General features: G+C 44.0%; 56 protein-coding genes (2 of these 56 running past the window's edge). 29 read left to right on the top strand and 27 right to left on the bottom strand.

The features are described 5' to 3' along the window. A protein-coding gene (locus tag ACVBDU_RS09945) for a single-stranded DNA-binding protein (RefSeq protein WP_447179595.1) crosses the window boundary here: on the bottom strand, positions 1 to 171 show its 5' end (the start). It extends 288 nt beyond the left edge of the window; 171 of the gene's 459 nt are visible here — the first part of the coding sequence; its start codon is at positions 169 to 171; its stop codon lies beyond the left edge, outside the window. Between the two features lie 61 nt (positions 172 to 232). Next, positions 233 to 1,270 carry an A/G-specific adenine glycosylase gene (gene mutY / locus ACVBDU_RS09940; protein WP_447179594.1) on the bottom strand — a complete coding sequence of 346 codons (1,038 nt, stop codon included), beginning with the start codon at positions 1,268 to 1,270 and terminating at the stop codon, positions 233 to 235. 132 nt (positions 1,271 to 1,402) lie between these two features. On the opposite strand from mutY, the gene ACVBDU_RS09935 reads away from it, so the two are divergent. The 3 genes from ACVBDU_RS09935 to ACVBDU_RS09925 all read left to right on the top strand — a co-directional run bounded on the left by ACVBDU_RS09935 (position 1,403) and on the right by ACVBDU_RS09925 (position 4,306). Next, the gene (locus ACVBDU_RS09935) at positions 1,403 to 1,693 is read left to right on the top strand and encodes an HU family DNA-binding protein (protein WP_072316194.1); all 291 of its coding nucleotides are present in this window, start codon (positions 1,403 to 1,405) and stop codon (positions 1,691 to 1,693) included. A 326-nt stretch (positions 1,694 to 2,019) separates the two neighbouring features. Beyond that, positions 2,020 to 3,564 carry an Rne/Rng family ribonuclease gene (locus ACVBDU_RS09930; RefSeq protein WP_447179593.1) on the top strand — a complete coding sequence of 515 codons (1,545 nt, stop codon included), beginning with the start codon at positions 2,020 to 2,022 and terminating at the stop codon, positions 3,562 to 3,564. A 241-nt stretch (positions 3,565 to 3,805) separates the two neighbouring features. Then, positions 3,806 to 4,306 (top strand): regulatory protein RecX, encoded by a 501-nt coding sequence (locus tag ACVBDU_RS09925; protein WP_447179592.1) that lies wholly within the window; start codon positions 3,806 to 3,808, stop codon positions 4,304 to 4,306. 13 nt (positions 4,307 to 4,319) lie between these two features. Here ACVBDU_RS09925 and ACVBDU_RS09920 read toward each other — a convergent pair whose 3' ends face one another. Further along, positions 4,320 to 5,186 carry a cupin-like domain-containing protein gene (locus ACVBDU_RS09920; RefSeq protein ID WP_447179591.1) on the bottom strand — a complete coding sequence of 289 codons (867 nt, stop codon included), beginning with the start codon at positions 5,184 to 5,186 and terminating at the stop codon, positions 4,320 to 4,322. A 480-nt stretch (positions 5,187 to 5,666) separates the two neighbouring features. Between ACVBDU_RS09920 and ACVBDU_RS09915 the strand changes: the two genes are divergently transcribed. The 4 genes from ACVBDU_RS09915 (at position 5,667) to ACVBDU_RS09900 (ending at position 8,050) form a co-directional block, all read left to right on the top strand. Beyond that, positions 5,667 to 6,089, top strand: a complete 423-nt coding sequence (locus ACVBDU_RS09915) for a SufE family protein (protein WP_447179590.1) — start codon at positions 5,667 to 5,669, stop codon at positions 6,087 to 6,089. A 51-nt stretch (positions 6,090 to 6,140) separates the two neighbouring features. Further along, positions 6,141 to 6,470, top strand: coding sequence for an SUF system Fe-S cluster assembly protein (locus ACVBDU_RS09910; RefSeq protein ID WP_447179589.1), 330 nt, complete (start codon positions 6,141 to 6,143; stop codon positions 6,468 to 6,470). A 52-nt stretch (positions 6,471 to 6,522) separates the two neighbouring features. Beyond that, on the top strand, positions 6,523 to 7,026 hold the full coding sequence (locus ACVBDU_RS09905; RefSeq protein WP_447179588.1) for a DUF2480 family protein: 504 nt from the start codon (positions 6,523 to 6,525) through the stop codon (positions 7,024 to 7,026). A gap of 103 nt (positions 7,027 to 7,129) precedes the next feature. Then, a complete protein-coding gene (locus ACVBDU_RS09900) occupies positions 7,130 to 8,050 on the top strand; it encodes a DUF3078 domain-containing protein (protein ID WP_447179587.1) in 921 nt (306 codons plus the stop codon). Between the two features lie 74 nt (positions 8,051 to 8,124). Here the strand turns inward: ACVBDU_RS09900 and hflX are convergent, their stop codons facing one another. Continuing rightward, positions 8,125 to 9,336: a GTPase HflX gene (gene hflX / locus ACVBDU_RS09895; RefSeq protein WP_447179586.1), complete on the bottom strand. Its 1,212-nt coding sequence runs from the start codon at positions 9,334 to 9,336 to the stop codon at positions 8,125 to 8,127. 287 nt (positions 9,337 to 9,623) lie between these two features. Here hflX and ACVBDU_RS09890 point away from each other — a divergent pair, with 287 nt between their 5' ends. Next, entirely contained in the window at positions 9,624 to 10,589 is a 966-nt protein-coding gene (locus ACVBDU_RS09890; RefSeq protein ID WP_447179585.1) for an endonuclease/exonuclease/phosphatase family protein, read from the top strand. On the opposite strand, the gene ACVBDU_RS09885 is transcribed toward ACVBDU_RS09890, so the two are convergent. The 6 genes from ACVBDU_RS09885 to ACVBDU_RS09860 form a co-directional block, all read right to left on the bottom strand. Then, the gene (locus ACVBDU_RS09885) at positions 10,578 to 11,291 is read right to left on the bottom strand and encodes a 3'-5' exonuclease (protein WP_447179584.1); all 714 of its coding nucleotides are present in this window, start codon (positions 11,289 to 11,291) and stop codon (positions 10,578 to 10,580) included. The two genes, ACVBDU_RS09890 and ACVBDU_RS09885, sit on opposite strands and share 12 nt — an antisense overlap. A 1-nt stretch (position 11,292) precedes the next feature. Then, the gene (locus tag ACVBDU_RS09880) at positions 11,293 to 12,447 is read right to left on the bottom strand and encodes a serine hydrolase domain-containing protein (protein WP_447179583.1); all 1,155 of its coding nucleotides are present in this window, start codon (positions 12,445 to 12,447) and stop codon (positions 11,293 to 11,295) included. Between the two features lie 61 nt (positions 12,448 to 12,508). Next, a complete protein-coding gene (locus ACVBDU_RS09875) occupies positions 12,509 to 12,985 on the bottom strand; it encodes a methylated-DNA--[protein]-cysteine S-methyltransferase (RefSeq protein WP_447179582.1) in 477 nt (158 codons plus the stop codon). Further along, positions 12,982 to 14,058: a CNNM domain-containing protein gene (locus ACVBDU_RS09870; RefSeq protein ID WP_447179581.1), complete on the bottom strand. Its 1,077-nt coding sequence runs from the start codon at positions 14,056 to 14,058 to the stop codon at positions 12,982 to 12,984. Before ACVBDU_RS09870 ends, ACVBDU_RS09875 begins: the two co-directional genes overlap by 4 nt. 199 nt (positions 14,059 to 14,257) lie before the next feature. Next, positions 14,258 to 14,743 carry a hypothetical protein gene (locus ACVBDU_RS09865; protein WP_447179580.1) on the bottom strand — a complete coding sequence of 162 codons (486 nt, stop codon included), beginning with the start codon at positions 14,741 to 14,743 and terminating at the stop codon, positions 14,258 to 14,260. 99 nt (positions 14,744 to 14,842) lie between these two features. Beyond that, positions 14,843 to 15,211, bottom strand: coding sequence for a hypothetical protein (locus ACVBDU_RS09860; RefSeq protein WP_447179579.1), 369 nt, complete (start codon positions 15,209 to 15,211; stop codon positions 14,843 to 14,845). A 173-nt stretch (positions 15,212 to 15,384) separates the two neighbouring features. Here ACVBDU_RS09860 and ACVBDU_RS09855 point away from each other — a divergent pair, with 173 nt between their 5' ends. Then, positions 15,385 to 16,443, top strand: coding sequence for a DUF3667 domain-containing protein (locus ACVBDU_RS09855; protein ID WP_447179578.1), 1,059 nt, complete (start codon positions 15,385 to 15,387; stop codon positions 16,441 to 16,443). A 48-nt stretch (positions 16,444 to 16,491) separates the two neighbouring features. Here ACVBDU_RS09855 and hemB read toward each other — a convergent pair whose 3' ends face one another. The 10 genes from hemB to hemA all read right to left on the bottom strand — a co-directional run bounded on the left by hemB (position 16,492) and on the right by hemA (position 26,697). Further along, positions 16,492 to 17,481 (bottom strand): porphobilinogen synthase, encoded by a 990-nt coding sequence (gene hemB, locus ACVBDU_RS09850; protein WP_447179577.1) that lies wholly within the window; start codon positions 17,479 to 17,481, stop codon positions 16,492 to 16,494. A gap of 4 nt (positions 17,482 to 17,485) precedes the next feature. Next, complete coding sequence (locus ACVBDU_RS09845; protein ID WP_447179576.1) at positions 17,486 to 18,457, bottom strand: DUF4421 domain-containing protein; 972 nt, start codon at positions 18,455 to 18,457, stop codon at positions 17,486 to 17,488. Further along, positions 18,454 to 19,356: an oxygen-dependent coproporphyrinogen oxidase gene (gene hemF, locus ACVBDU_RS09840; protein WP_447179575.1), complete on the bottom strand. Its 903-nt coding sequence runs from the start codon at positions 19,354 to 19,356 to the stop codon at positions 18,454 to 18,456. Before hemF ends, ACVBDU_RS09845 begins: the two co-directional genes overlap by 4 nt. 17 nt (positions 19,357 to 19,373) lie before the next feature. Beyond that, positions 19,374 to 19,817: a DUF6973 domain-containing protein gene (locus tag ACVBDU_RS09835; RefSeq protein ID WP_447179574.1), complete on the bottom strand. Its 444-nt coding sequence runs from the start codon at positions 19,815 to 19,817 to the stop codon at positions 19,374 to 19,376. Between the two features lie 107 nt (positions 19,818 to 19,924). Then, positions 19,925 to 20,944: a uroporphyrinogen decarboxylase gene (gene hemE / locus ACVBDU_RS09830; protein WP_447179573.1), complete on the bottom strand. Its 1,020-nt coding sequence runs from the start codon at positions 20,942 to 20,944 to the stop codon at positions 19,925 to 19,927. A 63-nt stretch (positions 20,945 to 21,007) separates the two neighbouring features. Further along, complete coding sequence (locus ACVBDU_RS09825) at positions 21,008 to 21,682, bottom strand: uroporphyrinogen-III synthase (protein ID WP_447179572.1); 675 nt, start codon at positions 21,680 to 21,682, stop codon at positions 21,008 to 21,010. After that, entirely contained in the window at positions 21,672 to 22,364 is a 693-nt protein-coding gene (locus ACVBDU_RS09820; RefSeq protein ID WP_447179571.1) for a potassium channel family protein, read from the bottom strand. The genes ACVBDU_RS09825 and ACVBDU_RS09820 overlap by 11 nt, the downstream gene beginning before the upstream one ends. Positions 22,365 to 22,424: 60 nt before the next feature. After that, positions 22,425 to 24,179: a TrkH family potassium uptake protein gene (locus tag ACVBDU_RS09815; RefSeq protein WP_447179570.1), complete on the bottom strand. Its 1,755-nt coding sequence runs from the start codon at positions 24,177 to 24,179 to the stop codon at positions 22,425 to 22,427. A gap of 169 nt (positions 24,180 to 24,348) precedes the next feature. Then, entirely contained in the window at positions 24,349 to 25,308 is a 960-nt protein-coding gene (hemC, locus tag ACVBDU_RS09810) for a hydroxymethylbilane synthase (RefSeq protein ID WP_447179569.1), read from the bottom strand. An 84-nt stretch (positions 25,309 to 25,392) separates the two neighbouring features. Further along, entirely contained in the window at positions 25,393 to 26,697 is a 1,305-nt protein-coding gene (hemA, locus tag ACVBDU_RS09805) for a glutamyl-tRNA reductase (protein WP_447179568.1), read from the bottom strand. 200 nt (positions 26,698 to 26,897) lie between these two features. On the opposite strand from hemA, the gene ACVBDU_RS09800 reads away from it, so the two are divergent. The 7 genes from ACVBDU_RS09800 (at position 26,898) to ACVBDU_RS09770 (ending at position 34,974) form a co-directional block, all read left to right on the top strand. Continuing rightward, positions 26,898 to 27,791: an AraC family transcriptional regulator gene (locus ACVBDU_RS09800; protein WP_447179567.1), complete on the top strand. Its 894-nt coding sequence runs from the start codon at positions 26,898 to 26,900 to the stop codon at positions 27,789 to 27,791. A 447-nt stretch (positions 27,792 to 28,238) separates the two neighbouring features. Next, on the top strand, positions 28,239 to 28,958 hold the full coding sequence (locus ACVBDU_RS09795) for a ThuA domain-containing protein (RefSeq protein WP_447179566.1): 720 nt from the start codon (positions 28,239 to 28,241) through the stop codon (positions 28,956 to 28,958). Between the two features lie 241 nt (positions 28,959 to 29,199). Continuing rightward, positions 29,200 to 30,243 (top strand): ferrochelatase, encoded by a 1,044-nt coding sequence (hemH, locus tag ACVBDU_RS09790; RefSeq protein ID WP_447179565.1) that lies wholly within the window; start codon positions 29,200 to 29,202, stop codon positions 30,241 to 30,243. A 388-nt stretch (positions 30,244 to 30,631) separates the two neighbouring features. Then, a complete protein-coding gene (locus tag ACVBDU_RS09785) occupies positions 30,632 to 31,996 on the top strand; it encodes an MATE family efflux transporter (RefSeq protein ID WP_447179564.1) in 1,365 nt (454 codons plus the stop codon). Between the two features lie 81 nt (positions 31,997 to 32,077). Next, entirely contained in the window at positions 32,078 to 32,632 is a 555-nt protein-coding gene (locus tag ACVBDU_RS09780; RefSeq protein WP_447179563.1) for a CopD family protein, read from the top strand. Positions 32,633 to 32,747: 115 nt separating this feature from the next. After that, positions 32,748 to 34,184, top strand: coding sequence for a sensor histidine kinase (locus ACVBDU_RS09775; RefSeq protein ID WP_447179785.1), 1,437 nt, complete (start codon positions 32,748 to 32,750; stop codon positions 34,182 to 34,184). 4 nt (positions 34,185 to 34,188) lie between these two features. Further along, the gene (locus tag ACVBDU_RS09770) at positions 34,189 to 34,974 is read left to right on the top strand and encodes an enoyl-CoA hydratase/isomerase family protein (protein WP_447179562.1); all 786 of its coding nucleotides are present in this window, start codon (positions 34,189 to 34,191) and stop codon (positions 34,972 to 34,974) included. A 168-nt stretch (positions 34,975 to 35,142) separates the two neighbouring features. Here ACVBDU_RS09770 and ACVBDU_RS09765 read toward each other — a convergent pair whose 3' ends face one another. Then, a complete protein-coding gene (locus ACVBDU_RS09765; RefSeq protein ID WP_447179561.1) occupies positions 35,143 to 35,733 on the bottom strand; it encodes a riboflavin synthase in 591 nt (196 codons plus the stop codon). A gap of 232 nt (positions 35,734 to 35,965) precedes the next feature. Here ACVBDU_RS09765 and pdxA point away from each other — a divergent pair, with 232 nt between their 5' ends. The 6 genes from pdxA (at position 35,966) to accC (ending at position 41,388) form a co-directional block, all read left to right on the top strand. Next, entirely contained in the window at positions 35,966 to 37,015 is a 1,050-nt protein-coding gene (pdxA, locus tag ACVBDU_RS09760) for a 4-hydroxythreonine-4-phosphate dehydrogenase PdxA (RefSeq protein WP_447179560.1), read from the top strand. A 354-nt stretch (positions 37,016 to 37,369) separates the two neighbouring features. Beyond that, a complete protein-coding gene (locus ACVBDU_RS09755; RefSeq protein WP_447179559.1) occupies positions 37,370 to 37,903 on the top strand; it encodes a YceD family protein in 534 nt (177 codons plus the stop codon). 27 nt (positions 37,904 to 37,930) lie between these two features. Then, positions 37,931 to 38,128, top strand: a complete 198-nt coding sequence (rpmF, locus tag ACVBDU_RS09750) for a 50S ribosomal protein L32 (RefSeq protein ID WP_072316231.1) — start codon at positions 37,931 to 37,933, stop codon at positions 38,126 to 38,128. 333 nt (positions 38,129 to 38,461) lie between these two features. Further along, positions 38,462 to 39,466 carry a beta-ketoacyl-ACP synthase III gene (locus ACVBDU_RS09745; protein ID WP_447179558.1) on the top strand — a complete coding sequence of 335 codons (1,005 nt, stop codon included), beginning with the start codon at positions 38,462 to 38,464 and terminating at the stop codon, positions 39,464 to 39,466. A 60-nt stretch (positions 39,467 to 39,526) separates the two neighbouring features. Continuing rightward, positions 39,527 to 40,015: an acetyl-CoA carboxylase biotin carboxyl carrier protein gene (gene accB, locus ACVBDU_RS09740; protein WP_447179557.1), complete on the top strand. Its 489-nt coding sequence runs from the start codon at positions 39,527 to 39,529 to the stop codon at positions 40,013 to 40,015. Positions 40,016 to 40,035: 20 nt separating this feature from the next. Further along, positions 40,036 to 41,388: an acetyl-CoA carboxylase biotin carboxylase subunit gene (gene accC, locus ACVBDU_RS09735; protein WP_447179556.1), complete on the top strand. Its 1,353-nt coding sequence runs from the start codon at positions 40,036 to 40,038 to the stop codon at positions 41,386 to 41,388. A gap of 137 nt (positions 41,389 to 41,525) precedes the next feature. On the opposite strand, the gene ACVBDU_RS09730 is transcribed toward accC, so the two are convergent. The 6 genes from ACVBDU_RS09730 to ACVBDU_RS09705 form a co-directional block, all read right to left on the bottom strand. Then, on the bottom strand, positions 41,526 to 41,696 hold the full coding sequence (locus tag ACVBDU_RS09730; RefSeq protein ID WP_447179555.1) for a hypothetical protein: 171 nt from the start codon (positions 41,694 to 41,696) through the stop codon (positions 41,526 to 41,528). A 396-nt stretch (positions 41,697 to 42,092) separates the two neighbouring features. Then, positions 42,093 to 43,889, bottom strand: coding sequence for a sodium:proton antiporter (locus ACVBDU_RS09725; protein WP_447179554.1), 1,797 nt, complete (start codon positions 43,887 to 43,889; stop codon positions 42,093 to 42,095). A 370-nt stretch (positions 43,890 to 44,259) separates the two neighbouring features. Further along, positions 44,260 to 46,281, bottom strand: coding sequence for a cation:proton antiporter (locus ACVBDU_RS09720; protein WP_447179553.1), 2,022 nt, complete (start codon positions 46,279 to 46,281; stop codon positions 44,260 to 44,262). A 125-nt stretch (positions 46,282 to 46,406) separates the two neighbouring features. Continuing rightward, a complete protein-coding gene (locus tag ACVBDU_RS09715; RefSeq protein ID WP_447179552.1) occupies positions 46,407 to 46,538 on the bottom strand; it encodes a hypothetical protein in 132 nt (43 codons plus the stop codon). Positions 46,539 to 46,573: 35 nt separating this feature from the next. Further along, positions 46,574 to 48,358 (bottom strand): monovalent cation:proton antiporter family protein, encoded by a 1,785-nt coding sequence (locus tag ACVBDU_RS09710; protein WP_447179551.1) that lies wholly within the window; start codon positions 48,356 to 48,358, stop codon positions 46,574 to 46,576. Positions 48,359 to 48,403: 45 nt separating this feature from the next. Further along, positions 48,404 to 48,739 carry a DUF202 domain-containing protein gene (locus ACVBDU_RS09705; RefSeq protein WP_447179550.1) on the bottom strand — a complete coding sequence of 112 codons (336 nt, stop codon included), beginning with the start codon at positions 48,737 to 48,739 and terminating at the stop codon, positions 48,404 to 48,406. A 328-nt stretch (positions 48,740 to 49,067) separates the two neighbouring features. Between ACVBDU_RS09705 and ACVBDU_RS09700 the strand changes: the two genes are divergently transcribed. The 7 genes from ACVBDU_RS09700 to ACVBDU_RS09670 all read left to right on the top strand — a co-directional run. After that, positions 49,068 to 49,934: an MBL fold metallo-hydrolase gene (locus tag ACVBDU_RS09700; protein ID WP_447179549.1), complete on the top strand. Its 867-nt coding sequence runs from the start codon at positions 49,068 to 49,070 to the stop codon at positions 49,932 to 49,934. 45 nt (positions 49,935 to 49,979) lie between these two features. Then, a complete protein-coding gene (locus tag ACVBDU_RS09695) occupies positions 49,980 to 51,614 on the top strand; it encodes a S8 family peptidase (RefSeq protein WP_447179548.1) in 1,635 nt (544 codons plus the stop codon). A gap of 95 nt (positions 51,615 to 51,709) precedes the next feature. Continuing rightward, the gene (locus ACVBDU_RS09690) at positions 51,710 to 53,584 is read left to right on the top strand and encodes a M1 family metallopeptidase (RefSeq protein WP_447179547.1); all 1,875 of its coding nucleotides are present in this window, start codon (positions 51,710 to 51,712) and stop codon (positions 53,582 to 53,584) included. 77 nt (positions 53,585 to 53,661) lie between these two features. Further along, entirely contained in the window at positions 53,662 to 54,048 is a 387-nt protein-coding gene (gene rnpA / locus ACVBDU_RS09685) for a ribonuclease P protein component (protein ID WP_447179546.1), read from the top strand. A gap of 10 nt (positions 54,049 to 54,058) precedes the next feature. After that, positions 54,059 to 55,474 carry a nicotinate phosphoribosyltransferase gene (locus ACVBDU_RS09680; RefSeq protein ID WP_447179545.1) on the top strand — a complete coding sequence of 472 codons (1,416 nt, stop codon included), beginning with the start codon at positions 54,059 to 54,061 and terminating at the stop codon, positions 55,472 to 55,474. 270 nt (positions 55,475 to 55,744) lie between these two features. Continuing rightward, positions 55,745 to 56,350: a bifunctional nicotinamidase/pyrazinamidase gene (pncA, locus tag ACVBDU_RS09675; RefSeq protein WP_447179544.1), complete on the top strand. Its 606-nt coding sequence runs from the start codon at positions 55,745 to 55,747 to the stop codon at positions 56,348 to 56,350. A 57-nt stretch (positions 56,351 to 56,407) separates the two neighbouring features. Further along, a protein-coding gene (locus ACVBDU_RS09670; protein WP_447179543.1) for a S41 family peptidase crosses the window boundary here: on the top strand, positions 56,408 to 57,671 show its 5' portion. The gene runs 371 nt beyond the window's last position; 1,264 of the gene's 1,635 nt are visible here — the first part of the coding sequence; its start codon is at positions 56,408 to 56,410; its stop codon lies off the right edge, out of view.

The raw sequence follows: 57,671 nt of genomic DNA, 5'->3' as shown, positions 1-57,671 counted from the left end.
TATATTGTGCCATTCCGTATTGGAAACACGTTCCCCGGTTTGCCTGTTCACATAGGTTTCATTAGTGGCCAGGGGGAAACGTCCAAGGGAATTTCCTCCTTCAAAATAATGCATTTTCACATCATCTCCCAAATGCCCTATCAGCATTACTTTGTTTAATGTTCCACTCATAATCTTACGGTTCTATTAACTCAAAAATACTAAAAATTAGCTGTTTTTCCCTGTAAAGGGATCAAAATTCATATTCGCGTACAAAATTAGCAATTAAAACGGGGACAGGATACTCTTTTATTTCGGATTTCCGGATACCTCCTTCTATGTCATTTTTCAGGTAAACGATCCAGAAGGTGGCATGTATGTGCTGATGAGAGAGTTTATGCACTACTTTTTCATTATTGTAAAGGGAGATCTCAAAACGGTTGTCTCCGATGAGTTCCTCAAATTGCGGATGACTTATAATTTCCTCTTCACTCATGGATTTTTCCGTTTCCACCAGGGGAAATTCATACAGGTGTTGCCATATGTCTTTCTCCCTTCTTTGAAAGAGCAGGGTGCGTTGTTCGTTGTGTATAATAAGGTAATTGAAATAACGGTGTCTTATTCTGGTATTTTTGATTTTCACCGGAAGTTTATTTACCAGATCGTCTTTAAAGGCCACGCAACTCGTGTTCAGAGGGCATTCGGAGCATAACGGAGACCTGGGTTTGCACTGTATGGCGCCGAATTCCATTATGCCCTGGTTGAAAGTGGCCGGGTTTTCTTTATCTATAAGCTCTTCTGCGAGTTTTTTGAAATACTTTATGCCCTGGCCGGAGTTTATGGGGGTGTCAATGCCAAAGTAACGGGAGAGGACCCTGTATACATTACCGTCTACTACGGGTGAAGCCTCGTTGAAAGATATGGATGCTATGGCACTTGCCGTATAATCACCTACTCCTTTTAGTTTGAGGAGTTCTTTATAAGAAGAAGGGAATTCACCATTTCTTTCCCTGGCAATATATCCGGCAGTGTAATGCAGGTTTCTCGCCCTGGAATAGTAGCCGAGCCCCTGCCATAGTTTAAGAACGTTTTCTTCTGTCGCATCGGCCAGATCGAAGACTGTAGGGAAGGCTTTTTCAAACTTCAGATAGTAAGGGAGCCCCTGGTCTACCTTGGTTTGCTGTAACATGATTTCCGAAAGCCATATTTTGTAAGGGTCTGTGGTTTTTCGCCACGGCAATTCGCGTTTATTCTGTCGATACCAGTCTATGATTATCTCTGAAAAAGTCATGTTTTTGAATATGGATCAAAAGTATAAAGTTTATATGGTTAAATTTTAATCAATTAGGGTTTAAATTTTGAGTAATTAATTTATATATTTGCATCCCCTAAAATTAATATAAGTTAATAAAACATAATAAAAATGACGAAAGCAGACATCGTAGCTAAGATTTCAGAAAAACTTGGCATGGAAAAAGGAGATGTGCAGGCCACAGTAGAATCTTTCATGGATGAAGTGAAAAATTCTTTGGAAAGCGGAGACAATGTGTATTTGCGAGGATTTGGCAGCTTTATTATTAAAACCAGAGCAGAGAAAACAGGTAGGAATATCTCCAAGAATACTACCATTAAAATACCTGCTCACAATATCCCTGCATTTAAGCCTGCAAAAGTTTTTGTCGAGGGAGTAAAAACTAATGTGGAAGTTAAGTAAGCAATATTAATTTAATCATACAGACTATGCCGAGTGGTAAAAAAAGAAAAAGACATAAGGTAGCTACGCATAAACGTAAAAAAAGAGCGAGAGCTAACCGACATAAAAAGAAAAAATAAAGTAGAGACACACGTTGGTGTGTCTCTGCCGTTTTCAATTTAAGAATTATAAACGTTCATTGAAATAGAGACTTTGCCCTTTACAGGATGAAGTTTCGCCGGGTTATTATCCCGCCAAAAAGCGGGAAACCTGTGAAAATTATTGTTTAATCCTTTCGTTCGCATGTGCCGTTATGGCTATTGCGGATGGACATAAAATCATTCAGAGTGAATAAGGAATTGATAGTAAGATCTGGCTCCTCTGACGTTGATTTTGCCTTGTTAAAGGATGGAAAACTAGTAGAATTGCATAAGGAAGAGGACAGCAGTGATTTTGCTGTAGGCGATATTATGCTTGCCAAAATCAGAAAGCCTGTTTCCGGGCTTAATGCGGCCTTTGTAAATGTTGGGTACGAGAAAGATGCTTTTTTGCATTATCATGACCTCGGTCCCAAATTACCTTCTTTATTGAAATTCATTAAACGTGTAAGCACAGGTAAATTAAAAGACTTTTCATTAAAAGACTTCCCATTTGAAGAAGATATAGACAAAAATGGAAGCATTTTAAATGTGCTGAAATCCAATCAGTCTATATTGGTACAAATTGTAAAAGAACCTATTTCCACCAAAGGCCCCAGAATCAGTTCCGAGCTTTCCATAGCCGGACGTTACCTGGTGCTGGTACCTTTTTCCGATCGTATTTCGGTTTCGCAAAAAATCGAAAGTAAAGAAGAAAAAGACAGGTTGAAAAGGCTCGTGCAAAGCATCAGGCCCAAAGGGTTTGGTGTTATAGTTCGTACCGTTGCAGAAGGCAAAAAAGTCGCAGAACTGGACAAAGATTTACACAACCTGTACAACAGGTGGATAGCTATGTGTAAAAAAATCCATAAAGCGGGACATCCGTCAAAAGTGCTCAGTGAGCTAAACCGGGCAGCATCTATATTGAGGGATGTGTTTAATGATTCGTTTACAGGTATTTATGTAGACGATGAAACGCTTTATTACCAAATTAAAGATTATGTGCATGAAATTGCACCGGAAAAAGAATCTATCGTGAAATTGCACGATCCCCGTAATCCCCTATTTGAAAAATACGGGATAGAAAGGCAGATAAAGACTTCTTTCGGAAAAACCGTATCCATGAGTAAGGGCGCGTATTTGATTATAGAACATACCGAAGCCCTCCATGTGATAGATGTAAACAGTGGTAATCGCTCCAATAAAGCCAAATCACAGGAAGAAACCGCGCTGGAAGTTAACCTGATAGCGGCAACGGAAATAGCGAGGCAACTCCGGCTACGCGATATGGGCGGGATAATTGTCGTTGACTTTATTGATATGACAAAGCTGGAAAACCGCAGAAAACTCTATGATCATTTCAGAGAGGAAATGAAAGAAGACAGGGCCAAGCACAAGATCTTACCCCCTAGTAAATTTGGCCTGATACAGATTACAAGGCAGAGAGTGAGGCCGGAAATGAATATTAAGACCAGGGAAGAAAATCCCAACGGTAGCGGGGAAATAGAGGCTCCTATCTTAATTATAGACAAGATATCTGCCGATCTTGAAAAAATTATACAGAATAAAAGCTTCAAAAACGGTATTGTGCTTAATACACACCCGTTTATTGCAGCATATTTAACCAAAGGATTTCCATCCATCCGTTCTAAGTGGTTCTTAGAACACAAAAAATGGGTAAAAATTTTACCAAGAGACGCTTACACGTATTTGGAATACCGATTTAAAGATAAAAAGGGAACAATTTTATCTTAAGAACTACCACGCTATAGCAATATAGTGTGGTTTTTTTGTTTTGTATAGTTCGCTGGCGTTGCGGATAATTCTTCTGTAAATCCAATAAAACACATACCTTTCCTGGTACAAAACGTAAGCGTTACGTCGAAAAGCTCATAACTACCCACTAAAAAACTCCGAACTACAAAATTCACAACTTTTACCCTTGCTCTATTTGGAATATTTTACTTTTATTTGATCCGTTATTTAGTTTTTCCGGATGATGAACAAGCAAACCTTTACCGTAGATGAAGCCAGGCGAAAACTGGAACATTTTTGTGCTTACCGCGAGCGATGCCATAAAGAAGTAGTGGCAAAACTCCGGGAGATGAATATGATACCGCTGGCGGTAGATACTATAGTGGTACATCTTATTGAGAATGGTTTTCTGAATGAAGAGAGGTTCGCAAAAAGTTTTGCCCGGGGAAAATTCCGGATAAAAAAATGGGGTAGGCAGCGTATAGTGAGAGAACTTCAGGCAAGGGAAATATCTGCTCCCAATATCCGTGAGGGCCTTAAAGAAATACCGGAAGAAGATTACCTGGATACCCTTCATGAAATTGCGGAAAAGAAATGGAGCCAGATTAAAGATACACTTTCCCCGGGTAAAAAACAGGCCGAAGCCCTTTTTCGGGGCAGAAAAAAATTGTCAGACTACCTTTTGTACAGAGGATGGGAAAGCCATTTGGTATACGAAAAGGTAAACGAACTTACCGGCTGACCTTTATTTGGAGCTAAATCTGTATGTCCAGTTCCCTATGGGTTTTTACTACTGCCTGTTCGTTTTTATAATCTATCCAGGCCTGTCCTTTTTGTTTTCGCATAAAATTGTCGAAATGGCGCATAACAAGTACATTGTATGCTGCCTTTGCCAGGTTCAGGGGCTTGCGTGGAAAAGCGCGTAGACTCATGGAGAAACCGGGGGTCAGGTACTTCATATAATGCCAGTACCCCTCCGGCATATAAAGCATTTCCCCGTGTTCCAGGTTGGCAATAAACCCTTTTGCCTTTTTCAGGGCCGGCCATTTGTCGTAATCCGGATGGTCAAAGTCGATATCCTCCCTGGAAATAAGAGAATGCGGGATTTTGTACATGTACCTGGTCTGGTCCGGGGGAAGGATGATACACTGTTTTTTACCATGAAAATGGAAGTGCAGTATATTCGAATAATCAATGTCGAAATGCATGAACACCTTGCTGTTTTCTCCTCCGAAGAATAGCATGGGGAGTTGTTTTACCAGCCGCAGACCAATATCCGGCCATTCGAAATCCTTTTGAAGCATCGGTGCCTCCTTCATCAGGTTATATAAAAATATCCTGTAATTGGTAGGTTCTGTTTCCAGGAGTTTAATATATTCCCGCATTTTCATTCTGGCATGCGGCTCATTAAAACCGTCTTCATGGCTAACAGGCCGGTCGTCATAGAGAGGTACCGTTTTGTCTCCCGCAATACGGTCTACATAATCGAAATGCCATTTTTCGTATGCACCCCAATCTTTGGTAAGCTCCTGAACAACCACAGGCTTTTGAGGCTTTACATACCGGGCTACAAAGTCCTCTTTTGTGATGTTTCTTACACGAGGGATTTCCTGTAGTTGCATACGAAAATACATTGAATTTTAACCGGGCAAAGTTAAAGAATTGTTTCAAAAATGTTTATAAAAATTTCATTTAAGTGATTTTCCCGACCTTGTGTATGTCAGAGAGCAGTACTTTTTACATGCTTTGTTTCGCATTTAAAATATACCGGGATTCCGTACCCGTGTCCGTGTTTGTATATTTTAAAATATTTCCGAGGGATACTGTCCTGGTATCTTTTTGTATATCTTTATATGAAAAAGCGGCATGTAATACCTCCTTCCTGCCTGGCAGACAGCATTCCTGATAAGAAATAGTGCGGAAAGCGGTTGTCGGGACCGGCACAGGCAGAACACGGGTTTACAGGTTAAAAACTCTTTCGGGCAAGAGTATGTCAACAGTTTGCCACCGAACGGACGGTTATTGGTTAAAACTATACCGGCATTGGCAGAAACTGTTGAAAAGCAATAATACTTGTCGTACTTTTGTATAAAAATTGCACTATGAGGATTAAAGATATTCAGGAAGAAATAGTTGCGGAGTTCGCTATGTTTGACGATTGGATGGAGCGTTATGAATATATGATAGAACTGGGCAAATCACTTCCTCTTATTGATGAAAAATATAAGACGGATGACAATCTTATTAAAGGATGTCAGAGCAAGGTATGGGTACATGCCGAACTTCAGGAAGATAAATTGTGTTTCACGGCGGACAGTGATGCTATAATAACCAAAGGTATTATAGCAATATTGATAAGAGCATTTTCCGACCAGGCGCCCAAAGATATTATTGAGGCCGATACGCAGTTTATTGACGAAATAGGATTAAAAGAACACTTATCCCCAACCCGTGCCAACGGACTGGTGAACATGATAAAACAACTGAAAATGTATGCCATAGCATACCAGACACAGTTAAACTAAATTCCGGTTGTGTCTGATATGCCGGTAGAAAATGATTAAACCCGAGAAATTATGAGTGCAGAAACAACCATAGATACTACAGAACTGGGAGAAAAGATCGTGAAGGTACTGAAGACGATCTACGATCCGGAAATTCCGGTAGATATATACGAACTGGGACTTATATATGATGTCTTTGTCAATGAAGATTATGATGTAAAGATATTGATGACCTTAACGACTCCCAATTGTCCGGTAGCCGAAACACTTCCTGTGGAAGTCGAGGAAAAAGTAAAATCCATTGACGGGTTAAAAGATGTGGAAGTGGAAATCACCTTCGATCCGCCGTGGAACCAGGACCTGATGAGTGAAGAGGCAAAACTGGAACTCGGATTGCTTTAAACCGTAGCGGGCATATATTGTTATGCACGCCATTAATTAAGTGCAGAAGAAAATGGCAGAAGAAATTATAAATCGGGTAGCGCAGAGCAAACTGGTAACCGTAGACCCCGGCGATTATTATCCCGAGGGAAAGAGAGTGCAACTGGATATAAAAGACTGGCTTTATGAAGGTTTTATACTGCGGGAGAAAGATTTCCGGCAGGCGCTCAAAGACCACGACTGGAGCCGGTATGAAAATGCCTATGTGGCACTCACCTGTTCTGCCGATGCCATTATTCCGGCATGGGCTTTTATGCTTGTAACCTCTTATTTAACTCCTTTCTCCAGGAAAGTGGTGGTAGGTAATACGGAGTTATTGGAAACTGTCGTTTACCGGGATGCACTGAAAAATGTAGATTTTCAGCAATATAAAGACCTTCCTGTCATTGTGCGCGGTTGTGCCGAAAAACCCGTACCCCAAAACGCGTATATCATGTTGGTGGAAGAACTTCAGAAATTCGCAAAAAGCGTTATGTATGGGGAAGCTTGTTCGTCCGTTCCGCTATTTAAACGATAAAAACGCGCGTTTTATCGGTGTTGTGTGTTAAAAAACTTCTTACTTTTGTCAGAACGAGAAGTCCGAATTACGTTTGCGGGCTTAAAAATTAAAAAGTAAGAAGATGAAAAAAATTGTATTCGTATTAGCTTTTATTCTGGGCGTAACAGTGGTAAACGCACAGGTATTGAGTGAAGATTCTTTTAACCAGGGACAAGACACCGTAAGGCCCGAAGGATGGATCCGGGGTGGTAATGTTACCTTTTTGTTAAACCAGTCCGCATTTTCTAACTGGCTTGCAGGAGGAGAAAACAACGTTGCGGGTAATTTAGGAATCAATTACGATTTTAACTATAAAAAAGGAGACTGGACCTGGGATAATAAACTTATCGCAAGCTACGGTCTTACCAAACTGAAAGGACAGAATACCAGGAAAACGGATGACCGTCTGGAATTCAATTCCCTGGTAGGTAAAAAAGCTTCCGGTTACTGGAGTTATTCTTTCTTTGCCAATTTAAGAACGCAGTTTACAAACGGGTATGATTACCCCAACGATGCCGCCGAAGAATTTCAGACTTCAGGGTTCTTTAAACCGGCTTACGTTACTTTCGGCCCCGGTATGTTGTGGAAAAGAAGTGAAAACCTGAAGGTTAACATTGCTCCCGTAACTTCCAAAATGACTATTCTAAGCGGGGAAGTGTTTACTTACGATAAAGGCCTGGGTGAGTTTATGTCCAGTAATGATGTGGAGACTTTTGGAATAGATCCGGGTAAAAGCTTACGTTATGAACTGGGTTTTTATGTAGAAGGATACTACAAGTTTAACCTGATGCAGAATGTGACTGCTGAGAATATCCTAAACCTGTATTCCAACTATCTCGAAGATCCGCAAAATGTGGATATCAACTATACGTTGAACCTCGTGATGAAAATCAATAATTACCTTTCAACAAATCTTATCTTCCAGACCATATATGACGACAATGCCTATAAAGGATTCCAGATCAGGGAAGTCTTTGGTCTTGGCGTTAACTTCGGATTTTAGGGTATCATAGCCTTTTCCGGTAGAACGATAAAATAAGAGCCTGCACGGATTTTTTTCGGCAGGCTCTGTTCTTTTTACGGTTCGTCTATGAATTCCGGATAGAGGAAGTTGTTGTAAGGAAAGCGGCTGACATGTATTTTCCGGACTTCCTCGTAAACCTTTTTACGGAATTCGTCCAGGTTTTCCTTGTTGATCGCGGAGATAAACAGCGCTTGTCCGTTTGCCCGGTTCATCCACGTACGTTTCCAGTCTTCTATGGTAAAGTGCTTTTCGGATTTTTCCGTGGCCAGGTCATCCGAATCTATGGTTTCATGGGTATACTGATCAATTTTATTGAATACCATAAGAGTCGGTTTGTCTGCCGTATCTATTTCCGCCAGTATCTGGTTTACCGAAGCAATATGTTCCTCAAAGTTGGGATGTGAAATATCTACCACATGGAGCAGAAGGTCGGCTTCCCGTACCTCATCCAGTGTACTCTTAAAGGATTCTACCAGCTGGGTAGGCAATTTACGTATAAACCCTACCGTATCACTTAAAAGGAACGGCAGGTTGCCGATAACGACCTTTCGCACTGTGGTATCGAGTGTGGCAAAGAGTTTGTTTTCGGCAAAAACATCGCTTTTACTGATAACATTCATCAGGGTAGATTTTCCTACGTTGGTATATCCTACCAGTGCCAACCGTACCAGGGCGCCCCGGTTTCCCCGCTGGGTGGCCATTTGTTTGTCTATGGTTTCCAGTTTTTTCTTTAACAGGGCAATACGGTCACGAACGATCCGGCGGTCCGTTTCAATTTCGGTCTCTCCCGGTCCGCGCATACCTATACCCCCGCGCTGTCTTTCGAGGTGTGTCCATAGCCCGGTAAGCCGCGGAAGAAGGTATTCGTATTGTGCCAGTTCTACCTGTGTCCGGGCATAGGATGTCTGTGCCCGCTGTGCGAAAATATCCAGAATAAGACTGGTACGGTCCAGTATTTTGGACCGGAGTATCTTCTCTATGTTCTTTTGCTGGGCCGGAGAAAGCTCATCGTCAAAGATCACTGTACCGATTTCATGTTCTTCCACATATGCGGATACTTCGTCCATTTTACCACTTCCGATAAAGGTCTTCGGGTTTGGGACATCGATTTTTTGAGTAAAGCGTTTCACTACTTCCCCGCCGGCTGTATACGTGAGAAATTCCAGCTCGTCCAGGTATTCGTTAGACTTTTCTTCATCCTGCTCCCGGTTTATAACACCGATGAGCACTACTTTTTCATAATCTAAGGTCTTTTTTTCTAGCATATAATATTACAAGATCAACAATAAGTACCGGTCATTCCATTTTACAGGATTCGAATCCTGATTTTTGCAACTATCATCTTATAGTAACAAAATGTATATGTGAAGGTTAAACGAAATACAAAGGTACATAATTCCATACTTTTCAGAGAATTTTATTTGGAAGATACAGGGGAAAACAAGAGCCTGTTACGATATTGTCCTGCTTTTCTGCCCGGCCCTGACAAAATAATTTCTTTACCTGCCTTGTAATTACTATTTTTAGTCTTGCAAAAACGGACTTTCACCCTATGTTTTTTAAGAAAAAGCCTTCTCCGGAACTATATACCATCGGATTTTATAATGTGGAAAATCTCTTTGACATCTATAACGATCCGGACACCCTGGATGACAATTATACTCCTGATGGAGTTTTGTACTGGACGAAAAAGCGATATGGGAAAAAGTTATATAAACTTGGGAGAGCCATAGCTAATATCGGTTATGATACCAGCAGAACGGCACCCGTGCTGGTAGGGCTTGCCGAGGTGGAAAACGGGCAGGTAGTCCGCGAACTCCTGGAATCCCGCTCTTTAAAAAATAAAGGTTACGATCTCGTTCATTACGACTCTCCTGATGAAAGAGGGATAGACACCGCGCTTATTTACCGAAGCAGGTATTTCAGCGTGCTTGCCTCCGAAGCCATCCCTTTGATTATTGACAATGTAAACGGAGAACGTGATTATACGAGAGATATACTGCACGTAACCGGCCTGTTGAACGGGCAGCGCATACATGTACTGGTAAATCACTGGCCTTCGCGCAGGGAGGGAGGAGAAGATACGGTTTATAAACGCATAGCCGCGGCACAACTGGTGCACGAGGTAATGGACAGGATAAGGACCGAAGAAACTGCTCCCGTATTTATTATTATGGGCGATTTTAATGACGACCCGTTTTCTAAAAGTATCAAGGAATATTTGCTGTCCCCGGATTTGTACAATCCTATGGAAAGATTATTTTCTCATGACAGGGGTAGTGCCAATTACAATTTTAAATGGAACCTGTTTGACCAGATATTGTTCTCCCGCGATTTTTTCACCGAAGAAAAAGGCACGCACAGTTTTGTGCAGGCGGCAATTTCCAATAAACGTTTCCTGGCGGAATGGACGGGGAGATTTAAGAACACTCCTTTTCGTACTTATGCGGGCAGAAGATACCTGGGTGGATACAGCGATCATTTTCCGGTGTACATTCAGCTAAGACTAAACGTGTAGGATAGCGTCTTCGGGCAGTATGTCCTCTCCGCGAAACCGGAGGAAAACCTGTGCAGTGGCAATGACATCTTTTTCGCAATAGGTAATAATCCGGTCCAGGTCCTTGTCATTATAAAAGACATCCCTTACCTGGCTGCCGTCTATATCGTCTTTGGGTGAAGGTACCCGAAGGATACTGGTAAGCAACTTCAGGGAGGTATAATGTTTGTAATCTCCGAACTTCCAGAGTTCCATCGTATCCAGATGAGGTACTTCCCACGGTTTTTTGCCGAACAGGTTCAGCTTAAACGGAATGTGTATACCGTGGATTACCATGCGGCGGGCAATGTAAGGAAAATCAAACTCCTTGCCATTGTGAGCACACAGGAGGTGGTAGGATTGACTGAAATGGCTTTCCAGAAGATTCTTGAAATCGATGAGAAGTTGCTTTTCGTTGCCATGAAAAGATGTTGTGCGAAATTGTTTTTCGTTACCCTTGGGCGAAAAGTACCCGACGGATATGCAGATTATTTTTCCGAATTCCGCCCATATTCCTGCCCGGTCATAAAATTCTTCCGGAGTGTATTCGTCCTTACGCTGGTATTCGGTCTTTTGCTTCCACAGTTCCTGTAGTCCTTCAGAAAGATTGTTAAAATCCTCTTCCCCGGGCACGGTTTCTATATCGAGAAACAGTATGTTCTCTAAAGGGATCTTGTGTAACATACTATTCCAGGTTTAGCATGGTATAAGCCTCTTTGATATAGGTATAAAAATCGCTGCTGTGCGGGTCATCATCGGTTTGTTCTCCTTTCCGGTGCCCCAGGCGTACCAGGATAAGGTTGTCTTCCGGAATGGCAATGACATATTGTCCCAGATGCCCGCGGAGATAAAATATTTGTTTGTTTCGGTAGTTGCTGAGCCAGAAGCCATAACCGTATTCCGGGGAATCGGCAAATCCAGGGGTTACGGACTTAGAGACGAAAGAAGGATCGAGCAGTTGTTTTCCGTTCCATTTGCCCTGATCTTTATACAGTTTCCCGAAACGGGCAAAATCACGGGCATTGCTGGCTACGCAGCAATAGGCTTTTTCCAGGCCGTCCTTTTCACTGTCCAGTTGCCACAAGGCATCGTTTTCCGCTCCCATGGGCTTCCAGAATTTTTCCGAAAGGTAGTCGGAGATGGATTGTCCGGTAGCTTTTTCCAGTACCATGGCCAGAAGTGCGGTATTTGCGCTGAGGTATTTATAAGATTGGCCGGGCTCTTCCGAAACTTTCAACCCGAGAATAATATCGCGCAGGTTATCGTCAAAATAAGCCCTGGTGGTGATAGAGAACGGACTGTAATAAGATTCGTCCCAATTAAGTCCGCTGGACATGCAAGAGAGATCACCCACGGTCATCTTTGCGGCCATACCATCCGAAAATTCGGAAAAGAAATCGCTTACCGGTTGGTCGAGCCCTTTTATCTTGCCTTCCATAATGGCCTTTCCCAGCATGGCAGATACTATGCTTTTGGCCATCGAAAAAGAATTGCTTTTAGAATCTTTGTTGTAGTCCTCATAGTATTTTTCATACCATATACTATCGTTTTTAATAATCAGAAAGGCTACGGTGCCCAGTTCCCTGTTAATTGCTTCCAGTTTTTCGGTAGCCATGGCTTTATTGTAGTCTTGGTGAATGGGCCAGGGTTGCGGAGTTCCGCTTTTTATCACCCGGTTATCAAAGGAGGTGTAATCTTCCAGGTAGGCGGTGTTGTGTCCCGTGCCGTAAGTAACCATCACAGCTTTGATGAGATAACCATATCCGAACAGGTAAAGGGAGGCTATAAGCACTACCAGCAGGGCAAGGAACCACTTAAAAAATATCTTCAGGAATCTCATGGAAAAGGACAGGTTTAATAAAGTTAAAAACAATAAATTTTATATCGGGATGGTTTTACATTCAGAACAACGATTGCTGTTTATAGGGGCTTTCGTGTTCGAGCAGCCATTTCTTTCGCCATAAACCCCCTGCATAACCGGTAAGAGAACCATCATTGCCAATCACCCGGTGGCAGGGTACTATGATCCACAAGGGGTTTTTGCCATTGGCCCCGGCCACGGCACGTATTGCTTTTACATCGCCCAGTTTTTTAGAGAGTTCCAGGTATGACATGGTTTTGCCGAAGGGTATTTTCAGGAGTTCATCCCATACTTTTTTTTGGAAATCCGATCCTTCCGGGTTCAGCTTCAGGTCAAATTCAAGGCGTTCTCCTTCAAAATATTCCCGGAGCTGGTATACACAATCCTCCAGTTCTTCCGGAAGCACCTCATCATATTTTACATCTTCGGTATTGAGGACGGATACGGAAGAAATACCGTTTTCGTCTCCTGTTATTCTTGCAGGTCCAAGAGGGGTTTTCAGATATACTGTTTTCATGATTCTTCTTCGGTGTCATCAATAATTCCCAGTCTTTTGGCACGGAGCTGCCAGTTTCGCCTGGCAAGGACCTGTAAGTCCTCTACATTGTCGCTTTCATCTACGATTTCCAATCCCAGAAGGGTTTCTATAACGTCTTCCATGGTTACGAGTCCACTAACAGAACCATATTCGTCAACAATAAGGGCAATATGGTCCTTTTGCAGTATAAAACTCTCGAACAGGTCGGGTATGGGGAGGCCTCTCTGGATAACCAGTATGTTGCGCCGGATGTCTGCGAGTTTAAGGTCACCGTTACCGTTAATGATCTCCTCCATAACTTCGTCTTTGAGGATAAACCCCGTGATGTTATCCGGATTGTCTTTGTAAACCGGAATCCTGGAGAAACGCAGTTTGGGATTATTCTTAAAAAAGGTTTCTATGGTAATGTCTTCGGAGGCTGTTTTGATAACGGTTCTTGGAGTCATAATGTCCTTGGCATGTACCTCGTTGAACTGCAGTAGATTTTTAATGATCTTGCTTTCCCCCTGTTCAAAGACGCCTTCCTGTTCGGCTATGTCTGCCATAGCTGAAAAATCTTCGCGGCTGAAGACCGATTCATGGGCCTGTTTGCCCCCGATAAGCCGGGTTGTGAGACGTAGTGTCCATAATATGCCTGTATATTGCAAAGGGAATATGATCAGGTTCAGTGCTTTTGAAGTAAAATTGGCGAGTTGTTTCCAGAAAGTGGCACCGATGGTTTTCGGTATGATTTCGGATATTACGAGAATCAGGGCAGTCATTACGGCCGAAACGATACCCACGGCATTGTTACCGCTACCGAACGTTTTTTCGGCCTGTACCCCGACAAGGATAGCTCCTACCGTGTGTGCCACCGTATTAAAGGTGAGTATGGCTATCAACGGTTTGTCCACATCGCTCTTTAATGCTTCCAGGTTGATGGCGTAATTTTTACCTTCCCGTTTTTTCAGGTTTATGAAAGTGGGTGTTATACTTAACAAAACAGCTTCCAGGACGGAGCACAAAAAAGAAAAGAGTATGGATATGACAGCATACAGGATTAATAAAGTCATCTGTTTTATATGTTTATGTATGCTAATTTAGGAAATAAAACCCTAAAGGGGATGATAACCCCGAGAAAGATATGAGTAAAGACAAAGGAAAAAGGTCACGTGGAAATAACCATGTGACCTTTCCTCATTTAGCCCTGCCTAAACTTGTCAAAAATGTCTCGATAGACGAAAAATATACTCAAAAATCAATTTTTTCTGGTTATGTTAACGGGCCCCGGTGAAGAACTTCCGTGTTGAGGTGCCTTACAAAGCGGTCCGTTTCGTATAGGATAGCTTCCGCTTCGAGCGGGTTTTCGTAAGAATCGTCGAATACGGAAATAACACAGGTTCCCTGTTCCTTTTTGGTAAAAACGATAGAGATATTCTGTAGAACTGCCTTGGAATTTTTGCCGTTATTCCAGGATTTTTGTACACTACAGACATCGAAATCCTCCAGGTTCACTATATTGAAATCCTCTTGTTTTTTGTGATAGTTCAATAGTTTTTTCCCTTCGGTGTCCGATACGAATACATGGTTAGCTATACCGACAGTATTCGTTTTTCTGATATGGTTCTCCGAACATATTTTTGTGATGCGGTTGTTCAGTTTCTTCTTCTTTGCATTTTCTTTGCCCAAAATGTAGATAATAGGCGCCATAAAGATAAACAGGAATGCAATTCCCATTTCCAGAGATATTATATCCATCTTTTATTTTTTTTGATTAACAATGTGATACGGCTATACGATCCGGTTTGTGCTTGACTACATCAGGAGTATTGCCAATTCAAAAGGGAGATTGTAAAATCAATAAAAAAAATGGAAAGGAAATATGAGCTGTTCTATATAATGTTTAAGGTCTGTTGCTCCGGAAGAGCGTGCGGATTTCGCAGCCGCTGCATTGAGCAGCTCCGGTAATGCATTATACAGTAGTTCCGGTACGGGAAGCCCGGAAGGCAGAAGTTTTATTTTACCGGAAAAAAAAGTACGGGAAGATTCTTCTTCACTTATAATACCTGCAAAAGCGGAAGCTTTTGCAATACTCAGCGAAGTGCGATCTTTCGTATTGTACGATACGGTCTTTACCTGTATTCCGGGAAAAGGTCCCAGGACAGAAGCCAGCCAGAACAAAACGAAAGATAAGGCTATGTATATCTTATACCTTTGCTTTTTCACGACGCAAAATTACTTTAAAACAGTATTATGCAAACTAAATTGAAGTTAAAATTTTAGATGATCTCTATGAAAGACCCCTGCCTGAAGGAAATTTTCATCATTTTTTACGCTACTATTGTTTTTCATAAGGGGTTTTTATTATTTTTATCCGCACCCCGATTTGTATTTGTTTCATGAAAAATAAAGAGAAGTTACCGTTTTGTCTTAATTGCGGGACTGCATTGGGAGAAAAGGAAAATTACTGCCCTTCCTGCGGACAAGAGAACTGGGATCAAAAAGTGCCCCTGAAGGCATTTCTTGCAGATTTCTTTTCTACATATCTGAATTTTGATTCCACCCTGTTTAAAACAGCCCCGGTATTTCTGTTTAAACCTGGCAAGTTGACCAATGTTTATAATGAAGGGAAAAGGAGGGTATATCTTAACCCTATCCGCCTGTACCTGGTAATGTCCCTGTTTTATTTCTTTGCGATTAGCCTTATCATACCCCGTAACTTGTTCGATCGTGTAATGGCCGGGGATTATACGGGTATAGTTGGAGATGGTGGCATACTGGAGAGGCCGGAGGTAAAGAATGCCCTGAACGAGAAGGACAAGGCGGAACTGGATAGCCTGCTGAATCAGGCACAGGCCAAAAACCCAAGTGTGCTGAGTGGCTTGGATACGCTGACCACAAAACTCGGGGGTTCCTCCGAAGGAAAATTAGGATGGAAAGAACTTAAACTTCTGGCACAGGACCCGACGGTGTCGGACAGTGCTTTCGGGCGGGCTGTGGAAAACAGCAACCTGAAAGGAGTAGACTTTGTCAGTTTGGAGGGAAAGCGGAACTTTGTAGCCAATTCCAATCTTTTTCTGGTAGGTTTCGCGCGGAACCTTCCGGTGATGATGTTGTTTTTATTGCCCTTTTTTGCCCTGACGTTAAAACTCCTTTATCTTAGAAGGCCCAGGTACTATGTAGAGCACCTTATTCACGGATTGCACCTGCACAGTTTTGCCTATCTGATTTATGGCATCGGTATAGTTATGATTCATTTCAAGATGGGCAATACCAATTGGGTGTCTGTTATTTCCTTCCTTTTGGTATCCGTCTATGCCTATATTTCCCTGCTGAATGTTTACCGACAGGGCTGGTTCAAAACGCTTGTGAAGTTTAATATACTGGGATTCGTATATTTCCTTCTTTTCTGGATGGCCTTGTCCTATGAATTATATCTCTCCCTGCGATTTTTGTAAAAACTATCGGGGAATATGCGGAAATACGTAGATTCCCCGATAGGTGTTTTATTTTAAAAGGCGTACGGCGTCTTTGGCAAAATAGGATGCTATGATGTCTGCTCCTGCACGTTTTATGGCGGTAAGTTGTTCGAGGACTACCGCATCGTGGTCCAGCCAGCCTTTTTCTGCGGCTGCTTTTATCATGGCGTATTCTCCGCTGACCTGGTAAACGGCTACAGGTACGTCAAATTCGTTTTTAATATCCCTCACGATATCCAGGTAGCAAAGACCGGGTTTAACCATAACGATATCTGCCCCTTCGTCAATGTCCATTTCGGTTTCCCGAAGGGCCTCGATACGGTTGCCGTAATCCATCTGGTAGGTCTTCTTGTCTTTCGGAACGTCTTTCCGGTCAACCGGGGCAGAGTCCAGTGCATCCCGGAAAGGGCCGTAAAAGGCAGAGGCGTATTTAGCACTGTAGCTCACAATACCGGTTTCGGTAAACCCATCGTCTTCCAGGGCTTCACGGATAGATAATATACGGCCGTCCATCATATCGCTGGGCGCTACAAAATCTGCCCCGGCCCGGGCATGGGAAAGGCTCATTTCCGTAAGGGCATCTACAGATTCGTCGTTCTGTATAATCCCGTTTTCCACAATACCGTCATGGCCGTAAGAGGAATAAGGGTCGAGAGCAACGTCTGTCATAACTACCATTTCCGGAACGGCATTTTTAACGGTTTTTATTGCCCGCTGCATAAGGCCGTCCGGATTTACCGCTTCGGTGCCTTTATTGTCTTTCAGGTTGTCAGGGACTTTTACGAAGAGCAGAACGGACTTTAATCCCATTTTATACAACTCTTTTACTTCCTTTTCCAGCAGGTCCAGGCTGTAGCGGTAATAGCCGGGCATGGAGGCGATCTCTTCCTTCAGATTTTTACCTTCCGTAACAAAGAGTGGTACCAGGAAATCGTTGGGTGTAATAATAGTTTCCCTGACCAGTGAGCGAATGCTTTCACTGGTTCGTAGGCGTCTATTGCGTTTTAAAGGATACATAATATTATGGTTTTATCTTGAGTTTGTCATTAATTTTATCTGCCTTGCGGACCAGCTTCTCCGGTGCCTTAAACCGGTAGCCTATAAAAATTTGAAAAAAAGGAATGTTGTCCTTTATATAGGTGGAATGATCTGTACTGTGATTCAGAAACAGGTAACTGTAATGCAGGCCGGTATATATATTGGAAAGGTCATATGTCAATGAGCCTTTAAGATTTAATTCGGTTAAGAGAGACGTAAACGATCCTTCTTCGGAATTCGAATGATTCAGGCCGATGCCTGCCGAAATACCGGCAGACAGCAACAGGTTTTTTGCAGGCACTACATTGTAATAATAAGCCGGTGCAAATGCTATATCCAATAAATGGAACTCCTGGTTTAACGAGTCCATATGGATATTCAATTTTGTGTAATAGTATACCACGCCGGGAATAAAACTTCCGGCACTTTGCAGTTGTTTCTCGTCTTGGGAAACGATGGCCCGGTACGAGAATTTATCATTTAAAATATAAGATGTCGCTCCGCCAATTTTAAAGGATTTCATCTCGGGATAATAAGGGCTTATGTTCTCGTATTCGACAAAAAAGCCTTTTTGGCGGTATAAATCCAGGGTTTGCATCCACTTACCGAAATAGGCCCTCAGGTTCAGGTTAAATAATTTTGAGTGCCTGTTGTCTTTATTCTCTGCCAGGAAATCGGGGGCAACGGAATAAGAGAGCGAAATGTTCCGGAAAGCTACCGAAGCGCCGATGCGGTCCTGTTTATTGGGGACCAGCCGGATAGCATCTTTTGAGTTTTTGTCATTTAAATTAAAAGAATTCGAGGTGTTCACATAAAATAATCGGGTTGTAATCCTATTGGGAAATGATTGGATATAGTCATCTTCTTTATCATAGACAATCTCTTCTGCAATTTCCTGGGCGAAAGCCGGAAAGCCGAAAAAAAGAATAAAAGAGATTGAAAATAATCGTTTCATACCCAGGATTTAGGTTTTTTAAGGACTTCGAGCAATCTTTCTTCCTCACTCCCCTCTTCCGGGTGATGGTCATAGACCCATTGTACGCGTGGAGGGAGGCTCATCAGTATACTTTCAATACGCCCGTTGGTCTTTAACCCGAACAGGGTGCCCTTGTCGTGCACCAGGTTGAATTCCACATACCTGCCCCGGCGGATCTCCTGCCAGGTACGGTTAGCTTCGGAGTACGACAGTTCTTTCCGGCGCTTGACAATAGGGAGATAAGCGTCCGGGAAACTGTCTCCCACTCCGGTAACAAAAGCGTACCAGTCTTCTACTGACATTTCTTCGGAAGGCCTGCAATAATCAAAGAACAGGCCGCCTACACCGCGGGATTCACCTCTATGCGTATTCCGGAAATAATCGTCGCACTTCTTCTTAAATTCCGGGTAGAAGTCCGGGTGGTGTTTGTCACAAACGGTTTTACAAACCTGGTGAAAGTGTACGACGTCTTCATCGAACAGGTAATACGGGGTAAGGTCCTGCCCGCCACCGAACCACCGGTCTACGATGTTCCCCTCTTTGTCATACATTTCAAAATAACGCCAGTTGGCGTGCACGGTAGGAACAAACGGATTTTTCGGGTGAAGTACCAGGCTCAGTCCGCAGGCAAAGAAATCAGCATCCCTGACATTAAAATAGTTTTGCATGGATTCCGGAAGTTTTCCGAAAACCCGGGAAATGTTTACGCCTCCCTTTTCAAAAACCTCACCGTTCTCTATAACCCGCGTACGTCCCCCGCCACCGCCGGGACGTTCCCATAGGTCTTCGCGGAATTTTGTGGTACCGTCTTCTTTTTCCAGGCCGGAAGTGATGGTGTCCTGAAGATCTTGTATGTATTGATAGAACTTGTGTTTCATTGGTGTTACCGGTTTTTTTACTCTTCTTCTATATGGATCAGTCCGGAGTAGTCTGCATCGGAGGGAGTGGTTATTTTTTTACTCCCTGTCATGGCATTCTTCAGGTATTCCGCGATATTGCTGTCGGACAGGTCTTTCTCCTCGCGCAACCATGTATCCGCTATTTGCCTGCCTATGACATTGTTGTGCAGATCCATAATTTTGGCGAGCTCTTTATTAGGAGCAAATTCTTCGTGCCAGTCCGTTATTGTTTTAGCCCATTCCAGGGATTTTTCCCTGTTCTTGTTCCATTTCATTGCTTCACGGGCAATCAGTATGTTCCACAGGGCATGACGAAAGGCATTGGCCCTGCCGTTGCCCCGGTGTTTTTTGGGAAACAGGTCGCCGGAAATACGAAGACTGTTTGTCGTTGCTTTTGCCGTTGGAATAAGCATAAGCGGATGCTTAGCAAACAAAACCATAAGGCTTAGGATTTGCCGGAATTTCAGATGCCGGATTAATTTCCATAACGACATAGCCCTTTGTTTTTAAACTACACCTGGTTCTGCCGGACCTTACCGGGCAGACCTCAATATTCTTTTACCGCGTCTATAAATGCCCTGGCATGGTCTACCGGGATATTGGGCAGTATACCATGACCGAGATTTACGATATACCGGTCTTTTCCGAATTCGTTTATCATCTGGTGTACCATTTTTTTGATGGTTGCCGGGGGAGATAACAATCGGGAAGGATCGAAATTTCCCTGGAGGGTTATTTGCCCTCCGCTCAAATAGCGTGCATTCCGGGCGGAACAGGTCCAGTCCACTCCAAGGGCACTGGCCTTGCTTTTCCCCATTTCATGAAGTGCGAACCAGCATCCTTTCCCGAATACGATAACCTTGGTGTAAGGCGCCAGGGCCTCCACGATCTGGTTGATGTATTGCCAGGAGAACTCCTGGTAATCTACGGGAGAAAGCATGCCTCCCCAGCTGTCGAAAATCTGGATGGCATTACATCCTGCCTTTACTTTTTCCAGGAGATAGGCTATGGTAGTATCGGTTATTTTTTGCAACAGTCTATGCGCTGCTTCGGGCTCAGAATAACAGAAACCTTTTGCCGTGTCAAAACTTTTGGAACCTTTTCCTTCCACCGCATAGCATAAGATAGTCCACGGAGAGCCCGCAAACCCGATAAGGGGCACTTCATCGTTGAGCTCCTGTTTGGTTAGTTTTATGGCATCCATAACATATCCCAGGGTCTCGTGGATATCCGGTACGGTTACCTTGTCAACATCTTGCGATGACCGGACGGGATTTGGAAGCCAGGGCCCCACATTTTCTTTCATCTCCACATCAATACCCATAGCCTGGGGAATTACCAGGATATCCGAAAACAATATGGCGGCATCGGGTTTTACGATACGGATGGGCTGTACGGTAATTTCGGCAGCAAGTTCCGGGGTGCGGCAACGGGTAAAAAAATCATACTTGTCGCGTAACGCACGAAACTCAGGCAGGTATCTTCCGGCCTGGCGCATCATCCACACCGGGGGGCGTTCTACGGTCTCCCCGTTGAGGGCTTTCAGAAACAGGTCGTTTTTTATCATAGATTATACGGTTATTTATGTGAAGGAGGGGTGTACAATAGTGTTTTTGTGGTCCTCCGGGATTTATATCTTTTTAAAATATTTTGCAACGCCTGCAATAACGCTTTCCACTTCGGGAGTATTGGCTATTACAATGTTTTTTGTTATCCCCTTTAGGGCTTTTGCCGTAGTGGAACCGATGCAAAAACAAATTTCATCGGCGATATTGTTTTCCGTGAGGAAACTCTCCACGCCGGAAGGACTGAAAAAAAGAATTCCTTCCGGCCGGCTTGCTATTTTACGCGGAGCCAGCTGTGTCGTATAGGCTTCTATCTCATTAAAGTCGATATGATGTGCCGAAAGCGTTCCCGGGAGATCATCTTTTCTTAAATTACCACAAAAGAACGTGAACCTGTAATTGGCATAATTTTGAAGAATCTCTGTAGCGAGTTCTTTGGCGTAGTCTTTTCGTACCACTACTTTAAATCCGTTCCGTTTCAGCAGGTCAGCGGTTTTTTTACCTACACAAAAGCAAGGTTTGTTTTTCAGCGCTTCGCTGTTTTTATGTTGTAATACACTTTTTACGGCATTGCTGCTTGTAAAAATAAGATGGTCTTTGATAGAAATGAGGTCCACATCCCTGTATGCTATCTTTATGAAATCTGCCTCGATAAGCCGGAATCCTGCATATAGCAATAAATCTCTTTGACCGGGAAGCAGTTTTTTTGTGGATAATATGCGGGGATTGTCATGCTTCATTCATGGAACAGAATTTGGCAATGTCTTTATTGGCGCCGAAAACTACAAGAATATCGTTGGCCGTGACTACAGTGTCCCTGTTTACGGCTCCCATTACTTTGCCCAGGGATTGCCTGGTTCCGAAAAAGGTCGTTTTGACCTCTTTGCGGATAATGGTAATGATATTGAGGTTATATTCGTTCCGGAAATCGATATCCTGGAGGGTTTTCCCTTCAAATTCGGGCAGGGCCTTAATTTCGGATATGGAGTGATTAGGATCCAGTTCGAAATTGTTGATCATGCTTTTCAGGTTGATCTTTTTGGCCAGCGCCTCGGCAAATTCCTGTTCCGGATGAACAATGATCTCTATTCCCATGGCATGGAGGACCGTATCGTGAATGGCCGAAAGGGAACGGCTTATGATCTTTGCTGTGGACAGTTTTTTAATGATCGCGGTTGCAATAATCGTGGCTCCCTCGTTTTCCCCTATGGCAATGACAGCTATATCCGCACTTTTAAGAGGAATAGATCCGTAAGCCATTTCATTGGTAGCATCCATACATACGGTATGGGCAATAGTGTCCTTCAAACGGTCTATCTTCTCCATTTTGTTATCCACACCGATAACTTCATTTCCCGTTTCGGTCAGGTACACGGCCAGTGATGACCCGAAGTTGCCCAGTCCGATAATTATAATTTTCATGCGTCCTTTATTTTAAGAGGAAGGCTCTTAATGCCTTCCGGGATCGGTCTTTGTTAAAAATCAGTTTATTAAAATATTCTCTTCCGGATACTGATACGAATGGGATTGTATACGGCGGAGCATACCTATAAGTAAATTAAGTAACCCTATCCTGCCGAAAAACATGACAAAGGTGAGTACGTATTTACTCGGATCGCTGAGTTCCCCGGTAATACCCAAAGATAGTCCTACGGTGCTGTATGCCGAAAAGACTTCAAAAGCAATCTGGATCAGCGTGAACTCTTTTTCGAATATCAGTAATAACAAAATGGCATTCCCGATAACGATCAGGGAAATACATATAATAGCAAATGCCCTTCTTACGGATTGGTTGTTTACTCTTCGCGTTCCGATCTCTATATGTTCTTTGCCTTTGGCCGTGGCTATGATGTTGAGGGTAGCCAGTGCAAAGGTACTGGTTTTTATACCACCCCCGGTAGATGCAGGTGATGCCCCGATCCACATCAGTAATATGATAAAGAGAATAACAGGCATTGTCAGTTCCGAAAAATCTACCGTGTTAAAACCGGCGGTCCGGGTAGTTACCGACACAAAACTGGCGGTAGTGAGTTTGCCCCAGAAACCCTCGTGGTCTTTGAGTGTATTGTTCTGTTCTCCGAAGAAGACGAATACGGTACCAATAAAGAGGAGGATAGAGGTACTTACAATTACGATTTTGGAGTTGAGGGTAAGTACCCTTACCGGTTGTTTGAACTTCCGGAAGGTAATGAGGTTCAACAGCAGTTTCTTGGCATACCGGATAAAGTTGAAAGCTATGTTATAACCCAGTCCGCCAAGAATAATAAGATACATGATAATCCACTGAAAAGTATAGGCATGGCTGATATTCTGGTCGTAAAGCCCATCCGATAAGATGGAAAAACCGGCATTACAGAATGCGGATATGGAATGGAAAATAGAGAAAAACAACTTGTTTTGTATGTCGGGGATATCGTGAATAGAATAAAAGATAAAGACAGTGCCCACGAGTTCCAGTCCGAAAGTAAAAATAACCACCTGCATTGCCATTTTCAGCACGTCGTTCAGTTGTTCGGTACCCATGAGGTCTTTTATGTTAAGACCTTCCTGGAACGAAGTCCCCCCTTTGAAGAAAAAAGCAAAGAAGGATGTAAACGTAAGCATACCTATCCCTCCGAGTTGAATAATAACCAGGATGATGGTTTGCCCCAGAGAGGTGAATTCCGTGGCAGTATCCATAACAATAAGTCCTGTTACACAAACTGCGCTGGTGGCGGTGAAAAGGGCATCGATATAGCGAATGCCGTCAGTTGTAGCGTTAGGAAGCATTAACAGGAAAGAGCCTATGAGCGCTATGACCATAAAACTGCCTATAAACAGGATCAGCGGATTGTGATACACCGTATAGAGTTTCCGGAGAAGATGGGTTAGCCGGAGTAAAAAATACAATATAAGCCCGACATCGATGATATAGGAGATGTCCCTTATTTTGTGGATGCTGTCAAAGTTCCCGAGAAAGAAAACAGTAAGAGTTACGACTACAGTACTTATCAGAACAATAAGGTTAGCCCTGTACATCCGGTTTACTGTCGGGTTTTTGGATATGTAAAGCCTTGCGAAGTTCAGTCCGATAAGGGCAATGGCAATTAACAGCAGGGTCAGTGATTTGTTGTATATGAGGTGATAATCTGCCTGGTACCCGAAATCGATAACCAGAAATACGATGAGGATTATGTCCGTAAAGCCGTAAATCCTGGAAAGAGGGCTTTTATAGTTTTTATAGTTTTTTTTAGGCATCTTTCATCCGAAATATATTCCTCTGTTTACCCGTAATTATCGGGATATGAGTGGTAAACCAATGTGGTGCAAATTTCATAATAAATTATATAAACTAAAAAGATAAAGGAGGTTTATTCAAAAATAAAGTGCGCCGCGAAGTTTTATCCCCGGTTTCCGGGAGCGATTTTTATGAAGAAACCTTGCCTTCGGGGCCTTTGGTTTCGTGTAGTTTTATGAGGTTCATGGTCTCCTTTCCTCCGTTTGCCAGGATTTCCAGGGCACATGTTTCTCCGAAACGGATGTAGCTGTCCAGGGCAACCGTACGGTTTACGGTGTGCCTTCTCTTTCCGTCCGGGGAAAGCAGAACACCGGCAAGGGTTATTTCGTTGCCTTTTATTTCTGCTTTGGCGCCTATGGGGGCAGTACATCCGCCTTCAAGTACACGGAGGAACTGCCGTTCCACATGCGTGCATATTTCGGTTTCCCGGTGGTTTAGTTTCGACAGGCACTCTTTACTGTATGAATCGTTTTCCAGGGCTACTGCCACCATAGCGCCCTGTGCAGGAGCAGGGATCATCCAGTCCAGTGCAATGCGGTGTTCCGGGTTGATTTTCGTTCCGGTAAAAGGAGAGATTCTTTCCAACCCTGCAGCCGCGAAAATCGCACCCTGCCAGTTGCTGTCCTGTAATTTCCGCATGCGTGTATTGACATTACCCCTGAGGTTCTCTACGGAATGCTCCGGATAGCGATGAAGCCATTGTGCTTTTCGGCGCAGGCTGCCTGTGGCTATGGTTCCCGTTTTTTCAAGGAAAGAAAGGTCTCCCTTGTGTACCAGTATATCCGAGGCATCCGCGCGTTGTAATACAGCTGCCTGTACAATACCTTTGGGCAAGGCCGTGGGGACGTCTTTCATGCTGTGCACGGCAACGTCTATTTTGCCCTGTATCATGGCAACATCGAGGGTCTTGGTGAAAATTCCCGTAATTCCGAGTTCGTATAAGGGCTTGTCCAGGATAATGTCTCCGTCCGATTTTACCGGGACTATCTCGGTCCGGCAACCCAGTTGTTCCAGGCCGTCTTTTACCTTGTTTGCCTGCCACAAGGCCAGTTCGCTGTCTCGGGTTCCTATACGGATAGTTTTTTCCATGATTTCGGTTTTACCACATCGGGAAAGATAAGGTTTTCCCGGCATTTCATGTGGCCGGAGTTTATTAACGGGTTGTTTGTATCTTCAATGGGAAGCGGCTTTGGAGATTTTTTCTTCGGAAACGGATACGGAACTGCTGTTGGGATTGTCCAGTTGGAACACCTTTTTGATCAGTTCCAGGCTTTCGTCTGCAGAAGAATTGTTTTCCTTCAGGTGATTGGCAAAATGCGTAGTTATCTTTTGTATGATACGGTTGCCTATGATTTCCGCCTGCTCATCATTAAAACCGTTTATTTTTTTGCGTTGAAAGTCTAATTCCGCATCTTTAAGGGATTTCAGCTTCTTTTTAAGCGCTTTTATAGTGGGGGCAAATTTTCTTGTGCCAAGCCATTCCGTAAATTCATCTTTTACTTCATCAATAATGACCTCGGCCCGGGGTACAAAAGATTTTCTGCGCTCCAGGGTCTTATCGGTCATCTGCGAAAGGTGGTCCAGGTGTACCAGGGTTACATGACTTATGTCTGCTATGCTGCTGTCTACATTTTTAGGAACGGAAAGGTCCAGGATCAGCATTTCTTTTCCGTTGGGGATAAGATCAGCGGAAACGGTGGGGGACTCTGCCCCGGTAGCAACGATAAGGACATCACATTTTTCGATTTCCGAAGAAAGTTCGGAAAGATCTTTGACCGAGAGGTTGAATTTCCCGGCTATTTTTTCGGCTTTGCCTTTTGTGCGGTTTATAAGCGTTATATGGTCGTTACCTGTATGTTTTATCAGGTTTTCACAAGTGTTACGGCCTATTTTTCCGGTTCCGAAGAGCAGTATGTTCTTTTCGGATACGTTTTTTACATGGTTGAGGATGTATTGCACGGATGCAAAAGAAACGGAAGTTGCCCCGGAAGACAGATCGGTCTCATTTTTAATGCGTTTGCTGGCCTGAATAACGGAATTGCATAAACGTTCGAGGAATGCGTTGGCGGTTCCGTGTTTACGGGAAAGGACAAAACTCTTTTTTATCTGTGCTATGATTTCGAAGTCACCCAGTATTTGGCTGTCCAGTCCGGTACCTACACGGTACATATGGGTAATGGCGTCATTGCCTTTACAGACGTAAGCAACCTGCTGGAATTCTTCCACGCTGCCGTTGGAATTGTCGCAGAGCAATTTGATAAGCTGAAAGGGATGCTGTGCAAAACCGTATATTTCCGTACGGTTACAGGTAGAAATAACCAGAACCTCGTCCAGGTCTTCTTCCTTGGCTTGTTGAAGTAAAACGGTTTTTTTCTCTTCGTTCAAACTGAATTTACCCCTGATTTCCGCATCTGCCTTTTTGTAGCTCAGTCCTACAACGTAAAAATATTTTCCCCGGTTAAGGTTGTAATTTTCCATTAGGTAATTTCTAAAATCGAGACAAAAGTAAAATACCTCCGTATAAAAAAATAACGCTCAAAGAACTTTTTATGCCGCTTTAGGAAATTTTTGTCCTTTTGGGCGACTTTATGCCCCAAATACCTTAAATTTGTAGTAATATCAACGGTTTAAAAAACATCAGTTTAGAATAATTCTAAATAAAAAACACGAATTAAGCCATGGTTATAGAAGATAAAAATATCGCTATAAGTTCTGCTGATGAGATACAGCTCGAAGAAGGATTTTCCGTCTTAAAGCTTCAAAATGAAGAAAGTGCCGATCAGCATATTATCCGGGAAATAGATTGTAGTTTTATTCAGTTTCATTTTTGCCTTCGGGGCAGTTCCAGGTTCAATTTTAACGGAGGACGGTATCACCTGCAGGTAGAAGAAGAACAGTCTCTGCTACTGTACAATCCGCAGCGAGATCTTCCCATAGATCTGGAAATGGGGCCTAAAGCACAGCTTGTTTCCTTACTGATCTCCATTAAAAAGTTTCATTCCCTCTTTTCGCATGAAGCGGACTATATACATTTTTTGAGTGAAGATAACCGGGATAAAAAATATTATAACAATGAAGAAATATCCCCGGCAATGATGGTGGTGCTCAACCAGATGACACATTATAATTTGCACGATTCGGTAAAACGGCTTTATCTCAAAGGAAAAGCCTACGAGCTTATGAGCCTGTATTTTAATAAACCGGAAGATGCGGATATAGAACAATGCCCTTTCCTGGTAGATGAAGAAAATGTGGCCAGGATCCGCAGGGCAAAAGACATTATTATAGCCAATATGGCCGAGCCGCCCGGACTGGAAAGCCTGGCCAATGAAGTGGGACTCAATCTCAAAAAGCTGAAAACCGGTTTTAAGCAGATATACGGAGACTCTGTCTATAGCTTCCTTTTTGACTACAAAATGGAGTATGCCCGTAAAATGCTCGAAGGAGGCGCACACAACGTCAATGAAGTGGGCTTTAAGATCGGGTATAGCACAGCGAGTCATTTTATCGCCGCTTTTAAGAAAAAATACGGTACTACACCCAAAAAATACCTGATGTCACTTAACGGGTAGAACGCGTACAATGTTTTCCTTTTGTTTTTATGACGAGTTCTCTTAAAACAGTAATGAAACCGGGATGATTAAAACAATCTTTAAAGCGCAAACACGCATGAAAGAAGTTATATCCGGGTTGGAATACCGGCTGGTAAAGGGGAAGGAGTTCCTTAATTTTGGTTGCGGATCAACAGGCAGATATTACGGGTAATAAAAGGGCAGGAAGTAAAGGCGATGGACAGACAGATACTTCTGAGTAATGGCAAAACTGTGGATTTCCGCTTTCTTATACAGGATTATACCAGCCATATGGAGCGCCATTTAAAACAGATAATGCGTTAAAAAAACGGAAGCCGGTCATATAATCCGTAACTAATCACTAAATTTGGGATTCTTTAGGAAGAAAAAACTCCGTTTGCGCTTCGCGCGTAACGCACTAGAAACACGTAATCAGAAAAATTTGGAATGAAACTAACCCCCACGCTCCTGGCGGCACTTTTCTCCGTAATGGCTTTCGGGCTTTATGCGCAGAAACAACAAAATGTGCTTGTTTTTACCAAAACCGAAGGATTCCGGCATGAATCCATAGAAGTCGGTGCGGCACTTATAGAAAAACTCGGACAGGAAAATCATTTTAACGTGACACATTCCGAAGATGCTTCCCTTTTTAATAAAGACACACTGTCTCATTACAACGTTGTTATGTTTTTAAATACCTCGGGAGATATCCTCAATGAAGATCAGCAAAGGGCTTTTGAATTCTTTATGGAGAAAGGAGGCGGTTTCGTTGGTGTACATGCCGCTTCCGATACCGAGTTTGACTGGCCCTGGTATGGTATGCTGGTAGGAGCGTATTTTGATAACCATCCGGAAATTCAGGAAGCGAAAATACAGGTAAAAATGCCGAGCCACTCCACCTGCTCGCACCTCGGTGAAACCTGGACCCGTACGGATGAATGGTACAACTTCAAAAATATCAGTCCGAATATAAAGGTATTGCTCAATCTGGATGAGTCTTCGTACGAAGGCGGAACCAACGGGCCTTCACATCCGATAGCCTGGTACCAGGAATTTGCCGGTGGCCGTTCGTTCTATACCGGTGGAGGGCACACTATAGAATCTTATAGTGAAGAAGCTTTTGTCGAACACCTTCTGGAAGGTATCAAATATTGCCTGTACCGTTAACCGCATTATAGGATTCCGTACTTCTGTAAGAGAGCTGTTTTAGTAGCTTTCGGTAAAGGATAGTGGGCTTTCTGTTGTTGTAAAGTTCGGAGAGAGGGTTTGTTGCAGTGGAATTTAAAAGGAACACCCCCTTTCGGAAATCACCATAAATTCTGGTTATGCGGCATTGACAAAAAAAACCGAAACCTTCCTTTTAAACCTCAAATAATGCCTATTTTTATCCGAAAATCAGAGCAAGAAGATGAAAGGTGTTTTATTGGTCAATCTCGGTTCGCCGGACAGCACGGAAGTAGAAGATGTAAAGAAATATCTGGACGAGTTCCTGATGGATGAAAGGGTAATTGATGTTCCCTGGATTTTGAGGGCCTTTATCGTAAAAGGTATAATTTTAAGAACACGGCCCAAAAACTCGGCCGAAGCTTATAAAAGAATCTGGTGGGACGAAGGGTCGCCTCTTATAGTCCTTTCCGGAAGATTACGGGAAAAGGTAGAGGAGCTGGTATCTGTTCCTGTGGCCCTGGCAATGCGATACGGAAAACCGTCTCTGCAGGCCGGTCTGGACGAATTATACAGGAAGGGAGTAACAGAAGTATTGCTCATACCACTATACCCGCAGTTTGCCATGGCTACTACCGAAACCATATTGGTTCTGGCCGAAAAACTCCGGAGGAAATATTTTCCGGAGATGAGTTTCACTACCCTGCCCGCTTTTTACAATCACCCGGATTATGTCCGCGTATTATCGGTTTCCATAGAAGAAGCGCTTCGGGGTAAAGAATGGGAACACCTCCTGTTTTCCTATCACGGGGTTCCCGAAAGGCATATCCGGAAATCCGATATCACCAAGTCTCATTGTAAGATCGATGGGAGGTGTTGTAATACACCTTCTCCGGCACACCAGTTTTGCTACAGGCACCAGTGCTATGAGACCACAAAACAGGTGGCCTCTTATCTCGGTCTGAAAGAAGGTACTTATTCTACTTCATTTCAATCGCGTTTAGGGAAGGATCCGTGGTTACAGCCGTTTACAGATAAAACCGTTGCCGGGTTTGCGGAAAACGGTACCAAAAAAATGGCCATCGTTACCCCGGCCTTTGTTTCCGACTGCCTGGAAACCCTGGAAGAAATAGGGATGGAAGCAAAGGAGGATTTCCTGGAAAAGGGAGGCGAAGAATTTCACGTAGTTCCCTGTATAAATGATAGGGATGACTGGGTGAAAGTGCTTGCACGCTGGATGGATGAATGGGCGAACCAGGGAGAAGAAATGATAGCCGTAAAGAAATAAATACAAGGTTAGTACATGACAAATTTGTTTTATGCAGATTTATCGGTAAATCAGTTTGACCCTAACCCTAAAGCCTGCCGGCAGGCAGGGGAACCTGATTTTCCTCTCCCGATATTTATCGGGATCACCCTTTAGGGATGGGGTAAAAATCCCGAAAGCTTTCGGGAGAGGAAAATCCATCCAAATCGAATTTTGTCATGTACTAAAAAGAACAAGTTTAAAATATTTTTTGTCCTGCTGCGACAACATTAAAAGGCGTAGTATGGTAGTATAATTTTCGGATGCCAACCCATTGTTTGGCAATCATTACCCCGAAAGTTCCGCTTTTACCTTTCGTATCGGTCAGGATACGTGTGGCGGGTTTTCGGGATTTGACATTTAAAAGATTATGGCGAATATTTCATCAAAAGACCTGGGAGATCAACCTATAGGCAAATTACTGATACAACAGGCGGTGCCTGCGTCTATAGGTATATTGGTTATGTCTCTGAATATACTCATAGACACCATATTCGTAGGTAACTGGATAGGATCTATAGCCATTGCCGCCATAAACGTAGTGTTGCCCGTATCTTTTTTTATTGCGGCACTGGGTATGGCCATAGGTATAGGCGGGGCTTCCATTATATCCAGGTCTCTCGGCGCTGACAATCCGCAGAAAGCACTCTATACTTTTGGCAACCAGATAACCATGACGCTTATAGTTACCCTTGCCTTTGTAGCGGGCGGACTCACCTTTGTAGATTCCATAGTGTCGAGTTTCGGAGGTAAAGGAGATATTTTCGACCCCGCCAGGGTCTATTATGTTATAGTGTTATACGGGGTTCCCATACTTGCCTTGTGTATGATGGGAAACAATGTGATCCGTGCGGAAGGCAAGCCCAAATTCGGGATGGTGGCCATGATGATCCCGTCCATTGGCAACCTGCTTCTCGATTATATTTTTATCAACCTGCTGGATTATGGCATGTATGGTGCCGCATGGGCCACTACAGGATCCTATTTTCTTTGTTTTGCCTACATCCTCTGGTTTTTCCGTTCCGGGAATTCCGAGTTGAAGATCGGCTGGAAGCACCTGGCCCTGCGTATGGATATAGTGAAAGAGATAGGGGCGCTGGGTTTTGTAACCCTGGCCAGGCAGGCCGTAGTGAGTATCACCTACCTGTTCGTAAATAACATACTCTACCACCTGGGAGGAGAAGCCTCGGTTACCGTATACGCCATAATCGGGAGGATGCTCATGTTTGCCCTTTTCCCGGTACTGGGTGTAACGCAGGGTTTTTTGCCAATTGCCGGGTTTAATTACGGTGCGGGGAAGTATTCCCGCGTTATAGAAAGTATTAACATAGCCATTAAATATGCGGCTTTGCTTGCCCTGTTGGTCTTTGCTTTTATCATGTTGTTTCCCGATACCATAGTCCGGGTATTTACCACAGATGCGGATGTAGTGAACAATACCCCTCATGCCATGCGCTGGGTTTTTGCCGCAACCCCTGTTATAGCCATACAACTCATAGGTGCAGCCTATTTTCAGGCGGTTGGAAAAGCGGTCCCCGCATTGCTTCTCACTCTTACACGGCAGGGCTTTTTCTTCATCCCTCTTATTCTTGTCCTCCCCCGTTTTTATGGCGAGTTAGGAGTATGGATATCTTTTCCGATAGCAGATCTCCTGTCTACATTGGTAACCGGATTTTATCTGAACAAAGAGATCAGGCAGAAGTTAAAACCGGCTATTTCGACGGAAAGCGAATAATATTCCTGAAAATTCCGTTCGGGGTAATATGTCCGGAGTACCGATATTATTCCTAAATTTATCAGGACAAATCAGGTAAGAATGACAGATTATTATAATTACATCAAATCATTGCATCTTATATTTGTAATCACCTGGTTTGCGGGATTGTTTTACATTCCCCGCCTGTTTGTCTACCAGGTAGAAGCCTTCCGGAAACCATCTCCGGAAAAGGAAATACTCGGAAAACAACTGAAGATAATGGCCAGGAGATTGTGGTATATTATCACCTGGCCCTCAGCCGTACTTGCGGTAATATTTGCAGTGTGGCTGCTTTTTTTATATCCGTCCTGGTTAAAAATGGGATGGATGCATGTAAAGCTTTTTTTTGTGTTTTTACTCATTGTATATCACCTGAAAACACACCAGATATTCAAACAGTTGCAAAACGACGAGGCGGGAAAATACTCATCCGGCTTTATGCGTATCTGGAATGAGGGGGCTACTATCCTGCTCTTCGCTATTGTATTTTTGGTTATTCTGAAAAACAGTATAAACTGGATTTTCGGAGTGCTGGGTATTATAGTACTGGGAATTTTACTTATGTTGGGGATGCGTTTGTATAAACGCATACGCGAAAGGAATCCGGATGCCTGAGAAAATATGGCTCAAAGTTTGTTGTAGTATCCGGGTTTGCAAACCGGAACAATGTAAAATTTAATTCGTACCGTTGGATAAAAGAATATCATTAAGGCTTCGTATTTTCGTTACCATGATCCTGTTGGTACTCGTGGCTTTTGTGCTTATTGCAGGGGTTACGATTTTACAGTACAAACAGCAATCCGAAGAATATCACCGGGAACGCATGGAACGCAAAGAAGACCAGGTGATCGCCAGTATCAACTATACGCTCGAAACCACGACCTGGCCTGCGACAACGGAAAACCTGAAATATATCTTCAGGAATGAGATCTACACCATTTCCGATGTGCAGAATGTATCCTTTAATATATACGACCTGGAAGGAAATCTTATTACCAGTTCCAAACCTTATTCCGAAGAAAATTCGGCCATGTTGCAGATCAACGATTCCATATTGAATTACATAGCCATGAGCCCCTTTAAGAGGTATGTGGAAAAACATATGGCTGCCGGGGACCGGTATCGCTCCTCCTATTCGTATATTACGGATATGCGGTTCAAGCCGATCGGTATACTCAATATCCCCTATTTTGAGGACGATTCGTTCAACAACCGGGAGCTCCGTTCCTTTTTGTTCCGCCTTGGAGGGGTGTATATATTTATTCTGATCATAGCCATTTTCCTGGCCTATTTTATATCCAAATATATTACCAGGTCTCTGAAGACCATTAGTGACAAGCTGCAGGAAACCAAATTCAGCTCGGGGATTGCCAATAAGAGAATTGTGCTGGATCATGCCAGCGAGGAAATATACAACCTGGTCAATGCTTATAACAGTATGGTGGATGCCCTGGAAGACAGCGCTATAAAACTGGCCAGGAGTGAAAGAGAACAAGCCTGGAGAGAAATGGCCCGGCAGGTGGCTCACGAGATCAAAAATCCACTTACCCCCATGCGGTTGAGTGTACAGAGTTTCCAAAGAAAATTTGATCCCTCCGATCCGGATATGGAGAAGAAACTCCACGAATTTTCCAGGACGCTGATCCAGCAGATAGATACGATGAGCAGTATAGCTTCCGCCTTTTCCAATTTTGCGAGTATGCCCGCTCAGCAAAACGAAACGCTGAATGTGGTGGAGGTAGTAAGATTGGCTCTCGATATTTTTACCGAAGATTATATCGTGTTTATTACCCACGAAGAAGAAGTTGTAGCCAAACTGGACCGTACACAACTCATAAGAGTCATCACCAACCTGGTGAAAAACGCCATACAGTCCATATCCGAAGACAAAGAGCCGAAAATAGTAGTGTCCGTATTTTCGGAAGGGCCCAAAGTAAAGATAACGGTTGCGGATAACGGTTGCGGAATTATGGAAGAGAACACCGATAAGATATTCGAACCCAAATTTACTACCAAAACCAGTGGTATGGGGCTTGGACTGGGAATGGTAAAGAATATTGTGGAAAACTATAAAGGAAGTATTAACTTTACATCACAATCCGGCCGGGGAACTGTTTTTACCATTGTTTTTCCCAAGGAACAGCCGGAAGAAGAACCCGAAAACTAGAGTTATGGAGGAATACGAAAATATTTACGTAGAAGAAGATAACGGTATTGCTTTTATTACGATAGACCGCCCTGCAAAGCTCAATGCCTTGAACAGGAAAACCATAGAAGAATTGCACGATGCGTTTATGGAAAACGATGAAGATCCGGAAATAAAGGTAATCATCCTTACCGGAAGCGGGGAAAAAGCTTTTGTCGCAGGAGCGGATATCTCCGAATTTGCCGGCTTTTCCGTGAAAGAAGGTGCAGCCCTGGCGGCAAAAGGGCAGGAACTGCTTTTCGATTTTATAGAAAACCTATCTACTCCTGTTATTGCTGCCGTAAACGGTTTTGCACTTGGCGGCGGACTGGAACTTGCCATGGCGTGCCATTTCCGGGTTGCGTCGCACAATGCCAAAATGGGATTGCCGGAAGTATCACTCGGGGTGATTCCCGGTTATGGCGGAACGCAAAGGTTACCGCAACTGGTGGGTAAGGGCAAAGCTATGGAGATGATAATGACCGCCGGAATGATCAATGCCGAAGAAGCAAAAAGTTACGGCCTGGTCAATCACGTAGCCGTGCAGGAAGAGCTACTCGATTATTGCGAAAATATAGCCCGCAAGATTAGTAAAAATTCCGGAGTAGCTATCACAGCGGCAATACAGGCCATAAATGCCGGGTATAAAGATGGAGTAGACGGGTATCAGGCCGAAATACAGGCCTTCGGAAGTTGTTTCGGTACCGGGGATTTTAAAGAAGGTACCACTGCTTTCCTGGAAAAGAGAAAAGCGGAATTTCCGGGGAAATAAACAGCTCCTTTTTTTATTAACGACGCATTTTATTCCCGGAAAACAATCTCTTCTCTGTGTATGAATAAGGGGCGGACCGATTGCGGTCTCTGCGCACACGGCCCGACCCGGTTTTACCGAATATACTCTAAAAATTCCCCGGATTAAACCGGGATGTGGTAAATATTCTTATTTGTGCAGTTCCAGCAGCCGGGCTACATATTTTCCTACCACATCAAATTCCAGGTTAACCACAGTGCCTAATTTGTAATTCCTGAAATTTGTATGTTCGTAAGTATAAGGAATAATGGCTACGCTAAAAAAATCAACTCCGGAATCTACAACGGTAAGGCTGGTGCCGTCAATGGTTATGGAGCCTTTTTCAATAGTGATATTGCTGGAAGACGCGTCGTAGGTAAAGGTAAAAGACCAGCTTCCGTTCGCGTTTTTTATATCGGAGCACACTGCCGTTTGGTCTACATGTCCCTGAACAATATGTCCGTCCAGCCTGTCTCCCAGTTTCATGGCGCGTTCCAGGTTTACGGTGTCCCCTTTTTTCAGGTTCCCCAGCGAAGATCGCTCCAGGGTTTCCTTTATAGCAGTTACGGTATATTCGTCCCCATTCAGGGCAACTATAGTGAGGCATACGCCATTATGCGAAACACTTTGGTCTATTTTTAACTCAGAAGTGATACTGCTTTTAACAGAAATGTGCAAATTGTCCTTCTCCGGAACAAGATTTGTTACCGTTCCGAGTTCTTCGATGATTCCTGTGAACATTCTTTCGTATTTATTGGTTAATTTTGCTATGTAAAAGTAAGGAATATAAAAACGATCCTGGATTATTGCTTTTATAAAATTTACTTTAGTGCATGACAAAAACTGAATTTTGATAATTCCCCGATTTCTCCCTTTAGGGTTGGGGGCAAATCCCGAAAGCTTTCGGGAGAGGGAAATCCTACGGAATTGAATTTTGTGATGTACTAAGAAAAAAATTACATAAATATTGCACATGAAAACAAAGAACAATATACGGGTAGGGATTTCTATCGGAGACATTAACGGTATAGGCGGGGAGATTATCCTGAAAGCTTTTGAAGACAGCCGTATGCTGGAGTTTTGCACTCCGGTGATATTTGCGTCCAATAAAGTCATCGCTTTTCAGAAAAAACATTTCGGACTCGAAGTCAGTTACAATGGCGTACAGGAAGCTTCCCAGGCAGTAGAGGGCAAGCTGAATATTGTGAACATATCGAAAAATGCTCCCAAAATAGAATTCGGACAAGAAACGGAAGAAGCGGGGAAGTATGCTTTTCTGTCGCTGAAATCTGCGGTGGAAGCACTAAAGAACGATGAGGTGGATGTTTTGGTGACTGCCCCGATAAACAAGCATAACATACAGTCCGAAGAATTCCAATTCCCCGGACATACCGATTACCTGGCAAAAGAGCTGAACGGAGAAGCCCTTATGTTTATGGTGACCGAAGAACTGAAAGTAGGGCTTATGACCGATCATATCGCCGTAAAAGACGTTAGCGAAAATATCACCAGGAACCTTATTCTGAAAAAAACGGGAAAAATATACGATTCGCTTGTACGCGATTTCCGTGTGCGTAAACCTAAAATTGCCATATTGGGTATTAATCCGCACAGCGGGGATAACGGGGTGATAGGGACAGAAGACGAAACGGTGCTCAAACCTGTGGTAAAGGAGCTTTTTGAAAAAGGCGTCATGGCTTTTGGCCCTTACTCAGCCGACAGCTTTTTCGGTTCGGACGGTTACAAGAAATTCGATGCTGTGCTGGCGGCCTATCACGACCAGGGGCTCATTCCTTTTAAAACACTGTCTTTCGGAAGAGGGGTCAACTACACGGCCGGGCTCAGTAAAGTGAGAACTTCGCCCGATCACGGAACGGCCTACGAAATTGCCGGTAAAGGAGTAGCAGATTACCAGTCGTTTAAAGAGGCGGTTTTTACAGCCATCCGGATATACAAAAACAGGGAAGAGTATGAAGAGCTGACTTCCAATCCGCTGAAAAAGGGATCGATGAGTAATAGGTAGCGACCGTCTGCTTTACTCGCTAAGTGAGATTTAAATACTCCGCCCCGATAGGTCGGGATGCCCCGGGGTAGTTGACTTGCGGAAACGTTTAAAAGTGTTAATGAGGACATTTTAAAGTTGTTTTCCGTTTTGTTTCCGTATTTTTGATTGTACACAGTATAGTAAATCCGGTGAAAGCCGGACTGAAAAATGTCGTTTTTCCGTTATCTTTTTGTCTCCGTACATGGTTGCGATAAAAAAGGAATGGAAAAAATAAAGATAGTAAGTTGGTCATTAATAAAAATTTATATCTTTGCACACCCGTTCCGATACCGGAAGGTCAGGAATGGGATGCGAAGATAACTGAGGTTTAAGATGAAGAAGTTCAAGGAGTTCGATATCCCGTTTGTGGGGTTGAAGCAAGGAGAACACCGGTTTGATTATCGTATTGATAATTTGTTCTTTGAAGGGTTTGACTACGCCGATTTTAACGATGCGTCGTTAAAAGCAGATGTGGTCTTACACAAAAAAAGTAATATACTGGAGTTGGATTTTGCCGTACGAGGTACGGTAAACGTAAATTGTGATCTCTCCAATGAGCCTTTCGATCAGGAAATAGAAGGGGCGCTTAACCTTATAGTTAAGTTCGGGGAAGAATACAACGATGAAAATGAGGAAATACTCATTTTACCGCACGGAGAATACCAGGTAAATGTGGCACAGTATATTTATGAGATGACCGTGCTTTCCGTACCGGCAAAAAAAGTGCATCCGGGTATAAAGGACGGAAGCCTCGATTCGGAAATTGTACGGAAACTCACGGAGTTACAACCGGGAACAGAAAAAGACGAAGACGATGAAACAGATCCGAGGTGGGATACGCTGAGGAAGCTGTTAACCGATAAATAAAGAAAGCAAAATTTAAAATAGACGAAAATGGCACATCCTAAAAGAAGACAGTCTAGTACGAGAAGAGATAAAAGAAGAACGCATTACAAGGCGACTGCTCCTCAAATTGCCGTAGATTCTACTACAGGTGAGGCTCACCTTTATCACAGGGCTCACTGGCATGAAGGAAAATTGTACTACAGAGGTAAGGTGTTGATCGACAATTCTACCGAAGAAGTAGCGTAGTAATTACGGTCCCAAAAAGCAAAACTCTCACGTTGTGGGGGTTTTTTTTATGATGAAATATTTTTCTAAATAGTAAAAACCAACTATTTTGCACCGATATTCAAAGAAAATTAATAATTTCACATGGCGGAAATCCCGTAAGACACAGGGACATGCATGTATGATTTTGCGGAAAACGGTGTGATTTATTTGGTTTGATAATAGAAATTAAGACGGAAGAATACCAAAACTGAATGGCGTACTGCTCCGGAACGGATAAGAAGGGCTTGATGGGAAGGTGTTTTGTGTTAATTTTTTTCGGTTTTGCAGTTTTGGTATAAACGAAATTAGACTATGAGTAGAAAAACAGCAGCAATAACCGCTGTAGGAGCATACGTTCCGGATTTTGTGTTATCTAACCAGATGTTGGAAACCATGGTAGAGACCAATGACGAGTGGATAACCACACGAACGGGGATCAAGGAAAGACGTATTCTCAAAGACAAAGACAAGGGAACCTCATATCTTGCCATTAAAGCTGCAGAGGACCTTATTAAAAAGGCAAAAATCAACCCGGAAGAAATAGATCTTTTAATTATGGCTACGGCTACGCCCGACCTCCTGGTGGCATCCACAGGGGCGTATGTGGCAACAGCGATCGGGGCGGTTAATGCCTTTTCTTACGATTTGCAGGCTGCCTGTTCCAGTTTTCTTTTCGGAATGTCTACGGCGGCGAGTTATATCGAATCCGGGAGATATAAAAAGATATTACTTATCGGGGCAGACAAAATGTCTTCCATTATTGATTATACGGACCGTACCACCTGTATCATATTCGGGGATGGTGGCGGAGCCGTTCTTTTTGAGCCCAATGAAGAAGGACTTGGACTCCAGGACGAGTACCTCAGGTCTGACGGACAGGGAAGGGCTTTCCTGAATATGAAAGCCGGGGGGTCACTTTGCCCTGCGACGGAAGAAACGGTAAAGAATAAACAGCATTACGTTCACCAGGACGGAAAGACCGTGTTTAAATTTGCAGTGTCTAACATGGCCGATGTTGCGGAAAAGATCATGGAAAAGAATGACCTTTCCAAAGAAGACGTACAATGGCTGGTACCGCACCAGGCCAATAAGAGGATCATTGATGCTACGGCCGGGCGGATTGGCCTGGATGAAGATAGGGTGATGATTAACATTCAGAAGTACGGAAATACTACATCCGCAACACTTCCCTTACTGTTAAATGATTACGAGAATCAATTGAAAAAAGGAGATAACCTTATATTTGCCGCCTTTGGAGGTGGGTTTACCTGGGGAGCCATTTACCTTAAATGGGCATATGATCCCAGGGATTACTAAGTGATTCGTCCCGTTACGGGAAGTGATAACGGACTTAAAAAACTAACAAAACGAATAATCATGGATCTAAAGGAAATTCAAAATCTGATCAAGTTTGTTGCCAAGTCGGGTGCCAGTGAAGTAAAACTGGAGATGGATGACGTTAAGATTACCATCAAGACTGGTACGGAAGGAAGCACATCAGAAACTACGTATATACAGCAAGTTCCGGTAGCCCCTACCGTTCCGCAACAACCGGTGCAACAGCAGGGTCAGGAACAGGCTGCTCCTGTTAAGCCGGCCGAATCGGCCCCGGCGGAAAACGATAAATACCTTACTATAAAATCTCCGATTATCGGAACTTTTTATCGAAAGCCTTCTCCGGACAAACCGTTATTTGTTGAAGTCGGAAGCACGATTAAGCAGGGAGATGTACTGTGTGTCATCGAAGCCATGAAACTATTTAATGAAATAGAATCGGAGGTTTCCGGAAAGATTGTGAAAGTCCTGGTAGACGATTCTTCACCGGTAGAATTTGATCAACCCCTTTTCCTTGTTGATCCATCATAAGAAATTTTAAATTTCAACAGATGTTTAAAAAAATACTGATAGCAAACAGAGGGGAGATAGCACTTCGTGTTATTCGAACATGTAAGGAAATGGGGATAAAAACGGTAGCGGTGTACTCCACTGCCGATGCCGATAGCCTGCACGTCCGTTTTGCCGATGAAGCAGTTTGCATAGGCCCTCCCCCGAGTAATTTGTCCTACCTGAAGATGTCCAACATCATTGCAGCTGCAGAGATTACCAATGCAGATGCCATTCATCCCGGATACGGATTCCTTTCCGAAAATGCCAAGTTTTCCAAAATATGTGCAGAGCACGATATAAAATTTATCGGGGCATCTTCTGACATGATCGAAAAAATGGGAGACAAGGCCACTGCCAAAGCTACTATGAAAGAGGCGGGAGTACCTACGGTCCCCGGTTCTGACGGGCTCGTGGAGTCTTACAAGCATGCGGAAAAACTGGCTAAGGACATGGGATACCCCGTAATGTTGAAGGCTACTGCAGGTGGAGGAGGTAAAGGAATGCGTGCGGTGTGGAAAGAAGAGGATCTGAAAAAGGCGTTGGAAAGCGCCCAGCAGGAGGCCGCTGCAGCATTCGGAAATGACGGTATGTACATGGAAAAGCTCATCGAAGAACCCAGGCATATCGAAATCCAGATCGTGGGAGACGCATACGGTAAAGCATGCCACCTTTCCGAAAGGGACTGCTCCGTACAACGACGTCACCAGAAACTTACCGAAGAGACTCCTTCTCCTTTTATGACGGACGAACTCCGCGATAAAATGGGAAAAGCGGCGGTAAAAGCAGCAGAATATATAAAGTACGAAGGTGCCGGTACGGTAGAATTTCTAGTGGATAAACACCGGAATTTCTACTTTATGGAGATGAATACCCGTATCCAGGTAGAGCATCCCATCACCGAGCAGGTTATAGATTATGACCTGATCCGTGAGCAGATACTGGTTGCAGCGGGAGTGCCGATCTCCGGTAAAAATTATATACCCAAACTGCATTCCATAGAATGCCGTATCAACGCGGAAGATCCTTATAATGATTTCCGCCCTTCCCCGGGAAGGATCACTACGTTACACGCTCCCGGAGGGCATGGTGTACGACTGGACACTCACGTGTACAGTGGTTATGTCATCCCACCGAATTACGACTCCATGATCGCAAAGCTAATTACTACGGCTCAGACGAGGGATGAAGCTATAAACAAAATGAAACGCGCCCTGGACGAATTCGTTATCGAAGGGATAAAAACAACGATACCTTTCCATAGGCAGTTAATGGATCACCCGGATTATATAGCCGGAAACTACACTACCAAGTTTATGGAAGACTTTACGATGAAACCTGTGGAGGAAGAGTAAGTCTTACTTCACCTTACAGGTTCTGTCCTGAAGATTTATATTATAAACATACATACGTTAAAGGCCTGAAAAGTGATTTTCAGGCTTTTTTACGGGGTAATATCACTGCATACGAATGCAGCGTTACCGGGAGAGTCTCATATTTCATATTTCTCCAGGATATCCTCCAACCTTTTTTGCAGGATTTTTATGTCCGTTTTCCCCGCATTGTACTTTTCCAGCTCCTGGTAGATCTCCATGCACTTATTTATTTCGTGCTTAATCTCGTCGGGGAGTTTTTCCAGTTCCTTTTTGTGTTTCTCAATCATAATCGTAGTGCCGTAATTTTTAATACATAATCATACACGGGTGAAAAAGAAAGCATAGCGTCTTTTTCATTTCGTTACATTGTTAATTTGGTATTATGAAAGCATCACAATATATCTCCGGTTCCCTTTTTTGTGCAAAAGGAACAAAGATCTGCGAAGCTGGCGGGGTAGTAAATTACTTCTCGAAAGGGCAATAACGGTAAGTTAAAGAACCAAAGTAATTATTTGTGTCTGGAATTCAGGATTTTGTCTGTCACAAAAATATATTTTTTATACTATAAAACAAACCAATATCAATAATGTATGGTTAAAAAAGGAAGAATTTCAGAATGCGGGGGGATAAATACTGTTCCGGATCGGGGTTGCGTGCCGTAGTCTGCTGTCAGGAAGCACTGTTTAAAAAGGCCACAACAGCGGAATGGCAATAGTGGCGATGATAAAGAAAATGAGATTGAGAGGGGCTCCTACCTTGATAAAATCCGCGAATTTGTATTGTCCCGGTCCGTAGATCAGGGTGTTGGTCTGGTATCCCACAGGGGTCATAAAACTCGCAGATGCGGCATAGGCAATAGCCATAAGCAGGGGTATGGCGCTGGCATCCATGGCGTTTGCTGCAGAGATGGCAATGGGAACCATAACCACAGCAGTGGCATTGTTGGACATGGCTTCTGTAAGCAGGGAAGTGAGCAGGTAAAAAGCGGCAACTATGGCGTAAGGGCCGAATGGGCCCGATACGGAAAGCATATAATCGGCGAGCAGTTTGGCCGCTCCGGTCCTTTCCAGGGCAACACCGAGGCTTATGGCCCCTGCCAGCAAAAAGATCACTTTCCAGTCCACAGCCTTGTAGGCATCGTCCAGGTCTATACATCCGGAGAGTACCAGCAATATACAGCCTACGATTGCTCCTGTCATAATAGGTAATATACCCAAAGAAGCAGTGGTAACCACGGCAGCAATAATAGACAGGACTATCAGCGTTTTGTTTTTTCTGTATTCCGGGGTGTCCACTTCGGTGACAAACACAAAATTGGGATTTCTTTTTAGCTGGTCTATACGGGTTTCCCTGGCGCCGATAAGCAGGGTGTCCCCGGATCGCAATACGATGTTTCCGAGTTTTTCGTGTACCAGTCCGCCCATGTGGCGGATAGCGAGGGTGGTTGCCCCGAAACGGTTCCTGAACCTGATCTTTTTGAGCGTTGTCCCTATAAGTATGGAGTTCGGTGCAATGACCGCTTCCAGCAGAACAATGTCCTCCGGCTTAAAATCCTCGGCCATAAAAGCCTTATCGGTCCTGAGTTCCACATCCTTACTGTCCTGTAGTTCCCTGATCTTTTCCACGTCACATCTCACTCTCAGTATGTCTCCTTCCCGCAGTACAGTACCGGGGCCCGGGATGGAGTATACTCTTTTATCCCGGTACAGGGCAATAATGTCAATATCCATGTCTTTAACCAGGGGGGAGTCCAGTATGGTCTTTCCGACAGAGCTGGAGCTTTCCGTAAGAACGATCTCCGTGAGGTAGTTCCGCATTTCATACCTTTTGGTAAGGTCTGTTTCCGGAACCCTGTCGGGAATGAGCCTGATCCCGGCAAACAGCATATACAACATGCCGCATATAAAGAAGACGATCCCCAGCGGGGCAAAATCAAACATACGGAAAGGAGTTATTCCATAGCCCTCCGCAATAGAGCTTACCAGTATGTTGGTAGAAGTGCCGATGAGGGTGCAGAGGCCTCCGAACATGGATGCGAACGACAGGGGCATCAGCAGTTTGGAAGGGCTTATCCCGGAGTCTTTGGCTGCCCCTATGATTATGGGCATGAATACGGCTACCACGGGGGTGTTGTTGATAAACGCCGATATAATCCCCGCACACAACATAATGGCAGTTGCGGCCAGGTAGAAATTTTTGTGAATGAGTTTTGCAAGCAGGCTTCCCAGGAAATTGATAGACCCCGTTTTGGCCAGTGCCGCGCTTATAACAAACATGGCGGCCACTGTCACCGTAGCAGTATTGCTGAACCCGGAAACCGCCTCTTCGGTCGTGAGTAGCTGCACTGGCAGCAAGATATCGCAAATCAGTAGCAGGCCCACGACAAGCAGGGCTACAAGGTCTACGCGTATTTTTTCAGTGGCAAACAGCACCACTGCGAGGATAAGGATACCGAGTACAACAGCGATCTCAAGAGTCATAACGGCTCAGGTATTTCGTGGCATAATTTCCGATGGGCGCTTTTAACTATAAAACAAGAATTGTGTTAGCTTTTCATCCAGACTAATATAGTTAAACTTTTTTACTCTGTATGATGCCGGCGGAAAAATATCAGGGTAAACGCATTCTATAAGAGAGGAATAGTAATCCGTAAGCAGTAACCGTGTTACAGTTCGGGGTTGAGGAGTCCCGATATATACCGGGATGGAGTTGGAGGTATTGTTTCTTTGTTATATGCAGGTTTCAGGTTTTAATAATCCATAGAAAAATATTGCTTTGGGGTGGAGAGGTTTACGGCCGTGTTTTTTGGTTTCTGTGGAGCTTTTTTATAAAGAGGCAGGTGTTTTTGTGTTATGGGTATATTATGATCTTGCTGTTCTGGTCGAAATATTTTTCGAGTTTGGTAGGCAGATTATCCATGATGTTCTGGTGGGAGACCGCTCCTTTTCTGGCGGATATGAGTATAAAAAGATCGTGCCGCTTTAGTTTTCCTGAAAGTACGAAAAAATCTTCCCAGTTATCCATAGTGTCGAAGTGAGATTCGGAATTTATCCGGTTTGCCTTTTTGTGTTTGCTGATGGCTTCCTGTGTTTCCTTGTTACAGTTATAAACAACAGGTATGCTCAGTTCTTGTGCCAGTTTGGATATTTTGTTGACCCACAGTGTAAAGCCTTTTTCCAGTTCGGTAAAAGGAGGTGCGGTGACAAATATTCTCTGATGTTCCATCAGGGGAGTTTTAAAGTCACAAATAAAAATGGTTTTATCGCTATAGGATAAAATGTGCTCCATTTTTTCCCCGATAAGCTTCTGGATGAATCCTTTTCGTCTCGGCCATCCCAGCAATATGATATTTGCCATGGTTTCCCTGGCTGTTCTTGCAATTCCGCTGGAAGCGTTGTAATCTATCGTGGCAATGACTTCGGTATCTGTTTCCGATGCTGTGGCATCGCGGGTAAAGCTTTCCAGTTTAGTCTTTGCTTTGTTGATATTTTTTTCGGCTTCCTGGTTGTTGGGTACCACGGTGAGGATAGATATGGGGTAAACAGATTTTTTGTCTTTGACCAATGTGGCGAATTCCAGGGCTTTTTCCATGTTTTGCGTATTGGCGATGGGCATCAGTATATGTTCGTCATACAAAGGGGTGTCTTCGGTGTCCCGGTATTCTTCTTCGGAGGTGGTAATAATCTTTTTCGCGGCTTTTTCGGTAGCAAAAGAGGCAATGATGCAGGTTATAAGAATGAGAATGATGGTGCCGTTAAGGATGTTTTCGTCGAGAATTTCCGCTTTGTAGCCTACGAGAATAACGGCCAGGGTAGCGGCGGCATGTGCGCTGCTGAGGCCAAAGATCAATTGTCTTTGCCCTTTGGAATATTTGAATGCCAATTGGGTAAAAAAGGAAGCCAGCCACTTGCCCAGAAGGGCAACTACCGAGAGTGTGCCTGCGACAATGAGTGCCATAGGACCTTTGAGGATGACACTGACGTCAACCAGCATGCCTACGCTTATAAGGAAAAACGGGATAAAAAGAGAATTTCCTATAAATTCTATACGGTTCATTAAGGCGGAAGAATGCGGAATCAGGCGATTGAGGGCGAGCCCGGCCATAAAAGCACCTATAATGGGCTCTACGCCTGCAACTTCGGCAAGGAATGCTGCGGTGAAGACGACAAACAGGACAAAGATGTAATGCGAATGCTTTTCATTTTCAAGTTTACGGAAGAACCACCGGGCTATTTTCGGGATAATGAAAAACATGATAAAGAGGAAAATGGTCAGGGATATACCCAACCGTAACCAGAAATCGCCGGTAAGCCCTCCTGCTTCTGATCCCATAATTACGGCAAGGATGATTAATACGGCCGTATCGGTCAGAATGGTCCCTCCCACCGTTATGGCTACCGCCTGGTTTTTGGATACTCCCAGTTTGCTCACTATGGGATAGGTGACCAGGGTGTGCGTGGCAAACATACTGGCGGTCAGGAAGCTGGCGTTGAAATTATACCCCAGTAAATAATAGCATACCGGAAAGCCTACACTTAAGGGGATGATAAACGTAAAAAACCCGAACAAGAGGCTCTTGTTCCTGTTGGCCTTAAATTCATTCATGTCCAGTTCCAGTCCGGCTATGAACATAATATAAAGAAGGCCTATGGTAGAAAACAGGTCTACTGCCGAATTTTTAGCCAGCAGATTAAGTCCGTGCGGACCTATGAGCACGCCGGACAATATCAACACGATAATTCCCGGAATGTTAAGCCTTTTCAGGAGGATGGGGGAAATGAGTATAATGAGGAGAATGAGGGTGAAAGCCAGTACCGGGTTTGCCAGCGGCAACTCAAATTCATGTATCAGGTGTTCGAAAAAAGTATCCATGAGATATAATTAAGTGATCGTACCGGGGAAAACCGGGGTTTTCTTCTTTTTAGAATATACTTTTTTAGTACATGCCAAAATTAGATTTTAGCACTATTTGTCGGAAAATCAGTTTTACCCTAGCCCTAAAGCCTGCCGGCAGGCAGGGGAACCCGATTTTCCTCGTCCCGATATTTATCGGGATCTCCCTTTAGGGCCGGGGTCAAATCCCGAAAGCTTTCGGGAGAGGAAAATCCACCCAGATCGAATTTTGTCATATACTAAGATATATTTTATTACGCCATGGGCTGGATTATTTGATATAATGAACTTTATATCCCGGTTCTAGGATTGCTCCGTAATGGTATATGTACAATTTGCCCTCTCCGTCCTCATAGAAAACGGGAAGTATATCTTCTTCGTCTCCGGATAGTTGTTTCAGGAAGTTCCTGGAAGATATGTTTTCGGATATTTCAACGCTGATTTCCTGGAAATCTTTGTTCTCCAGCTTATAGTCCCATTTATAAGGATCGGTTTTTTTGGCGAAAATGGTGGAGGCACCGATGGGTTCGAGTAATTCTACATTGGCCCCTTCGGAAGAAGGGGTAATAGAGACATATATATTGGGGATGCCTATGCCCTCGCTGGCGAGTTGCGCGGCGAGTACATTAATCTCACTGTTATTGGTAAGGCTAACAAAAGTACCGGCCTGATGTCCATCGGCTTCAATGATGATCTCTTCTTTTAAAGCATTTCCCTGAATACATTTGAGACCGAGGTTATTGGCGCGGATACAGTTGTCGATATTGGAGTCTATAAGCGATACCGGTGCGGTTTCGGAAAGTTTTTTAGCAATATACATAGATAGCGGGCCGGCACCTATGATAAGAACACCCTTTTTTTCGGAAGAAGACAGCACCAGTTCGCCTCTTTCCCGTAACCATTTTGTGGTCCATGTCAGGAGAACGGGGACGGTAGCGGTTGTAAAGATGGCCATAAAGACCAGGATAGAGAATATTTCGTTGTCTATAAATCCCATATTCAGCGCAATACCGGCAATGACAATTTCTACTGCTCCCCTGCCGTTCATTCCGGTTCCCACGGTTATTCCTTCCCGCCATCCGTTGCCGCTGGGCAGGTAGAAAAGCGCTGTTCCGAAAACTTTTCCTAAAACGGCAACGGCAAGGATAACCAACAGCAAAGTCAGGTTGTTCTGAAAAACGTCAAAAGTGACATGGTAACCTGCTGTTACAAAAAAAACAGGGGCCAGGAAACCTATGGAAATATCATGAAACACTTTATTGAGGTCTTTGGAAAGCCTTCGGTCGAAGATACTGTCTCTCAAAAACAACCCGGCTATGAATGCCCCGAGGATGGAGTGCAGCCCGGCGATCTCGGCGAGTTCCGAAAACCCTATGGCAATGATCAGCATAATGGTAAAATACAGGGTACGGTTTGTAAAACCTGCTTTTTCCATTTGTTTTCCCAGGAAGGGAAGTACATATATTCCGAGTAATCCCGTAGCTGCAAAGAAAAGAAGGGCTTTTCCGGTAACGGCGAGTATTTCCAGGAACTCTATACTGCCTGCATCGGCAAAACTTATAATTCCCGCAAAAATGATAAGAGCGAGTGTGTCGGATATAAGTGCCCCGGCCATGAGTACATGGGCAATACGGGTGTTGAGTAGTTTGAGGTCTACGAGTATTCGCGATTTTGTAGCCAGGGAAGTTACACCTACGGCGATGGCTACAAAGAGGGCCCCCATTTTGGTGCCGTCAAATGCAAGAACGGCATAATATCCCAGGACAAAGGGAACGATAAACCCGCCCAGGGCAGCCAGTAATCCGGCACGGGACGCTTTGCCCAGTTCGCGGAAATCAATTTCCATACCTATGTAGAGCATCATCAGGAGTACACCCATTTCGGCAAGTATGGCAGTGGCTTCGGAAGGAGCGAGAACTCCCAGCAATGCGGGGCCAAATACAATACCGGCTATCAATTCTCCCAGAATGGACGGATAGCCAAGACGTGTAGCCAGAGAACCTCCCGTCCATGCTACAACCAAAACTAAAAATAAATTCAACAGTTCTAACTCCATAGTGATATACTGTGTTATTGTAATGTCCCGGATTTATATAAGAAATTATTCTTCCGGGTCCCGGGGTTTGTGATGAAATCGTTTCAGACTTTTTTTGAGCAACAGAAATCTGTATATCCCGATGACGATAAATACAATGCTAAGCGAGAGTGATAATATTCCGAGATACCTGAGATTATAGAAGTCGTCCAGTTGGATAAAAGTGATACCGCCCAGAATAAGATACAGAGATGTCCGTATATACGACAAGAGTGTCCTTTCGTTGGATAGCCGGGTACGCTCTACAGACAGGTAATCCCTGAGGATCATGTCTTCATCCCGCTGAAAATCGCGGCCAAATCGCAGAAGTTGCATTTTTCGGAACGGGACTAATTTTTTCATAATCAAAAAAGGTTTGAAGGCTCTTTCCGGGAAAGGTCGGATAAACCGAAATGAAAAAACGGGTTTATTCTCCGGCATCTTTCCGGGCCTGCTTCAGCATTAAAAATAACGCAATATTTTAGAATAGCCATACATATACATTTTAAATATCGGACAAAATAGGAAAATGTTAAAAAAGACCCAATAAAAGACAGTTTTTTGATATTTTCTTCTATGGTTTTGTTATTTTGCGGACTATTTGGCCCCTCGGCTCTGCTCGGCGAACCGGGAGAATTTTGAATGGCTTGAACCAGCCAAACTTGAAACCTGAAACCTTGAACCAGATAGCATGCAGTTATATCCCATAGAAACAGGAAATTTTAAGCTGGACGGCGGAGCCATGTTCGGAGTGGTGCCAAAGTCTTTGTGGAACAGGACCAATCCGGCGGACGAAAACAATATGATAGATATTGCTGCACGGTCACTGCTCATAGAAGAAGGCAACCGGCTGATTCTCATAGATACCGGAATGGGAAACAAACAATCCGATAAGTTCTTCGGCTATTATTATCTGTGGGGAAATGATACTATAGACAAATCTTTGGAAAAATATGGTTTTCACCGCGATGATATTACGGATGTGTTTATGACACACCTGCATTTCGATCATTGTGGCGGCAGCATTCAATGGAATAAAAACCGTACCGGGTATGAGCCTGCTTTTAAAAATGCCAGGTTCTGGAGTAACGAAGCGCACTGGAAGTGGGCTACGGAGCCCAATGCCCGTGAAAAAGCTTCTTTCCTCAAAGAAAATATACTGCCCCTGGAAGAAAGCGGACAATTATCTTTTGTGCCCGTACCGGAAAAAGATTACCGTTATCTCAAAAACTCAGCATTGGGTTTCGACATCCTTTATGTAGACGGGCATACGGATAAACAGATGATACCTGTTATACGGTATAAAGGAAAAACCCTGGTATTTATGGCCGACCTTCTGCCTACGGCGGGGCATATACCCCTGCCTTATGTAATGGGCTATGATACCCGACCTTTACTTACCCTGAATGAAAAAGCGGATTTTCTTGACCGGGCGGCTTCGGAGGAATTTTACCTGTTCCTGGAGCACGATGCCCACAACGAGATCTGTACCCTTAAACATACTGAAAAAGGAGTTCGTCTCCGCGAAATACACACCTTCGACGAGGTGTTTAACTAAATGAAATGGCCGGAAAACGCGCGGCCGGATAAATATCAATTTACTATGAACCTTACAAGATCATTTCTTTTGCCGGTTTCGGCAGCTTTTTTGCTCGCAGGTTGCGGAACCGCAGCCATTGTGTCTACCCCGATAGAAAATATAGATTCGGTACCTCTTAAAATAGCCGGCCTTACGGAAAACGAGTTTAAAACGTGGCCTCACGCAGATCTCATTGCCGACACTATTCCCGGAATGAGTGTGAACAAGGCATATGAAGAGCTTCTGAAGGGAAGAAAAGGAGTGAAAGTAGTTGTGGGAGTGGTAGATTCCGGGGTGGATATAGAACACGAAGATCTGAAGGATGTACTCTGGACCAATGAAAAGGAGATTCCTGGCAATGGTATAGACGACGACGGTAACGGTTATGTGGACGATGTTCACGGCTGGAACTTTCTCGGAGATGCCGTTCACGAAAACCTGGAGTATGTGAGGTTAATAAAGAAAGGAGACGACGGCTCGGCAGAATATAAAAAAGCCAAAGCCGAATACGATAAGGAACTGCAGGAGGCAAAAATGAATAAAAACCAGTATGAGCAGATATTGCAGATGGTGAATAATGCCGATGAAACCGTCCGGGAAGAACTCAAGAAAGAGGATTATACCAGGGAAGACATTAAAAACCTTTCTTCATCTAATCTGAAACTGGTTCAGGCAAAGGGGTTTCTGACCAATATCATGTCTGTCGATTCTTCACTCAATTCTGTGAAGGAACTGAAGAAAGAGTTGGAGGAAGGCATCAAACATTTCAGCAAGCAATTGAACTATAACCTGAACGTGGATTTTGACGGAAGGGATATTGTGGGGGATAACCCGGATGACATTAACGATACGGATTACGGAAATAATAACGTAACAGGTCCGGATAGAGAAGAAGCAAAACACGGTACACACGTTTCCGGTATTATTGCGGCTACAAGAAATAACGGAATAGGGATGAACGGCGTAGCCCACAATGTGGAGATCATGGCAGTGAGAGCTGTGCCCGGGGGAGACGAATACGACAAGGATATTGCCCTGGCCATCCGTTACGCAGCAGATAACGGAGCAAAGATCATCAATACGAGCTTCGGTAAGTATTATTCTCCCCACCCGGAGTGGGTAAGGGACGCGATCAAATATGCCGCGGAAAAAGACGTGCTCATTGTCAATGCTGCCGGAAACGAATCCAAAGACCTGGATAAGACGAATGTATTTCCTAACGATGCCGTAGATAACGGAAATGAAATTTCAGATAACTTCCTTACCGTGGGAGCTCTGGATTACACCTATGGGCCGGAAATGATCGCTAAATTCTCAAACTACGGAAAGAACAACGTGGATGTTTTTGCACCGGGAACCAAAATATGGTCTGCCGTACCCGGTAGTAAGTACGAATTCCAACAAGGGACCTCTATGGCGGCTCCCGAAGTTGCAGGTGTAGCCGCGTTAATACGTTCTTATTACCCGGATCTTACGGCATCTCAGGTGAAAAAAATAATAATGCATTCCGGACTTTCGGTAAAAACGAATGTTATCCTCGAAGGAAACCCGGAGAAAAAACAGCCTTTCTCCGAAATATCCAGGTCGGGGAGAATGGTGAATGCCTATAACGCCATTATAATGGCCGATAAGGTGTCCAGGAAAAAGCTGGATCTGTAGCGTAAGAACTGTAAATGCCCCGAAGACCATCCGTTTGTATCGGAGAAATACCCTGACTTGCCTGCCAGGTACAGTATAGATATAAAATAAGACTTATGAAAAGATTTATTATCGCATGCTCCGTCCTTTTTGCCGGTGTTGTTGGGAATGCCCAGGAAACTTCAGGTTACTGGCAACAACATGTGGACTATAAGATGGACGTGGATATGGATGTGAAGAATTTCCGTTATACGGGAAAACAGGAACTGGTGTATACCAACAATTCCCCCGATGTTCTCGATAAAGTGTTTTACCACTTGTATTTCAATGCTTTTCAACCGGGAAGCGAGATGGATGTTCGTTTGAAAACCATCAGCGATCCGGATAAACGGATGGTTATAAATAAGGGAACCAAGGAAGAGCCCGAATACGAAAGCCGTATCGGGATGTTGAAACCGGAAGAGACAGGGTATCTTAAAGTGCAATCGCTTACCCAGGACGGTCAGCCCGTAACTTATGAAACGGTAGGGACCATACTGGAAGTGAAACTCACCAGCCCTTTAAAACCGGGGGCATCTGCCAGACTGCTCATGGATTTTGAAGGCCAGGTGCCGTCGCAAATACGAAGATCCGGCCGTAACAGTTCGGAAGGAGTGGCTTTGTCCATGACACAATGGTACCCGAAAATGGCGGAATACGATTTTGAAGGATGGCATGCCGATCCGTATATCGGACGGGAATTTCATGGCGTTTGGGGGGATTTCGACGTGAAGATATCTATAGATAAAGATTATATCCTCGGAGGAACGGGAATCCTTCAAAACGGAGATGAAATAGGATATGGCTATGAAAAGCAGGGCACAAAGGTAAAACGGCCTAAAGGGAAAAAACTGACCTGGCATTTTAACGCAGAAAAAGTACATGATTTTGCCTGGGCTGCAGACCCGGAATATATACATGACACCCTGGAAACTCCAGGTGGTGTAACCCTTCACTTTTTGTATAAAGACAACCCGGAAATTGTGGAAAACTGGAAGAAACTCCAGCCCAAAACCGCAGCGTTGCTGGATTTTTACAACAAAAACATAGGGCCTTATCCGTGGAAACAATATTCCGTAATCCAAGGTGGAGACGGTGGTATGGAATATGCCATGTGTACCCTTATAACGGGGAAACGAAGCTTCGGGAGCCTTGTCGGGGTAACAGCACACGAAATGGCACATGCCTGGTTCCAGCATTTGCTGGCTACCAACGAGTCCAAACACCCGTGGATGGATGAAGGCTTTACTTCTTTTATTTCCGACCTGGCTGAAAACGAGATCATGGAAAGAAACAGGCCCAATCCTTTTGAAAATGCATACCGAAGCTACTTTATGCTGGCAATGTCCGGTAAAGAACAACCCCAAACCACCCATGGCGACCGCTATGCGGAAAATATGGCGTATTCTTTTTCCGCGTACAGCAAAGGAGAAGTATTCCTGGCGCAACTGGGCTATATCATAGGGCAGGATAAACTGATGGAAGCCTTGCAAAAGTATTATGAAGATTTCAAATTTAAGCATCCTACGCCCAACGATTTTAAAAGGGTAGCCGAAAAAGTATCCGGGTTTCAACTCGACTGGTATCTTATAGACTGGACCATGACCACGAATACGATCGACTATGGTATAAAAGAAGTGACCGAAGAAGGAAATAGTACCAAAGTGACTATGGAGCGTATTGGTTTGATGCCGATGCCCATAGATGTTCTGGTGGTATACAATGACGATTCTTACGAAACTTTCTATGCTCCCCTGCGCATGATGCGGGGTGTAAAGAATAACCCGTACCCGAACCTGGAGAGAACTGTGCTCCCGGACTGGGCGTGGGCATATCCCACCTATGAATTTACTATAGACAGGCCGAAAAGTGATATCAAAGCCATAGTGATCGATCCTTCGGAACTTATGGCCGATGTGGACAAGAGCAATAACGGGATGACTTTTGAATAGAAGAAAGTTTTAAATGACCCATACGGAAAACCTCCTGCTTTAAGGAGGTTTTTCTATTTTTACAAAAATATAATCGAATGGATCAACGTTTTCCGAAGGAGGAAAAATTAAAAAGCAAAAAACGGATAGAGAAGCTCTTTTCGGAAGGGAAAAGTGTCTCCAGGTTTCCGCTTCGCCTGGTGTATGCCAGAACAGAACTTCCGGAAACGGTTAAGATCCAGACAGCCGTATCCGTAAGTAAACGAAACTTTAAAAAGGCTGTGGATCGCAACCGGATAAAAAGACTTTTACGGGAAGCATACCGCCTGAACAAACACCAGGTCAAAGAAGGAATAGAAAATTCTTATGCTTTTATGATTTTGTATCTTGGCAGAGAAATGCCGGAATACGGGAAAACCGATCGTAAGATGAAGGAGTTACTGCGCCTGTTCCTGGAAAAAGAAGCCGGCGAAGACAAACCTTAAACCTGAAAGTATGGATTTTAACACAGCATTGTATACCGACCTTTACCAACTGGCCATGGGGCAGGCTTATTTTTTAAAAGGTAAACACGAAACAGAAGCCACGTTCGATTATTTCTACAGAAAAACCCCTTTTAACAGTGGATATGTTCTTTTCTGCGGTTTGGAAGATGCGTTGGACTGGCTGGAGAAAGTTTCGTTCTCCCGGGAAGACCTGGACTATCTTCTGGAACAGGGTTTTGATCGGGGTTTTGTGGAATACCTCGGGGATTTCCGGTTCACGGGTACGGTAAAAAGTGTTCCCGAAGGAGAAATAGTATTTCCTTTTGCACCTATAATTACGGTTACGGGACCGGTAGTAGAATGCCAGATCGTGGAAACCTTTCTTTTAAACTGCCTTAACTTTCAGTCGCTCATAGCAACCAAAGCCAGCCGTATCCGCTATATTTCGGGAGAAGATAAGTCCCTGGCCGAATTCGGGTTACGAAGGGCGCAGGGATATGCGGGGTTGCAGGCTTCACGAGCTTCTTTTGTGGGCGGATTTGATGCGACTTCCAATGTCCTGGCAGGGAAAACGTTTGAGATGCCAATAACCGGGACCATGGCCCATGCCTACATACAAAGTTATGACGATGAGCTTACGGCATTCCGGGATTTTGCGGAAACACACCCGGATAACTGTGTATTGCTGGTAGATACGTATAATACATTGAACAGCGGTTTGCCGAACGCCATTACCGTTGCCCGGGAAATGGAAGAGAGGGGTAAGAAACTTATAGGCATACGGCTGGATAGCGGTGACCTTGCCTATTTGTCAAAAGCAGCCAGGAAAATGCTGGACGATGCCGGACTTTCCTACGTTAAAATAGCTGCTTCCAATCAGCTCGATGAGCATGTAATCCGTAGCTTAAAGGAACAACGGGCCGCTATAGATATTTTCGGAGTGGGGACTAACCTCGTGGTAGGACATGAAAATGCCGCGCTGGACGGGGTGTATAAACTCTGTAGCTTTGAAGATAAACCCCGTATAAAAATATCGGAGAACCTGAGGAAGATGAATTTCCCGGGGCAAAAACAGGTGTACCGCTACTTTAACGGCAATGGCGAATGTATAGCGGATGCGATAACCCTGGAAGGTATGGAAGCCCCCGCAGGTATGGCGCACCCTTTTGAGCCGCATAAGAGAATGCCGTTAAACCCTGCCCTGGCAGAACCCATATTGCAAGAGGTTATGCGAAACGGTAAACGTCTTTTCCCGGTGCGCTCTGTCCGGGACATAGCTGTCTCGGCCGTAAAAAATCTCGGCCGGCTGCCGGAGGAACACAAACGTTTCGATTTTCCGCATGTATATAAAGTTGGTCTCAGCGGTGAAATAGAACAAATGCGGGATCGTCTGAAAACAGAAAAATTAGAAAAAGTTAAGCGTTAACTCAATAAGTGAGATTTATGCTCCGTCCCGATAACCATCGGGATGCATCGGGAATGGATTTATGTTTTGTTTCTTTTGAATGCCTCTTGTCCCGAGGTAGTTGACTGAATAAAATCACAAACTCCATCACATGAAACCGATAGGATTAAAATGATCTTTAAATATAAAATGCTAAACTAATAGCTTGCCGAAGTGGTAAAGATTATTTTTAATCCTCAACCTGCCTGCCGGGGTTCTATCTGACCGTTGAAAAACAATAAAAATAAACAGATGAAAGCACTATTGATCGTAGATGTACAAAATGACTTTTTACCGGGTGGACACCTCGCGGTACCCGAAGGAGATAAGGTGATACCGGTGATCAACGCTTTGCAATCCCGTTTCGATCTCGTAGTTGCCACGCAGGACTGGCACCCGGAGGGCCACCTGAGTTTTGCTTCTGCCCATGCGGGAAAAGAGCCTTTTGAAAGGATAGACCTGGACGGATTGGAGCAGGTGCTTTGGCCGGACCATTGTGTGCAGGGAAGTTCGGGAGCTGATTTTGCAAAAGAATGGAATAAAAAACCGGTTGCTGCGATTTTCCGAAAAGGAATGCATCATCGCGTAGACAGTTACAGCGGGTTTTATGATAACGGGAAAAAATACAGTACCGGACTGGCTTCTTATCTCCGGGAAATGGGAGTAAAAGAAGTGTATGTATGCGGTCTTGCAGCCGATTATTGTGTGTATTACACGGCAAAGGATGCCTGTAGCGAAGGATTCCGTACACATTATATCACCGATGCTACCAGGTTCATAGCCAGCGATTCCTACGAAAAGGCAATTTCCGATTTACGTGAAATTGGAGTACATTTGATTTCCTCCGGGGAACTGTAATGCCAAAGAGAAAGCGTATTGTTTCCGGAAAGAAGATAAAGACTAAATCTGCGAGCCATGAAAAAACTACTTAAAAAACAAATATTACTTCCGCTCATCGCCGTTTGCATGCTTTTTACGGCAACGTCGTTTAAAAACGATTTCTTCGAGATAGCCAAGCAAATAGAGATTTTCACTACGCTCTTCAAAGAGTTGAATATGAACTATGTGGATGAAGTGAGCCCGGGGAGGCTTATGGATGGTGCTATCAAGGAAATGCTCGATAATCTCGATCCGTATACGGTATACATGAACGAACAGGACGTGGAGGAATACAAGATAAAAAACAGCGGGGAATACTCCGGTATCGGGGCTGTTGTTCGCAGTTATCACGATAAATTACTCATTGTAGAACCCTATAAAGGATATCCTGCGGATGAAGCCGGGTTAAAAGCGGGAGATGAACTTATTCAGATAGGGGATATCCGCATCTCGGATTTTAAGGATGACGCGGGCGAGTTGCTGAAGGGTGCCGTAAACAGTTCTGTGGATATAACTTATCGCAGACAGGGGGAAGTCCGTAAAACCACGCTTACGAGAAAAGAAATAGAAGTGGATGCGGTTCCTTTCTACGGAAAGATCAATGACGATACCGGGTACATAGTGCTGTCCCGTTTTAACAGGAAAGCAGCCAGCCAGACCAAAGAAGCCCTGGAGGATCTTAAATCGCAGGGAGTGAGTCAGCTGGTCCTGGACCTGAGAAGTAATCCGGGTGGACTGCTGACAGAAGCTATTGATATTACCAACCTGTTTGTGCCTAAAGGAGAGACCATTGTTACCACAAAATCCAAGGTGAAGAAGTTCAACCAGGAGTTCCGTACCAGGAAAGATCCCGTAGATACGGAAATACCTTTGGTAATACTGATAAACGGAAAAAGTGCATCCGCGAGTGAGATTGTGTCCGGGGCGCTCCAGGATATGGACAGGGCCGTTGTGGTAGGTGCGAGAAGCTTTGGTAAAGGATTGGTACAACGACCGCTTAAACTTACTTACGGAACACAATTAAAAGTAACGATATCCAGGTATTACACACCCAGCGGCAGGTGTATACAGGCCCTGGATTATGCGCATCGGGACGAGAACGGCAGGGCGGTGAGAACGGATGCTTCCCGGTATAACGCATTTAAGACCAGGAAAGGAAGGACCGTATATGACGGTGGAGGAATAACCCCCGACCTGGAAGTAAAAGTGCTTCGCCAGAACAAACTGGTGCAGGAACTGCTGAGCAACCAGGTGGTTTTCGATTATGCTACCGATTATTACCACAATCATAAAGTAGAAA

It is taken from the genome of Sinomicrobium endophyticum, assembly GCF_052983315.1.
This window is presented reverse-complemented; position numbering and strand designations above follow the sequence as displayed.

Coding starts and splice junctions, on each gene's coding strand:
- ACVBDU_RS09880 (WP_447179583.1), bottom strand. CDS start 12,447: ATGAGATTCCTGAAGATATTTTTTAAGTGGTTCCTTGCCCTGCTGGTA.
- mutY (WP_447179594.1), bottom strand. CDS start 1,270: ATGACTTTTTCAGAGATAATCATAGACTGGTATCGACAGAATAAACGC.
- ACVBDU_RS09920 (WP_447179591.1), bottom strand. CDS start 5,186: ATGCAACTACAGGAAATCCCTCGTGTAAGAAACATCACAAAAGAGGAC.
- ACVBDU_RS09865 (WP_447179580.1), bottom strand. CDS start 14,743: ATGGATATAATATCTCTGGAAATGGGAATTGCATTCCTGTTTATCTTT.
- ACVBDU_RS09775 (WP_447179785.1), top strand. CDS start 32,748: ATGATCCTGTTGGTACTCGTGGCTTTTGTGCTTATTGCAGGGGTTACG.
- ACVBDU_RS09755 (WP_447179559.1), top strand. CDS start 37,370: ATGAAGAAGTTCAAGGAGTTCGATATCCCGTTTGTGGGGTTGAAGCAA.
- ACVBDU_RS09695 (WP_447179548.1), top strand. CDS start 49,980: ATGAACCTTACAAGATCATTTCTTTTGCCGGTTTCGGCAGCTTTTTTG.
- ACVBDU_RS09730 (WP_447179555.1), bottom strand. CDS start 41,696: ATGATTGAGAAACACAAAAAGGAACTGGAAAAACTCCCCGACGAGATT.
- ACVBDU_RS09780 (WP_447179563.1), top strand. CDS start 32,078: ATGACAGATTATTATAATTACATCAAATCATTGCATCTTATATTTGTA.
- rpmF (WP_072316231.1), top strand. CDS start 37,931: ATGGCACATCCTAAAAGAAGACAGTCTAGTACGAGAAGAGATAAAAGA.
- ACVBDU_RS09875 (WP_447179582.1), bottom strand. CDS start 12,985: ATGAAAACAGTATATCTGAAAACCCCTCTTGGACCTGCAAGAATAACA.
- hemF (WP_447179575.1), bottom strand. CDS start 19,356: ATGAAACACAAGTTCTATCAATACATACAAGATCTTCAGGACACCATC.
- rnpA (WP_447179546.1), top strand. CDS start 53,662: ATGGATCAACGTTTTCCGAAGGAGGAAAAATTAAAAAGCAAAAAACGG.
- ACVBDU_RS09690 (WP_447179547.1), top strand. CDS start 51,710: ATGAAAAGATTTATTATCGCATGCTCCGTCCTTTTTGCCGGTGTTGTT.
- ACVBDU_RS09870 (WP_447179581.1), bottom strand. CDS start 14,058: ATGACTTTATTAATCCTGTATGCTGTCATATCCATACTCTTTTCTTTT.
- ACVBDU_RS09815 (WP_447179570.1), bottom strand. CDS start 24,179: ATGCCTAAAAAAAACTATAAAAACTATAAAAGCCCTCTTTCCAGGATT.
- ACVBDU_RS09935 (WP_072316194.1), top strand. CDS start 1,403: ATGACGAAAGCAGACATCGTAGCTAAGATTTCAGAAAAACTTGGCATG.
- ACVBDU_RS09720 (WP_447179553.1), bottom strand. CDS start 46,281: ATGGATACTTTTTTCGAACACCTGATACATGAATTTGAGTTGCCGCTG.
- ACVBDU_RS09855 (WP_447179578.1), top strand. CDS start 15,385: ATGAAAAATAAAGAGAAGTTACCGTTTTGTCTTAATTGCGGGACTGCA.
- ACVBDU_RS09705 (WP_447179550.1), bottom strand. CDS start 48,739: ATGAAAAAATTAGTCCCGTTCCGAAAAATGCAACTTCTGCGATTTGGC.
- ACVBDU_RS09910 (WP_447179589.1), top strand. CDS start 6,141: ATGAGTGCAGAAACAACCATAGATACTACAGAACTGGGAGAAAAGATC.
- ACVBDU_RS09825 (WP_447179572.1), bottom strand. CDS start 21,682: ATGAAGCATGACAATCCCCGCATATTATCCACAAAAAAACTGCTTCCC.
- accB (WP_447179557.1), top strand. CDS start 39,527: ATGGATCTAAAGGAAATTCAAAATCTGATCAAGTTTGTTGCCAAGTCG.
- ACVBDU_RS09885 (WP_447179584.1), bottom strand. CDS start 11,291: ATGTTACACAAGATCCCTTTAGAGAACATACTGTTTCTCGATATAGAA.
- ACVBDU_RS09745 (WP_447179558.1), top strand. CDS start 38,462: ATGAGTAGAAAAACAGCAGCAATAACCGCTGTAGGAGCATACGTTCCG.
- ACVBDU_RS09835 (WP_447179574.1), bottom strand. CDS start 19,817: ATGGTTTTGTTTGCTAAGCATCCGCTTATGCTTATTCCAACGGCAAAA.
- ACVBDU_RS09800 (WP_447179567.1), top strand. CDS start 26,898: ATGGTTATAGAAGATAAAAATATCGCTATAAGTTCTGCTGATGAGATA.
- ACVBDU_RS09915 (WP_447179590.1), top strand. CDS start 5,667: ATGAGGATTAAAGATATTCAGGAAGAAATAGTTGCGGAGTTCGCTATG.
- accC (WP_447179556.1), top strand. CDS start 40,036: ATGTTTAAAAAAATACTGATAGCAAACAGAGGGGAGATAGCACTTCGT.
- ACVBDU_RS09820 (WP_447179571.1), bottom strand. CDS start 22,364: ATGAAAATTATAATTATCGGACTGGGCAACTTCGGGTCATCACTGGCC.
- ACVBDU_RS09845 (WP_447179576.1), bottom strand. CDS start 18,457: ATGAAACGATTATTTTCAATCTCTTTTATTCTTTTTTTCGGCTTTCCG.
- ACVBDU_RS09905 (WP_447179588.1), top strand. CDS start 6,523: ATGGCAGAAGAAATTATAAATCGGGTAGCGCAGAGCAAACTGGTAACC.
- ACVBDU_RS09710 (WP_447179551.1), bottom strand. CDS start 48,358: ATGGAGTTAGAACTGTTGAATTTATTTTTAGTTTTGGTTGTAGCATGG.
- hemH (WP_447179565.1), top strand. CDS start 29,200: ATGAAAGGTGTTTTATTGGTCAATCTCGGTTCGCCGGACAGCACGGAA.
- ACVBDU_RS09700 (WP_447179549.1), top strand. CDS start 49,068: ATGCAGTTATATCCCATAGAAACAGGAAATTTTAAGCTGGACGGCGGA.
- ACVBDU_RS09890 (WP_447179585.1), top strand. CDS start 9,624: ATGTTTTTTAAGAAAAAGCCTTCTCCGGAACTATATACCATCGGATTT.
- pdxA (WP_447179560.1), top strand. CDS start 35,966: ATGAAAACAAAGAACAATATACGGGTAGGGATTTCTATCGGAGACATT.
- ACVBDU_RS09795 (WP_447179566.1), top strand. CDS start 28,239: ATGAAACTAACCCCCACGCTCCTGGCGGCACTTTTCTCCGTAATGGCT.
- ACVBDU_RS09765 (WP_447179561.1), bottom strand. CDS start 35,733: ATGTTCACAGGAATCATCGAAGAACTCGGAACGGTAACAAATCTTGTT.
- pncA (WP_447179544.1), top strand. CDS start 55,745: ATGAAAGCACTATTGATCGTAGATGTACAAAATGACTTTTTACCGGGT.
- ACVBDU_RS09715 (WP_447179552.1), bottom strand. CDS start 46,538: ATGACAAAATTCGATCTGGGTGGATTTTCCTCTCCCGAAAGCTTTCGG.
- hemA (WP_447179568.1), bottom strand. CDS start 26,697: ATGGAAAATTACAACCTTAACCGGGGAAAATATTTTTACGTTGTAGGA.
- hemB (WP_447179577.1), bottom strand. CDS start 17,481: ATGTATCCTTTAAAACGCAATAGACGCCTACGAACCAGTGAAAGCATT.
- ACVBDU_RS09900 (WP_447179587.1), top strand. CDS start 7,130: ATGAAAAAAATTGTATTCGTATTAGCTTTTATTCTGGGCGTAACAGTG.
- hemE (WP_447179573.1), bottom strand. CDS start 20,944: ATGATAAAAAACGACCTGTTTCTGAAAGCCCTCAACGGGGAGACCGTA.
- ACVBDU_RS09725 (WP_447179554.1), bottom strand. CDS start 43,889: ATGACTCTTGAGATCGCTGTTGTACTCGGTATCCTTATCCTCGCAGTG.
- ACVBDU_RS09925 (WP_447179592.1), top strand. CDS start 3,806: ATGATGAACAAGCAAACCTTTACCGTAGATGAAGCCAGGCGAAAACTG.
- ACVBDU_RS09680 (WP_447179545.1), top strand. CDS start 54,059: ATGGATTTTAACACAGCATTGTATACCGACCTTTACCAACTGGCCATG.
- hemC (WP_447179569.1), bottom strand. CDS start 25,308: ATGGAAAAAACTATCCGTATAGGAACCCGAGACAGCGAACTGGCCTTG.
- ACVBDU_RS09770 (WP_447179562.1), top strand. CDS start 34,189: ATGGAGGAATACGAAAATATTTACGTAGAAGAAGATAACGGTATTGCT.
- ACVBDU_RS09785 (WP_447179564.1), top strand. CDS start 30,632: ATGGCGAATATTTCATCAAAAGACCTGGGAGATCAACCTATAGGCAAA.
- hflX (WP_447179586.1), bottom strand. CDS start 9,336: ATGCTAGAAAAAAAGACCTTAGATTATGAAAAAGTAGTGCTCATCGGT.